The organism is Streptomyces iconiensis, from assembly GCF_028657195.3.
GTDB lineage: Bacteria > Actinomycetota > Actinomycetes > Streptomycetales > Streptomycetaceae > Streptomyces > Streptomyces iconiensis.
This window is the reverse complement of record NZ_JANCPR020000001.1, coordinates 345,013-385,484: the sequence shown is the minus strand read 5'-3', so window position 1 is coordinate 385,484 and position 40,472 is coordinate 345,013. Positions and strand designations below refer to the sequence as shown.

35 protein-coding genes, 2 pseudogenes and 1 riboswitch (1 of these 38 running past the window's edge) are annotated in these 40,472 nt (G+C 71.2%); of the genes and pseudogenes, 19 read left to right on the top strand and 18 right to left on the bottom strand.

Annotation, left to right across the window (positions count from 1 at the left end; translation table 11 throughout):
• Nucleotides 1-44: 44 nt before the first annotated feature.
• A pseudogene (locus NMN56_RS01705) lies at nt 45-927 on the bottom strand (LLM class flavin-dependent oxidoreductase).
• Between the two features lie 330 nt (nt 928-1,257).
• Here NMN56_RS01705 and NMN56_RS01700 point away from each other — a divergent pair.
• Nucleotides 1,258-1,653 carry a nitroreductase/quinone reductase family protein gene (locus NMN56_RS01700; RefSeq protein ID WP_274039654.1) on the top strand — a complete coding sequence of 132 codons (396 nt, stop codon included), beginning with the start codon at nt 1,258-1,260 and terminating at the stop codon, nt 1,651-1,653.
• A gap of 158 nt (nt 1,654-1,811) precedes the next feature.
• Here the strand turns inward: NMN56_RS01700 and NMN56_RS01695 are convergent, their stop codons facing one another.
• Nucleotides 1,812-2,045 (bottom strand): ferredoxin, encoded by a 234-nt coding sequence (locus NMN56_RS01695; protein ID WP_274039655.1) that lies wholly within the window; start codon nt 2,043-2,045, stop codon nt 1,812-1,814.
• 5 nt (nt 2,046-2,050) lie between these two features.
• Nucleotides 2,051-3,517 (bottom strand): aldehyde dehydrogenase, encoded by a 1,467-nt coding sequence (locus tag NMN56_RS01690; RefSeq protein ID WP_274039656.1) that lies wholly within the window; start codon nt 3,515-3,517, stop codon nt 2,051-2,053.
• Between the two features lie 166 nt (nt 3,518-3,683).
• Here NMN56_RS01690 and NMN56_RS01685 point away from each other — a divergent pair, with 166 nt between their 5' ends.
• From NMN56_RS01685 to NMN56_RS01660, 6 genes are all read left to right on the top strand, one after another.
• Complete coding sequence (locus NMN56_RS01685) at nt 3,684-4,838, top strand: MBL fold metallo-hydrolase (RefSeq protein WP_274039657.1); 1,155 nt, start codon at nt 3,684-3,686, stop codon at nt 4,836-4,838.
• A 245-nt stretch (nt 4,839-5,083) separates the two neighbouring features.
• Nucleotides 5,084-5,208: riboswitch (cobalamin riboswitch) on the top strand.
• A gap of 218 nt (nt 5,209-5,426) precedes the next feature.
• The gene (locus NMN56_RS01680) at nt 5,427-6,743 is read left to right on the top strand and encodes an SCO2321 family membrane protein (protein ID WP_274039658.1); all 1,317 of its coding nucleotides are present in this window, start codon (nt 5,427-5,429) and stop codon (nt 6,741-6,743) included.
• Nucleotides 6,744-6,985: 242 nt separating this feature from the next.
• Nucleotides 6,986-7,666, top strand: a complete 681-nt coding sequence (locus NMN56_RS01675) for an SCO2322 family protein (RefSeq protein ID WP_274039979.1) — start codon at nt 6,986-6,988, stop codon at nt 7,664-7,666.
• Nucleotides 7,667-7,668: 2 nt separating this feature from the next.
• Nucleotides 7,669-9,138, top strand: coding sequence for a CbiQ family ECF transporter T component (locus NMN56_RS01670; protein ID WP_430542441.1), 1,470 nt, complete (start codon nt 7,669-7,671; stop codon nt 9,136-9,138).
• The gene (locus NMN56_RS01665; protein ID WP_274039659.1) at nt 9,135-10,811 is read left to right on the top strand and encodes an ABC transporter ATP-binding protein; all 1,677 of its coding nucleotides are present in this window, start codon (nt 9,135-9,137) and stop codon (nt 10,809-10,811) included. Before NMN56_RS01670 ends, NMN56_RS01665 begins: the two co-directional genes overlap by 4 nt.
• Nucleotides 10,808-11,656, top strand: a complete 849-nt coding sequence (locus NMN56_RS01660) for an ECF transporter S component (RefSeq protein WP_274039660.1) — start codon at nt 10,808-10,810, stop codon at nt 11,654-11,656. Before NMN56_RS01665 ends, NMN56_RS01660 begins: the two co-directional genes overlap by 4 nt.
• Before the next feature lie 9 nt (nt 11,657-11,665).
• On the opposite strand, the gene NMN56_RS01655 is transcribed toward NMN56_RS01660, so the two are convergent.
• Both NMN56_RS01655 and NMN56_RS01650 read right to left on the bottom strand, forming a co-directional pair.
• Nucleotides 11,666-12,301, bottom strand: a complete 636-nt coding sequence (locus NMN56_RS01655) for a ClpP family protease (protein ID WP_274039661.1) — start codon at nt 12,299-12,301, stop codon at nt 11,666-11,668.
• Between the two features lie 237 nt (nt 12,302-12,538).
• Entirely contained in the window at nt 12,539-12,970 is a 432-nt protein-coding gene (locus NMN56_RS01650) for a hypothetical protein (protein ID WP_280842613.1), read from the bottom strand.
• Nucleotides 12,971-13,212: 242 nt separating this feature from the next.
• Here NMN56_RS01650 and NMN56_RS01645 point away from each other — a divergent pair.
• Nucleotides 13,213-13,782 (top strand): annotated as a pseudogene (locus tag NMN56_RS01645) (TetR/AcrR family transcriptional regulator); the annotation flags it as partial.
• A gap of 308 nt (nt 13,783-14,090) precedes the next feature.
• Here NMN56_RS01645 and NMN56_RS01640 read toward each other — a convergent pair.
• Together NMN56_RS01640 and NMN56_RS01635 are read right to left on the bottom strand one after the other, a co-directional pair.
• Nucleotides 14,091-14,339 (bottom strand): hypothetical protein, encoded by a 249-nt coding sequence (locus NMN56_RS01640; protein ID WP_274039663.1) that lies wholly within the window; start codon nt 14,337-14,339, stop codon nt 14,091-14,093.
• Between the two features lie 263 nt (nt 14,340-14,602).
• Nucleotides 14,603-15,301 (bottom strand): DedA family protein, encoded by a 699-nt coding sequence (locus NMN56_RS01635; RefSeq protein ID WP_430542440.1) that lies wholly within the window; start codon nt 15,299-15,301, stop codon nt 14,603-14,605.
• A 111-nt stretch (nt 15,302-15,412) separates the two neighbouring features.
• Here NMN56_RS01635 and NMN56_RS01630 point away from each other — a divergent pair, with 111 nt between their 5' ends.
• Together NMN56_RS01630 and NMN56_RS01625 are read left to right on the top strand one after the other, a co-directional pair.
• Entirely contained in the window at nt 15,413-16,540 is a 1,128-nt protein-coding gene (locus NMN56_RS01630; RefSeq protein WP_274039664.1) for a sensor histidine kinase, read from the top strand.
• On the top strand, nt 16,540-17,151 hold the full coding sequence (locus NMN56_RS01625; RefSeq protein WP_274039982.1) for a response regulator: 612 nt from the start codon (nt 16,540-16,542) through the stop codon (nt 17,149-17,151). Before NMN56_RS01630 ends, NMN56_RS01625 begins: the two co-directional genes overlap by 1 nt.
• Before the next feature lie 124 nt (nt 17,152-17,275).
• Here the strand turns inward: NMN56_RS01625 and NMN56_RS01620 are convergent, their stop codons facing one another.
• Nucleotides 17,276-18,445: a steroid 3-ketoacyl-CoA thiolase gene (locus NMN56_RS01620; RefSeq protein WP_274039665.1), complete on the bottom strand. Its 1,170-nt coding sequence runs from the start codon at nt 18,443-18,445 to the stop codon at nt 17,276-17,278.
• A 204-nt stretch (nt 18,446-18,649) separates the two neighbouring features.
• On the opposite strand from NMN56_RS01620, the gene NMN56_RS01615 reads away from it, so the two are divergent.
• Nucleotides 18,650-19,888 carry a cytochrome P450 gene (locus NMN56_RS01615; protein ID WP_274039666.1) on the top strand — a complete coding sequence of 413 codons (1,239 nt, stop codon included), beginning with the start codon at nt 18,650-18,652 and terminating at the stop codon, nt 19,886-19,888.
• A gap of 153 nt (nt 19,889-20,041) precedes the next feature.
• Here the strand turns inward: NMN56_RS01615 and NMN56_RS01610 are convergent, their stop codons facing one another.
• On the bottom strand, nt 20,042-20,890 hold the full coding sequence (locus NMN56_RS01610) for an AraC family transcriptional regulator (RefSeq protein WP_274039667.1): 849 nt from the start codon (nt 20,888-20,890) through the stop codon (nt 20,042-20,044).
• A gap of 117 nt (nt 20,891-21,007) precedes the next feature.
• Here NMN56_RS01610 and NMN56_RS01605 point away from each other — a divergent pair, with 117 nt between their 5' ends.
• On the top strand, nt 21,008-21,418 hold the full coding sequence (locus NMN56_RS01605; RefSeq protein WP_274039668.1) for a DUF2000 family protein: 411 nt from the start codon (nt 21,008-21,010) through the stop codon (nt 21,416-21,418).
• Here NMN56_RS01605 and NMN56_RS01600 read toward each other — a convergent pair.
• On the bottom strand, nt 21,339-23,453 hold the full coding sequence (locus tag NMN56_RS01600) for a bifunctional glycosyltransferase 87/phosphatase PAP2 family protein (protein WP_274039669.1): 2,115 nt from the start codon (nt 23,451-23,453) through the stop codon (nt 21,339-21,341). The two genes, NMN56_RS01605 and NMN56_RS01600, sit on opposite strands and share 80 nt — an antisense overlap.
• Before the next feature lie 202 nt (nt 23,454-23,655).
• On the bottom strand, nt 23,656-25,179 hold the full coding sequence (locus NMN56_RS01595; RefSeq protein ID WP_274039670.1) for a glycosyltransferase family 39 protein: 1,524 nt from the start codon (nt 25,177-25,179) through the stop codon (nt 23,656-23,658).
• A 245-nt stretch (nt 25,180-25,424) separates the two neighbouring features.
• Here NMN56_RS01595 and NMN56_RS01590 point away from each other — a divergent pair, with 245 nt between their 5' ends.
• Nucleotides 25,425-25,742, top strand: coding sequence for an antibiotic biosynthesis monooxygenase family protein (locus NMN56_RS01590; protein ID WP_274039671.1), 318 nt, complete (start codon nt 25,425-25,427; stop codon nt 25,740-25,742).
• A gap of 256 nt (nt 25,743-25,998) precedes the next feature.
• On the opposite strand, the gene NMN56_RS01585 is transcribed toward NMN56_RS01590, so the two are convergent.
• Nucleotides 25,999-26,658: an HAD-IA family hydrolase gene (locus NMN56_RS01585; RefSeq protein ID WP_274039672.1), complete on the bottom strand. Its 660-nt coding sequence runs from the start codon at nt 26,656-26,658 to the stop codon at nt 25,999-26,001.
• 584 nt (nt 26,659-27,242) lie between these two features.
• Nucleotides 27,243-28,469, bottom strand: a complete 1,227-nt coding sequence (locus NMN56_RS01580; protein WP_274039673.1) for a peptidoglycan-binding domain-containing protein — start codon at nt 28,467-28,469, stop codon at nt 27,243-27,245.
• A 50-nt stretch (nt 28,470-28,519) separates the two neighbouring features.
• Here NMN56_RS01580 and NMN56_RS01575 point away from each other — a divergent pair, with 50 nt between their 5' ends.
• Nucleotides 28,520-29,026, top strand: coding sequence for a YfbM family protein (locus tag NMN56_RS01575; protein WP_274039674.1), 507 nt, complete (start codon nt 28,520-28,522; stop codon nt 29,024-29,026).
• A gap of 82 nt (nt 29,027-29,108) precedes the next feature.
• Here NMN56_RS01575 and NMN56_RS01570 read toward each other — a convergent pair whose 3' ends face one another.
• From NMN56_RS01570 to NMN56_RS01560, 3 genes are all read right to left on the bottom strand, one after another.
• A complete protein-coding gene (locus tag NMN56_RS01570) occupies nt 29,109-31,109 on the bottom strand; it encodes an MDR family MFS transporter (protein ID WP_274039675.1) in 2,001 nt (666 codons plus the stop codon).
• A gap of 159 nt (nt 31,110-31,268) precedes the next feature.
• Nucleotides 31,269-31,850, bottom strand: coding sequence for a TMEM165/GDT1 family protein (locus NMN56_RS01565; RefSeq protein ID WP_274039676.1), 582 nt, complete (start codon nt 31,848-31,850; stop codon nt 31,269-31,271).
• Nucleotides 31,851-31,927: 77 nt separating this feature from the next.
• Nucleotides 31,928-32,740: an ABC transporter permease gene (locus NMN56_RS01560; RefSeq protein WP_274039677.1), complete on the bottom strand. Its 813-nt coding sequence runs from the start codon at nt 32,738-32,740 to the stop codon at nt 31,928-31,930.
• A 240-nt stretch (nt 32,741-32,980) separates the two neighbouring features.
• Here NMN56_RS01560 and NMN56_RS01555 point away from each other — a divergent pair, with 240 nt between their 5' ends.
• From NMN56_RS01555 to NMN56_RS01545, 3 genes are all read left to right on the top strand, one after another.
• On the top strand, nt 32,981-33,661 hold the full coding sequence (locus tag NMN56_RS01555; protein ID WP_274039678.1) for an HNH endonuclease family protein: 681 nt from the start codon (nt 32,981-32,983) through the stop codon (nt 33,659-33,661).
• A 157-nt stretch (nt 33,662-33,818) separates the two neighbouring features.
• Nucleotides 33,819-35,591, top strand: a complete 1,773-nt coding sequence (locus tag NMN56_RS01550) for an alkaline phosphatase D family protein (RefSeq protein WP_274039679.1) — start codon at nt 33,819-33,821, stop codon at nt 35,589-35,591.
• 44 nt (nt 35,592-35,635) lie between these two features.
• Entirely contained in the window at nt 35,636-37,678 is a 2,043-nt protein-coding gene (locus NMN56_RS01545) for an FAD/NAD(P)-binding protein (protein WP_430542439.1), read from the top strand.
• On the opposite strand, the gene NMN56_RS01540 is transcribed toward NMN56_RS01545, so the two are convergent.
• Nucleotides 37,615-38,310, bottom strand: coding sequence for a superoxide dismutase family protein (locus tag NMN56_RS01540; protein ID WP_274039983.1), 696 nt, complete (start codon nt 38,308-38,310; stop codon nt 37,615-37,617). The genes NMN56_RS01545 and NMN56_RS01540 overlap by 64 nt on opposite strands.
• Nucleotides 38,311-38,519: 209 nt before the next feature.
• Between NMN56_RS01540 and NMN56_RS01535 the strand changes: the two genes are divergently transcribed.
• On the top strand, nt 38,520-39,338 hold the full coding sequence (locus NMN56_RS01535) for a DedA family protein (protein ID WP_274039681.1): 819 nt from the start codon (nt 38,520-38,522) through the stop codon (nt 39,336-39,338).
• Entirely contained in the window at nt 39,335-39,853 is a 519-nt protein-coding gene (locus NMN56_RS01530; RefSeq protein WP_274039682.1) for a GNAT family N-acetyltransferase, read from the top strand. Before NMN56_RS01535 ends, NMN56_RS01530 begins: the two co-directional genes overlap by 4 nt.
• Nucleotides 39,854-39,879: 26 nt before the next feature.
• Here NMN56_RS01530 and NMN56_RS01525 read toward each other — a convergent pair whose 3' ends face one another.
• Nucleotides 39,880-40,472, bottom strand: the 3' portion of a protein-coding gene (locus NMN56_RS01525) for a chitinase (RefSeq protein ID WP_274039683.1). 406 nt of this gene lie beyond the right edge of the window; the window shows 593 of its 999 coding nt (coding positions 407-999); the start codon falls outside the window, past its right edge; the stop codon is at nt 39,880-39,882.

Genomic DNA, 40,472 nt, shown 5'->3' with positions numbered 1-40,472 from the left:
CGACCCGTGCAGCCCCGCCCCCGTGCAGCCCCGCCCCCGCAGGATCAACTGACCAGCGGGCCGACCTGTTCGGCGGTGAAGCGTACGAACCCTTCGGGGTCGGGTTCGTCGGCGGTTGGCTGGAGGACGACCGTGTCGGCTCCCGCCTCGACGACCCGCCGCACGGCCGCGGCAACGGTCTCGGCGTCCCCGGCGACGCCGAGGTCGGTGTCGGGGGGCGTACCCCTCGCGTACACGTTCGCGGCGCAGGCGGTCCTCGGCGTCGGGGCCGGTCGCCGCGTGAAGGTAGAGGACGATCTCGTGGGGATCGGTACGTCCCGCCGCCGCGCGGCCTTCGTCGATGAGGAGGCGCGCGGCGCGTAGGCGTTCGACGGAGGCATGGGCATCCAGCACGGTGCCGTCCGCCGCCTCGCCGCTGAGCCGTAGCGAGCGGGGCCCACGCGCGCCGGCGAACACGCCGCGCGCTGCCGCGTCACCCAACGGGGGCCAGTCCAGGGCGACATCGTCCAGTTTCACGTACCGCCCGTCCACGGTGACCCGCTCACCGCGCAACAGGGCGCGCATGGCGGTCAGATGTTCGCGCAGCAGCGTGACAGGCGAGTCGACGCGCGCGCCGACCTGCCCCATCCAGTCCTGCACGCCGTGTCCGAGCCCGACGGCGAAGCGCCCCGGGAAGAGCCGGTGGAGGGTGGCGGTCTCCATGGTGGTCATCGCGACGTTGCGCAGGGGCACGGGGAGGAGTCCCACGCCGACGCGCAACCGTTCGGTCCATGCGAGCGCCGCCGACGCGGTGGCGATACCGCTCTCGAAGAAGCAGTCCTCCCACAGCCAGAGTTCGTCCAGCCCCGCGTCCTCCGCCACGCGGGCGACGTCACGCAGCCGTTCGGGAGCAAGTTGGGGCCTGAACACAGCACCGAGAGCAGTCATGCACCTGTTCCTACCGCCCGCAACCCGGCACGGCAACGCCATTCCGCCTCCCCCTCCTCCCGCACCTCACCCTCCCGCGCACGTCCCCCCTCCCCCGGATATCTCCTCTCCCGCACGTCGCCGACACGATCAGTCGCGCTCCCGCTACGGCACGGTCGCCCGTGTCACCCGCACCGTCAGCGGCGCCGCGTACCATGCCAGGTCCACAGGTCGCGGAAGACGCAACAGGTGGAGGGAACGACAAGGAGCCGCAGACGCACGTGCCGTAAGACGGGACGGAAGACGTAGCGGAATACTCAGGGGAAGACGCAGCGGAAGACGGGAGACCGCATGACGGGTTACCGCGAGACCAAGTTCCGGGCCGTCACCGCGTTCCAGCGCAGGGTTCTCAACCCCGTGCTGCGGCGGGTGCCCGGCCAGACGCTGCTGGAGACGACGGGCCGGAAGTCGAGGTTGCCCCGGCGCACCCCCATCGGCGGGCGGCGTACGGGGAACGAGTTCTGGTTCGTCTCCGAGTACGGCGAGAAGTCGCAGTACGTACGGAACATCCAGGCCGATCCGCGCGTGCGCGTCAGGTTGCGGGGGCGCTGGCACGCGGGTACGGCGCACGCGGTACCGCAGGACGACCCGCGCGTACGGCTGTTGAGCCTGCCGCGGTTCAACAGCGCGGCCGTACGGGCCGTTGGCACGAACCTGCTGACGTTCCGGGTCGACCTCAAGGAGTGATCATGGAATCGCCGCCTCCGCCCAACGGCGCAGGCGCCGACCCCTCATCCCTCCACCGGACCCCTCATTTCCATGGCGGCCCCTCACTCCTCCGACGGGCCCCTCGTCCCTCCGCCGTGGCGCGCTCCTCCAAGGAACGCACCCTCCGGCAGGAACCGTCACTCCTCCGGTGGGAACACCGCCTCCCCCGTCTCCGCGAGGGTGATGGAGATGGCCTCGACCGGGCAGCCCTCGGCCGCAGCGAGCACCGCCTCGGAAGGGTCGCGGTCGGGCGCGACCGGGTGGGACTGGCGTGCACCGTCGAGGCGGAAGTCCTCAGCCGCCGCCGCCACACACATGCCGGATCCGATGCAGACATCCCTGTCGACCTCGACGTGCCAACGGTCGCCCATACGCCTCAGCTCCCCGCCGGGAGGTGGATCATCTTGTGCTCGAAGAATTCCCCGTACCCCTCGGGCCCGAACTCCCGCCCGACGCCTGAGTCCTTGTAGCCGCCGAAGGGGCCGAGCATGTCGAGGCTGAAGGTGTTGACCGAGTACGTTCCGGTGCGGACCCGGCGGGCGACGTCGATACCGCGTTCGGTGTCGGCGGTCCAGACGCTGCCTGAGAGGCCGTAGTCGGAGTCGTTGGCGATGCGGACGGCCTCGTTCTCGTCCTCGTAGGGCAGGAGGCAGATGACGGGGCCGAAGATCTCCTCGCGGGCCACGCGCATGCTGTTGTCCACCTCGCCGAAGAGGGTGGGTTCGACGTACCAGCCCTTCGCCATGGCCTCCGGCCTGCCGCCGCCCGAGAGCACCTTGGCGCCCTCCTCCTGGCCGATCGCGATGTAGTCGAGGGAGCGCTGCCGTTGCCGCTCGGCCACGAGGGGGCCGACCTCCGTCGCGGGGTCGAGCGGGTCGCCGACGACGAGCGCGTCCGCAGCGGCCTTGAAACGTTCCGCGATCTCGTCGTAGTGGCTGCGCGGGGCGAGGATGCGGGTCTGGGCCACGCACGCCTGACCGTTGATCATCCACGCGAAGGGCGTGATTCCGGCCACGGCCGCGTCCAGGTCGGCGTCGGGCAGGATGACGGCGGCCGACTTGCCGCCCAGTTCGAGGGTCACCCGCGTCAGGTTGCGCGCCGCGACCTCCATGACGCGCTTGCCCGCTGCGACGGAACCGGTGAAGGAGACCTTGTCGACGCCAGGGTGCCCGACCAGGTACTCGCTGACCTCCCGTCCGGCCGGGAGGATCGACAGCACGCCCTCGGGCAGACCGGCCTCGGTGGCGATCTCCGCGAGGATGTAGGCGTCCAGCGGCGTCTCGGGGGACACCTTCAGAATGGCGGAGCAGCCCGACAGCAGCGCGGGCGCGAGCTTCGCAGCCGCCGTGAACTGCGGAACGTTCCACGGCACCACGCCCGCCACCACGCCAACGGGCTCGCGCCGCAGCAGCAGTGGCCCGAGCGCGCCCGCCCTGCGCTCCTCGTAGGGGAAATCGGCCGCGATCTTGAGCGCCGAGTCCCACACCATCATCGCGGCGAGGGACTGCACCATGACGCCCGAGGTGTAGGGCGTACCGTTCTCGGCGCTGATGACCCTGGCGATCTCCTCGCTGCGGACAGCGAACGCGTCCTTGATACGGGTGACGACCTCGATCCGCTCGGCCAGCGGGCGGTCGGCCCAAACGCCGGAGTCGAAGGCACGCCGCGCCCCCGCCACCGCCTTGTCGACGTCCTCGCGTGCGGCGTGCGGGACGCGGCCGATGGGCTGTTCGGTGTGCGGGGAGACGACCTCGATGGTGTCCTCGCCCGCAGGGTCGGTCAACGTACCGCCGATGTAGAGCTGTTGGTGCTCCACGTACTCGACGCCTGTGTGCTCCGTCATGAGCCTGCCTCTCCCGCGGTCGGCGCCGCCCGCCGCGCGGGCTGTGACGCCTGACACTCGCCTACCGCTCATCTGATAGTGCATCAGAACTAGTACCAGTTCTAGTTCTAGGGAACAATGCCCGTGCCAACGAGACTCGTTGCACCGAGCCGGGGAGCCGCCGCGCATGACGAACGCACCACAGGTCAGGGATCACGGCGGCGGGGTCTGGAGCATTCCTGTACCCATTCCGGACAATCCGCTCGGTCACACCCTCGTTCATCTCCTCGACACCGACGCGGGCCCCGTGCTGATCGACACCGGTTGGGACGACCCCGACTCCTGGCAGACCCTCGTCGAAGGGCTCGCCGCCTGCGGTACCTCCGTGGCCGCGCTCCACGGTGTGCTCGTCACCCACCACCACCCCGACCACCACGGGCTCTCGGCACGCGTACGGGAGGAGTCCGGCGCGTGGATCGCGATGCACGCCGCCGACGCCGCCGTCGTACGCCGCACGCGCAGCACCGACACGGCCCGCTGGATGGGTTACCTCGCGGAAAAGCTCGCCGCCGCGGGCGCACCCGAATCGCATACGGCACCGCTGCGCAAGGCCCTCGCCGAGGGGCGCGGGGGCACGCTGCCGGGCTCGCGTGCCGCGCTGCCCGACCGCGAGATCGAACCGGGCGCGCTGCTCCCGCTCCCCGGACGCCGCCTGCGCGCCATCTGGACCCCGGGCCACACACCGGGACATGTATGTCTGCACCTGGAGGAACGGCACCCGGGCGCGGCTGCGCGGTCCGGCGCGGCGCTCGGGCAGAAGTCCGGCGCGGCGCTCGGGCAGGAGACCCGGGCAGGGCTCGGGCAGGAGTCCGGTGCAGGGCGCGAACGGGGCGGCCATGGACGGCTGTTCTCCGGCGACCACCTCCTCCCCACCATCACCCCGCACATCGGTCTCTACGAGGACCCGGACAGCGACGAGGTCACCGATCCGCTCGGCGACTACCTCGACTCCCTCGAACGCATAGGCAGGCTGCGGCCCGCCGAGGTGCTGCCGGCGCACCAGTACGCCTTCGACGACGCCGAAGGCCGCGTCAACGAGCTCACCGCTCACCACGCAGAGCGCCTCTCCGATTTGAGAGCACTGCTCTCGGAACGGTCTCTCACCCCCTGGCAGCTCGCCGAGTCCATGCAGTGGAACCGCCCCTGGGCCGACATCCCCTATGGCTCCCGCAACATCGCCGTCTCCGAGGCCGAGGCCCACCTGCGCCGCCTCGTCAAGCTCGGCCACGCCGAACCCGTTCCGGACAGCGACCCCGTGACCTACCAGGCGACCGACACCTGAGCGATCGGGACCGCGCCCAGGACCCGGCCCGTGACCGACGGCGGCCCAAGAGGCGACCCCCGGTGGCGGCCTGCGCCAGTGAGCGGCGTACGGGGCCCGTGCCCGGTGACCCCCGGGCCAGTGGGCCGCGCGAGCTGGCCGCGTAAGGCCGCGCAAGCTGGCCGCGTAAGGGCGCGCGAGCCAGCCTCGTGAGTGGCCCGCCGGACACCCCTGCGCTCCCCGGCGGGCCACTGCCCGGAAGAGGGTGGACACGCGCGGGCTATGGTGGTCGGCATACATGAAGACAGTCACCCCTCCGACCGGGGGAAGCCGGTGCGATTCCGGCGCTGACCCGCAACCGTGAGCGGACCGCCCCGCCGCCCGTACGGACGCCCCGTACGCGGCGCCGCCGAGGCATCCGTGAGCCGGAGCACCTGGCCGGAGGGAGGCTCGTGTGGCCTGTTCCCGTCGCCTTGATGGTGACGGGCGAGGCCACCGGCACCGTCGAGGTATACGGAGCCGAGCCCGGTGCATCGCCTGACGGGACTCCCCGTGTGGCGGAGCGGCCGTGCACGGTTCGGTCCGCTTCCGTCATCGAAAGGCACCGCAATGTCACCGCGCCGCCGCCGCTGCGCCACGGCTCTCGCCGCCGCAACCGTGCTTTGCGTCACGTCGGCCCCTGTGGCATCCGCCGCCTCAGCCGCATCCACCCCGGCCAAGACGGCGAAGACGGACAGGACGGCCAAGCTGCCCGAGGCGCTGTACGGCAGGGGCGACCCGAAGTACGACGGCGTATGGCGCCAGTCCCTCGCGCTGCTCGCGCTCGACGGCGCGGGCGCCGTACCGGCGAAAAAGGCCGTCGACTGGCTCACCGGGCAGCAGTGCGACGACGGCTCCTTCGCCGCCTACCGCGCCGACGCCTCGGCCCCGTGCGACCCCAAGAAGGCGCCGGCCGACATCAACGCCACCACCATGGCGGCTCAGGCCCTCGCCGCCGTCGGCGGCCGGGGGGCGCAGGTCGGCAAGGCTGTGGACTGGCTCAAGACGGTGCAGAACAAGGACGGCGGTTGGGGTTACGCCCCGGGCAGCCCCTCCGACGCGAACTCCACCTCCCTCGCCATCGGCGCCCTGCGCGCCATGGACCAGGACCCGGAGAAGACCACCACCAACGGCAGGTCGGCGTACGAGGCACTGCTCTCCTTCCAGCTCACCTGCGGCGCCAAGGGCATCGAGGACGCGAAGGGTGACGAGGGCGCCTTCGCCTATCAGCCCGACAAGAAGGACCGCCTCACCCCGAACAACGACGCTTCATCCGCCGCAGCGCTCGCCGGCCTCGGCGAGGGCATCCTGAGCAAGCCGCTGGACCGGGACAAGAAGAGCGTTCCGCTGAAACCGCTCAAGTGCGCGACGGGCGAGGACGCCGGCGCTGACAGCCTGAAGAACCCGCGCGACGCGGCGGACGCCGGAGCCGCGTACGTCGCCTCCGCGCTCAAGCGGAACGGCGGGCACTTCACCACGGTGCTGCCGGGTTCCGACGAGCAGCAGCCGGACTACGCGAACACCGCCGACGCCGTCATCGCCCTCGCTGCGGGCGGCCACCGCACGGAAGCCGACAAGTCCCTCACGTGGCTGGGCAAGAACCTGAACAAGTGGGACAAGGCCAAGAACGATCCCGCCGCCATCAGCACCCTCATGCTCGCCTCCCGCGCCACCGGCAACGACCCCACGAAGCTCGCGGGCACCAACCTCCTCACCCGCCTCAACAAGACGGGCCCAGCGCCCGCCGAGATGCCCGAGTCGGACAAGCAGAAGTCCGACGACGATGGCGGCACCATCCCCGTATGGGCCTTCATCATCGTGGGCCTCGCGGTCGGAGCGGGCTTCGGCATCCTCATGAGCGGTCGCCGAAAGAGGCAGCAGCTGTGAGCCCCTCCCCCCGCGCCTGCGCCAGCACCCGCGTTCGGGTCCCCACCTCTACCCGTATCCGTGCCCGTACCCGCCCCCGCGCCGCAGCGGCGGCGCTTCCCCCCACACCGAGCCGCACGCCGGCCCTCGCCCTGACCCTGGTACTGGCCGTACTGACCCTCGCAACCTCCACGGCCCTCACCACCCTGACAGTCCCCGCGGCGCACGCTGCGGGCGCAGCGCACGCTGCGGGGACTGCGAGCATGACGGGCACGGCGCACGCTGCGGGCACGGCGCACACGGCAGACACGGCGGACGGCGGCTACCGCTACTGGTCCTTCTGGACCCAGAAGGACCACGGCGCCGACACCTGGTCGTACGCCACCGAGGGCCCCGCGACCCATCGCCCGGACGACGGCGACACCCTCGGCTTCCGCTTCGCCCTCAGCGAGGACTCCAAGAACGCCAAGAAGCCCCGCGGCACAACGAAGTTCGCCGCCACGTGCGCCGGCACCCCCAAGAAGGCCGGCACCAAACGCATCGCCCTCCGCCTCGACTTCGGCACCCGCACCGACGCGCCGAAGACCGGTTCCGGCAAGAGGGAGGCCCCGCCGGAGCCCCGCACCGCGTGCGCCCGCGTCAACGAGGACGCCTCGGCCGGCGAAGCCCTCGCCTCCGTCGCCAAGCCCCTGCGCTACAGCTCCGATTCACTGCTGTGCGCCATCGACGGCTACCCCGCCAGGGGCTGCGGCGAACAGGTCGCCGACAACGGCGACGGCGGCAAGCAGCAGGACTCCGACTCTGCCGCGAAGGACAGCGGCGACAACGGGGACGGCGGGGACGGCGGCACCATGTCGAGTGGCCTGGGCGTCACGGCGGGCATCGCCGCCGTGGCCGTACTCGGCGCCGCGGCCCTCTGGCAGGCCCGCCGCCGAAAGCAGTAAGGATGCACCGCTCCACTCCGAGAGCACCGCTCACAAACGGAGCACCGCCCGAAACGAGAGCACTGCTCAAAGAGAGAGCCCCGCTCTCGCCGAGAGCACTGCTCACAAGAAGAGCGCCGCTCTCGACCCGGAGCGGCGCTCTGCATCCGGGCGCCTGGTGGCTCTGGGCACTCGGCCTGGCCACCGCCGCCTCCCGCACCACCAACCCCCTGCTTCTGGCGCTGCTGATCGCGGTGGCGGGCTATGTCGTCGCCGTACGCCGTACGGACGCGCCCTGGGCACGCTCGTACGGCGCGTTCCTCAAGCTCGGCCTGCTCGTGCTCGCCATCCGCCTCGTCTTCGCGTTCTTCCTCGGCTCCCCCATCCCCGGCACCCATGTGCTCGCGGACCTGCCCGAAGTCCCGCTCCCCGACTGGGCGAAGGGCGTACGGATAGGGGGTCGGGTGACGGCCGAGGGCATGCTCTTCGCGCTCTACGACGGCCTGAAACTGGCCACACTTCTCATCTGCGTCGGCGCGGCCAACGCGCTCGCCAACCCCGCGCGCCTGCTCAAGTCCCTGCCGGGGGCGCTGTACGAGGCAGGGGTCGCGGTGGTGGTGGCGATGACGTTCGCGCCGAACCTCGTCGCCGACGTACGTCGCCTGCGCGCCGCCCGCCGGCTGCGGGGGCGCGCGGACCGGGGTCTGCGCGGCCTGCTGCAGGTGGGGCTTCCGGTGCTGGAGGGCGCGCTGGAACGTTCGGTCGCGCTGGCCGCCGCCATGGACGCGCGCGGCTACGGCCGTACCGCACATGTGCCGCCCGCCGTACGGCACACCACGACGGCGCTCACGCTCGGTGGCCTGCTGGGTGTGTGCGCGGGTACGTACGGGCTGCTGGCGGCCGAGGGCGCGGGGTTCGGGTTGCCGGTACTGCTGGCGGGGCTCGTTCTCGCGCTGGGCGGACTGTGGTTGGGCGGCAAGCGGGCGGCCCGCACCCGGTACCGGCCCGACCGTTGGGGCGCGCGCGCCTGGCTCGTCTCCGCCTCGGGCGCCGCCGTGGCCGCCTTCATGATCAACGCTGCCGGCAATTACCCCGCCGCGCTCCACCCCCCGGCGATTCCCCTGAACCCGCCACCGTTCCCGCTGTGGCCGGCTGCCGCCACCCTCCTGGGCCTCCTCCCCGCCTTCGTGGCGCCCGCTCCACCCGCCCCGCCCACCGGGACCGCCCCCTCCCCCGGGACCGCCCCCTTCCCCGGAGGCGCGGGCTCGGCGGCGCGCAGGGGCGCCGCCGACGTCCGGCAGAAGAGCGGGGCCGTCCGGCAGGAGCCCGGAGAGGAGCCGGCACCGCGCCCCGGAGCCTCCCGCTCCGCACACGGGGAAGCATCGAGACATACCCCGTGGAAGAAGCGGAAGCCCTCCCCCTGGAGACACACCCCTCTCCACCGGGCGCAGCAGGACAGGGGAGAACCCCACGACCAGGAGCCCACACAGTGATCACCTTCGACAGCGTCACGGTCACCTACGAGGACTCCGCGCACCCGGTCCTCCACGCCGTGGAAGCCGCCATCCCGGAAGGCGAACTGTGCCTCCTGATCGGCCCCAGCGGCGCGGGCAAGAGCACCCTTCTGGGCACGGTCTCCGGCCTGGTTCCGCACTTCACGGGCGGCACCCTCCACGGCAGGGTGACGGTCGCCGGCCGTGACACCCGCACCCACAAGCCCCGCGAACTCGCCGACGTGGTGGGCACGGTGGGCCAGGACCCTCTGGCCCACTTCGTCACCGACACGGTCGAGGACGAACTCGCCTACGGCATGGAATCTCTCGGCCTCCCTCCTGGCACCATGCGCCGCCGTGTCGAAGAGGCCCTGGACCTCCTCGGCCTCAACGAGCTGCGCGACCGCCCCATCGCCACCCTCTCCGGCGGCCAGCAGCAGCGGGTGGCGATCGGTTCCGTACTCACGCCGCACCCCAAGGTCCTGGTTCTGGACGAGCCGACGTCCGCGCTCGATCCGCCCGCTGCCGAGGAGGTGCTGGCCGTCGTCCAGCGCCTGGTGCACGATCTGGGCACCACCGTGCTGATGGCCGAGCACCGCCTCGAACGCGTGGTGCAGTACGCCGACAAAGTGCTGCTCCTCCCCTCCCCCGGCGCCCCCGCCCAACTGGGCGATCCCGCCGAGCTGTTGGCCGTCTCCCCCGTCCAGCCCCCCGTCGTCGAACTGGGCCGGCTCGCCGGCTGGTCCCCCCTGCCCCTCTCCGTACGCGACGCGCGCCGCAAGGCCCAGCCCCTCCGCGAACGCCTGGCCACCCACACCCCGGCCCCCACCGGCACCCTCCACCCCACGACAGACACAGGCGCGAGCACAGACGCAGCAGGTACAACAGGCGTGCCAGGCGCACCCCGCACAGGCGTGCCGGCCGCGCCCCTCGCGGAGACCAGGCGCCTCAGCCTCGTCCGGGACCGCATCACCGCACTCCATGAGGTGACGCTCACCCTGAACCCGGGCGAGACCATCGCCCTCATGGGCCGCAACGGCGCGGGCAAGTCCACACTGCTCAACACCCTCGTCGGCATGCACAGGCCCACCTCGGGCCAGGTCACCGTCGGCGGCAGCCCTCCCCACCGCACGCGCCCGGCCGAACTCCTGCGGCACGTCGGTCTCGTGCCCCAGGAACCCCGCGATCTGCTCTACGCCGACACCGTCGCCCGCGAGTGCGAGTCGGCCGACGCGGACACCGGAGCCGAACCGGGAACCTGCCGCACGCTGGTCTCCCAACTGCTCCCCGATATTCCGGACACCACCCACCCCCGTGATCTGTCCGAGGGCCAACGCCTCGCCCTCGCGCTGGCGATCATCCTCACCGCCCGGCCGCCCCTGCTGCTCCTGGACGAGCCGACGCGCGGCCTGGACTACGCGGCCAAGGCCCGCCTGGTCACGCTCCTGCGCGAACTCGCGGCAGACGGCCACGCCATCGTGCTGGCCACCCACGATGTCGAGTTGGCCGCGGAGATCGCCCACCGCGTGATCATCCTCGCCCAGGGGGAACCTGTGGCCGACGGCCCCACCGCCGAGGTCATCACCTCCTCTCCTGCCTACGCTCCTCAGACCGCCAAGATCCTCGCCCCCCAGCAGTGGCTGACCGTCAGCCAAGTGAAGGCAGCGCTATGACGGCGCCCGCGCGACCCACCAAGGCCATCCGCCTGGGCCCCCGCTCCCTCGTGGCCCTGGCGCTGACCTCCGCGACGGGCGTCGTGGCCTTCGCCTGGCCCCTTCTCGCGGACGCGACCTCCGGCCTGGCCCACTCCCAGGACGCCCCCTGGCTCTTCGCCGCTCTCCTCCCTCTCCTTCTCGCCGTGGCGCTGGCGACCATCTCCGACACGGGTATGGACGCGAAGGCCGTCGCGATGCTGGGTGTTCTCGCCGCCGCCGGCGCAGCACTGCGCCCGCTGGGGGCCGGCACGGCGGGGCTTGAGCCGATGTTCTTCTTGATGGTCCTGTCGGGCCGGGTCCTGGGGCCGGGCTTCGGCTTCGTACTCGGCGCCCTCTCCATGTTCGCGGGCGCCCTGCTCACGGGCGGGGTAGGGCCCTGGATGCCGTTCCAGATGCTCACCATGGGGTGGGTGTCCATGGGCGCCGGGCTGCTTCCCGCGCCCTCCGCCCTGCGCGGACGCCGCGAACTCGTACTGCTGGCCGGCTACGGCGCCCTGTCAGCTCTGCTCTACGGACTCGTGATGAACCTCCAGGGCTGGCCCTATATCGCTGGGCTCGGCTCCGGTATCTCGTTCGTGCCGGGCGACCCGCTCCACGAGAATCTCTCCCGCTTTCTCACGTACGTACTCGCCACCTCTCTCGGCTGGGACATCCCCCGCGCCCTCCTGACGGTCGTCCTCACCCTGACCCTGGGCGGCACGGTGCTGCGCGCACTGCGCCGCGCCACCCGCCGGGCTGCCTTCGACGCCTCTCCCGCGTTCCCGGAACAGCCGTCCCCGAGCCCGAGCCCGAGCCCTCGCTAGAACGACGTGCTAGACGGACGCGCCTCCCGCATCGGCGCTGGACATGATGTCGTCGATAAGGCCGTACTCCTTGGCTTCTTTCGGAGTGAACCAACGGTCCCGGTCGGCATCCTTGGTGATGGTCTCCGGCGTCTGACCAGAATGCAGGGCGATCAGTTCCGCCATTTCTCGCTTGGTCTGCCTGAGTTGTTCGGCGTAGATCTTTACATCGGTCGCTGATCCCGCAAGTCCAGCGGAGGGCTGGTGCATCAGCATCCTGGTGTGCGGAAGTGCGAACCTTTTCCCCGGAGCGCCCGCCGTCAGGAGAAACTGCCCCATTGATGCGCAGAATCCCATGGCGATGGTCACCACGTCGTTCCGGATGTACTGCATCGTGTCGTACACCGCCATGCCGGCCATGGCCGAGCCGCCTGGCGAGTTGATGTAGAGGTAGATGTCCTTTTCCGGGTCTGCTGCCAGTGTCAGCATCTGAGCCGTGACGCTGTTGGCGATCTCGTCGTCGATTTCCTTGCCGAGGAAAATGATGCGGTCATTGAGCAGGCGTTGATAGATCGCTTCACCCGCCGGCGCGCCGTTGCCCGGGGCCAGCCCTTGAGGCGCGGCGCATGACAGTGCATTCGGCCGGACAAACTCCGTGACGGTCATACATACCCCATCCCATTGCCGGATTTGCCTCTCACTCCGGGGAGGCAAACACCGGCAATCACCAGGGGAGTTGGGGCAGGAATCTTCCACCAAGAGCGGATCGGCTGCGTTTTCACCGAAAGCGAAGGGATATTGCTTGCTTTCGATCCCCGCGTTCCTGCTCTCCCCCGAGGAGCAGGAACGCGGGGCCGCCACGAAGCGGCGGGCCGCATCCACGCCAGAGGTGGATTCGGGCGCCTACCGCGCGGTGGTCCGCATGGCCAAGGTCTTCGCTCTCGTCGCCGGTGACGTGCTCATCCGCGTCGCGTCACCCGCCCGGAAGCGGGGCGCGGCGGCCCGGTCCGCGCTGGGCAGAGCACCGCCGGCGGCGTCCCCCTCCTCGGAGAGGAGGCAGCCGGTGTGTATGTGTTTCTCCTCCGGCGTCAGCCGGCCTTTCGAGCGGGGCTTGAGGCCACCCGAGGTCATGCCGGTCGCCGTACGGAGGGGCGATGCCGCATAGAGGGGACGGACGGCGTCACGGCAGCCATGGGTGCCGACGGGCCGTTCGCCGGACTTCCCGGACTGCCGGTTGGCACGGCTCCCGTCGGGTTCCGCGCCAACTCCGCCCGTACCGCACGCCGGTTGCGCCGCCTTCAGGGCCGCCTTCGGGCCCATCTTCGACTCGATCACCGCCGCCTCCCCGGTCACTTGCGCACCGGTCGCGTCCTGCACCCCCACGAAGACCGTGGCCGCGAGCAAGGCTGCGCCGAGCAGCCCAACCCAGCCTGTACATCGTGCGGTTCCATCCCTCGACATGTCATTGATCCCCCGTTCCCCCGTGCCCCCCGCATGCGAGAACGTGCGTTCTCGACATCGAAAGGAGAGTAACGTAGAGAACGATGGTTCTCAACCCCTGTGGAGAACGGGACTGAATGAACGCCGAAGTGACCACCGAGAGCCGCGTGCTGAGCGCCGCGGACGCCCTCTTCTACGAACACGGCGTGCAGGCCGTGGGGATGGACCGCATCAGGGACGCCTCCGGCGTCTCCCTCAAGCGCATCTACCAGTGCTTTCCGTCCAAGGGCGCACTGGTCGAGGCGTATCTGCGCCGCCGTGACAGATGGGCGCGCACCGCACTGGAGGAGCACGTCGCCCGGTTCGTCGACCCCGGCGACCGGGTCCTCGCGGTCTTCGACTGGCTCTACGACTGGTTCGACGGCCCGGACTTCCACGGCTGCGCCTTCATCAACGCGTTCGGCGAGTTGGGGGCCGACTCGCACGCCGTCGCCGAGGCCGTGCGGGACCACAAGTCAGCCGTACGCACCTACCTCCGCGATCTCACGCACGAGACCGGTGCCGAGGAACCGGACTGGCTGGCCGACCAGTTGGCCGTGCTGCTCGACGGCGCCATGAGCACGGCCTCGATCACCGACTCCCCCGCGCCCGCACGCCACGCGCGCACGGCGGCCAAGACGCTGATGAGCGCGGCGACCCGGCAGGAGACGCCGCCCGGCCCGGCGGAAGCAAGGACTCCACCCCCACGGTCGGCCCCGCCCGCGCAGCGGACACGTCCCGCCCCTCCGGTGTCCTCTGCGCGGGATGACGCGAGCCCGAGGGCCTGACCTGCGGCGCCCGTCCCGCGCCGGCACGTACAGCCACACCGGACGGTCCGGCAGTCGTCGCGTAGCCACGGCGGGGGCGCGAGGGAACCTTCTTCCTCGTGCGGTGACCATCGCTCGAACGCTTCACCCCCGCCGACGCACGCTTCGCACCACCCGCACCGGCCAACACGCCGCCGGGTGGCGCCGGTTCAGGGGGCGACGCAGCGCGGGCAGGTGCAGTCCGGCAGGCGGGACGAGTCGTTCTGCGGGGGCACATCCTTGCGTGGACTGACCACGATGACGGGCCCGTACGTACGTCCGCTGTCGCGCGACACCCTGATCGTCATGCGTGAGCGCTCCGCGTCGTCCGCTCCCATCGGCCAACTCCGGCCGAACTTCCGTTCCTTCTCCCGGTTCCACGCCTTCACGCGCCGCGTCTCCTCCTCGTCGCCGGTCACGGACGGTGCGCGTCCGACCCCGAGCCCGGGTTCGGGAAACGCACACGTCGCAACTGCCCCCACAACTCCCCCAGCACACTGCCCGGACCGTAGATATCTGTCCCGGTGTGCGCCGCATTGACGTCGCGTCCCCCGTTGAACGGACCATGCGATTGGCGGGGCGATCGCGAGAGCAGCCGCCGCATCGGCGCGGGCGACCGGCGCATCGCAGGGGTGGTCGGCGCATCGCGAGAGCAGCCGGCGCGTCGCGAGGCGTCGAGCGATCAGTCGCGGCGGCGGGAGCGCGTCCGGCTCCGCCGGGTACCGGTACCGCGTGTGAGGCGGAAGGCGAGGAAGACGACGAGGGCGAGCGCGACGATGCCGAGCACTCCCTTCGAGTACATCGAGACGATGTCGGTGACCTGCTGCCAGCGGGCACCGAGCCCGTAACCGGCGAAAACGAAGATCGCGTTCCAGATCGCGCTGCCCAGCGTCGTCAGCCCGAGGAAGACGGGCAGCGGCATCCGTTCGACGCCCGCCGGCACCGAGATCATGCTGCGGAAGATCGGGATCATACGGCCGAAGAAGACGGCCTTGGTGCCATGCTTCGCGAACCACTTCTCCGTCTTCTCGATGTCGGAAGCCTTGACCAGCGGTATGCGGTTGGCGAGCGCGACGGTGCGGTCGCGGCCGAGTACGGCGCCGACGCCGTAGAGCGCGAGCGCGCCGACGACGGAACCGACGGTCGTCCAGATGAGGACCGCGACGATGCTCAGGCTGCCCTTGCTGGCTGTGAACCCGGCGAGCGGCAGGATGACCTCGCTCGGGAGGGGCGGGAAGAGGTTCTCCAGAGCGATGGCGATTCCGGCGCCGACGGCGCCGAGCGACTCCATCAGCCCGGCGGCCCATCCGGCGACGCCGCCGAGCTGGGGCTCGTCGGACGACGCCGAAGCGGCGGAAACGGAAACGAGGTTGACGATCATGCGGTAAACGGTAAGAGACCTTCCGCTCCTCCCGGAATCCGGACCGCCCTACGAAACCGTACGGTTTCCCGCACTACGTGGCGCAGGGCTCCCGTATTAGCGTGAGCGCTCATGCGTACGACGCTCCACCGCTGGTCATGGGCCGTGCTCGGCCTCCTCCTTGGCACTGTCTCCGCACTCGGGGCATGCCTCCTGCTGCTTGTGGCCGCGGTGTGGCGCCGGGCGCGTACGGGTGCCCGGCCCTTGGTGGAGATGGAGCGCCGCCGTATCGCCGCCTTCTACGGCACGCGGCTGGGCCCGGTACCGAGGGAGTCGCGCCGTGCCATGGCGTATCTCGCGCTGCGCCTCGGGCCCGCGCTGCTCGGCGCCGCCGTGCTGGTCGCCACCGTGGCGGGTGCCGTCTCGGCGTCCTTCCTGGTGTGGGGCTGGTTCGTGCTGGCGCGGCTCGACAACCCGGTCGACGTTCTGCTGTCCGCCTGTGGTGGTCTGTTTCTGCTGTTCCTCGCCCTCCAGGGCGTCTACGGAGTGGCGCTCGTCGAGGTGCACCTCGGCCGCCGTTGGCTCGGCCCCAGCGGCCGGGAGGTCCTCGAACGCCGCATCGGCGAGCTGGCCGCTACCCGCGCGGGCGTGGTCGAAGCGGTGCACGAAGAGCGGCGCCGCATCGAACGCGACCTCCACGACGGTGTGCAGCAGCGCCTTGTCGCACTCGCCCTGCTACTGGCGCGCGCCCGTCGCGCTTCCGGGACGCCGGAGCCGGCGGAGAAGTCGGAGGCGCTGCTGCGGCAGGCACACGAGGAGTCCCAGGAGGCGCTGTCCGAACTGCGGGATGTCGCCTGGCGCGTCTACCCGGCATCCCTGGACAACGGGGGCCTCGGCGCCGCCCTGGAGACCCTCACCGAACGACTGGGCACGGCTGCGCTCGTCCTCGATCTCACCGTCGACCTCGCGGCCGAACCCCCGCCGACGGTACGGACGGTGGCCTACTTCGTCGCGGCCGAGGCCGTCACCAACGCGGTCAAGCACGCCCACGCCTCCCGTATCGCCCTGCGCGTGACCTCACCCGAACGTGGGACCGTGGTGACCGTGACGATCGAGGACGACGGACACGGCGGCGCTGACGGTACCGGCACGGGGCTGCTCGGGCTCTCCCGCAGGGTGGCCGCGCTCGACGGACGGCTCGCCCTGAGCAGCCCCGTCGGCGGGCCCACCCGCGTCACGGCGGAGCTGCCGTGCGGGTGATGCTCGCCGACGACTCGACGCTGCTGCGCGAGGGCCTCGCCCGCCTTCTCGGCGACGAGGGCCACGAGGTGACGGCCACGCTGGGTGACGCGGAAGCGCTGCTCGCCGCGGTCGCCGCCGACCCGCCCGATGTCGCCGTCGTCGATGTCCGCATGCCACCGACTCACACGGACGAGGGACTACGGGCCGCGCTCACGATCCGCGTCCGGTGGCCGGAGACGGGTGTGCTTGTGCTGTCGCAGTACGTGGAGCGCCGCTACGCCTCCGAGTTGTTGTCCTCGGCCGCGGGCGGCGTCGGCTATCTCCTCAAGGACCGTGTCGCGCAGGTGGACGAATTCCTGGAGGCGCTGGAGCGTGTGGGCGCCGGCCACACGGCGCTCGACCCCGAGGTGGTGCGCCGCCTCCTCGCCCAGCGGCTCACTCCGCGCGAGCACGATGTCCTCGCCACCATGGCGCGGGGCCACACCAACGCCGCCATCGCCGAGCACCTGCACATCTCGCTGAGCGCCGTCGAAAAGCTCGCCAACGCGGCCTTCGCCAAGCTGGGTGTTCCCACGTCCGTGGGCTACAGCCGCCGGGTGCTGGCGGTCCTGCGCTACCTCGACTCCTGAACGGTCAACTGCCGTACCACGCCCGGACTTTGGCCTGTACCAAATCGGGCCGGGGCCGTAATTCTCTCCGCGCCGGGGAGGACGCGTACTACGGCCGGGCCACGCCCTGACCTGCTAGCGCACGTTAGAGACGCTGGAGGATCGTAGCGGTGGACAGCGCGCCCCCCGCGCACATCGTGATGAGTGCGAACTCCTTGTCGCGCCGCTCCAGTTCGTGCAGCGCCGTCGTGATCAGCCGTGCGCCGGAAGCCCCCACCGGGTGACCCAGCGCGATGGCCCCTCCGTTGACGTTGACCTTCTCCAGGTCCTGCTCGAAGACCTGCGCCCAGGAGAGCACGACGGAGGCGAACGCCTCGTTGATCTCGATGAGGTCGATGTCCTTGAGCGACATCCCGGACTTGCCGAGCACCGCGCGGGTGGCGTCGATCGGACCGTCCAGGTGGAAGTGGGGGTCGGCCCCCACGAGCGCCTGCGCCACGATCCGGGCGCGGGGCCGCAGTTTGAGCGCTCTGGCCATCCGCTTGGAGGCCCACATCACGGCGCTGGCTCCGTCCGAGATCTGCGAGGAGTTGCCCGCCGTGTGCACTGCCGTGGGCATGACGGGCTTCAGCCCTGCGAGCCCCTCCATGGTCGTGTCCCGCAGTCCCTCGTCGCGGTCGACATGGCGCCACATGCCCTGCCCTGTGGCCTGTTCCTCCTCGGTCGTGGGCACCTGCACGGCGAACGTCTCGCGTTTGAAGCGCTCTTCGGACCAGGCGATGGCGGCACGCTCCTGCGAGAGCAGGCCGAGGGAGTCGACCCGTTCGCGGGACAGGCCCCGCTCCCGGGCGATGCGTTCGGCCGCCTCGAACTGGTTCGGGAGGTCGACGTTCCACTCGTCGGGCCACGGCTTGCCGGGCCCGTGCTTGGAGCCACTGCCCAGCGGCACGCGGGACATCGCCTCGACACCGCAGCCGATGCCGACGTCGATGACGCCCGCGGCGACCATGTTGGCCACCATGTGGTTCGCCTGCTGCGAGGAACCGCACTGGCAGTCGACGGTCGTCGCGGCGGTCTCGTAGGGGAGGCCCATCGCGAGCCAGGCGTTGCGCGCGGGGTTCATGGACTGCTCGCCGGCGTGGGTGACCGTGCCACCGACGACCTGCTCGACGCAGTCGGCGTGTATGCCCGTGCGGCCGAGAAGCTCGCGGTAGGTCTCCCCCAGTAGATAGGCGGGATGCAGGTTCGCCAGCGCGCCACCGCGCTTGCCGATGGGAGTGCGTACTGCTTCGACGATGACGGGTTCGGCGGCCATGAGTCGTCCTCTCCAGCCCAACTAGTACGCGTTCTAGTTCTTGAAACAGTCTTATGAGCCGGGCGCCCACCGCGCAAGGGGCTTGCATGAGTCCGGCACACACTTCACACGCAAGATCTCCGTCCGTGACCCTTGCCACTTGTAGAACCCGTTACTACCTTCGGGGCAATTCTGATGGGCCGTCAGACATGGAGTGGAGCTGCGATGTCCCCCTGCCCCGCGCTGCCAGACGGGTTCGACTTCACCGACCCCGACGTCTACGAACAGCGCGTACCTGCCCCGGAGTTCGCCCTGCTGCGCGAGACGGCACCCGTCTGGTGGAACAAGCAGCCGCACGGTCTCGCGGGTTTCGGAGACGACGGGTACTGGGTGGTGACGCGCCACGAGGACGTGAAGGAGGTCTCCACCCACCCGGAGATCTACTCCTCGAACATCAACACCGCTGTCATCCGCTTCGCCGAGTACATGGAGCGCGAACAGATAGACATCCAGAGGCTGATCATGCTGAACATGGACCCGCCCGAGCACACGCGGGTCCGTCAGATCGTTCAGCGCGGATTCACACCCCGTTCCATCCGTGCCCTGGAGGACACCCTGCGCAACCGCGCGGGCCGTATCGTCGAGAGCGCGAAGGCCGGAGGCAGCGGCGACTTCGTCACCGACATCGCCGTCGAACTCCCCCTCCAGGCCATCGCCGAGCTGATCGGTGTCCCCCAGGAGGACCGCTCCAGGATCTTCGACTGGTCGAACAAGATGGTCGCCTACGACGATCCGGAGTACGCCATCACCGAGGAGGTCGGCACCCAGTCCGCCGCCGAACTGGTCTCGTACGCGATGACCATGGCCGAGGAGCGCAAGAGCTGCCCCGCGAAAGACATCGTGAGCCAGCTCGTGGCGGCCGAGGGTGAAGGGAACCTCAACTCGGACGAGTTCGGCTTCTTCGTGATCCTGCTGGCCGTCGCCGGCAACGAGACCACACGCAACGCCATCAGCCACGGTATGCACGCCTTCCTCACTCACCCCGACCAGTGGGAGCTGTTCAAGCGCGAACGCCCCGGGACGACCGCCGAGGAGATCGTGCGCTGGGCCACGCCCATCGTCTCCTTCCAGCGCACCGCCACCCAGGACACCGAGCTGGGCGGCCAGAAGATCTCGGCGGGCGAGCGCGTGGGCATCTTCTACTCCTCGGCCAACTACGACCCGGAGGTCTTCGACAGCCCCGGCGTCTTCGACATCACCCGCGACCCCAACCCCCACCTCGGCTTCGGCGGCGGAGGCCCGCACTTCTGCCTCGGCAAGAACCTCGCCGTGATGGAGATCAACCTCATCTTCAACGCCATCGCCGACCTCATGCCGGACATCTCCCTCGCCGGCTCCGCCCCACGCCGCCTGCGGTCCGCCTGGATCAACGGCATCAAGGAGCTGCGCGTCAACTACGCGTGAGACGGCTGCGCGTCAGGCGGCTCCGTGCGGCGCCGGGCCCGGCCGTACCCGGGCGGTCCGCGGTCTGTTCGCACGCGTGCCGCCCGCGCAGCGGCCGGGTACGTGCGCGCCGCGGCCCCGCCCGTACGCCCTTCCGTCGCGTACGTTCGCGTCTCAGCCGCGGACGTACGTGCCGGGGGTGATGCCGTACGAGCGGACGAACCAGCGGTGCAGGTGGCTCTGGTCGGCAAAGCCGGACTCGGCCGCCGCACGCGCCGCCGTACCGCCGCGTGCGAGGACGCGGCGGGCCACGCGCAGGCGCTGCTGCCGCTGGAACTCGCTGGGCGCCACCCCCAGTTCGGCCCGGAAGGCACGGTAGAGCGCGAAGCGGCTGCACCCTGCCGCATCGGCCAGACGCTGCGCCGATATGTCCTCGGCCCACTCGTCCTCCAGCAGCGCGCGGGCACGCCGTACGGCCCCGGACCCGGCACGCGGGGAGGCCCTCAGCGCGGGGTTGCGCGCGCCCCGCCGCACCATGGCCAGCACCGTCCGGGTCAGCCGCTCGTCCCGTACGAGGCCGCCCGCCGCGGGGCCGTCGACCAGCGCGGCATAGAGGCCGAGCAGTGCGTGCCGCAGCACAGGGTCCTCGCGCACCGGATGCGGAAAGAGCGGCATGGGCGCGTCCGCTCCCGCGGCATCGGTGAGCACCGACCGTACGAGCCCGGGGCCCAGATGCACGATGCGGTAGGTGAAGCCGTGCTCGACGGCGGACTCGCCGTCGTGCGGATCGTCGGGGTTGAAGGCCATCACCATGCCCTCACCGCTGGTGTGGTCGCTGCCACGGCAGCGGAAGCGCTGGGCGCCTGACTCGGTCACGGCGAAGGAGTAGGCGTCGTGACTGTGGCGGTGGAAGACATGGCCGGTGAAATGGGCGCGCATGGCCTCAAGCGGCTGGTCAGGAGCGCGCCAGTACCTCGCCCAGTCCCCTGTCTCCGCCTCTTCGCTCCGCACGTCTGCCGTCATGACGCCAGTCTGCCACCGGCCACTGACAACGCTTGTTGGCACGCGTTCCGCCGGCCCGCGTCCCGCAGGCGCACGAGCGTTCAAGCCCGCCGCCACGGATGGCGGGACAGTGCACGCATGCGTTTCGATACGAAGATCGCCATCGTCGTCCGTTCCGACCTGGCCGACTGGCAGAAGCTCAACGTCACCGCTTTCCTCGCCAGCGGCATCACCGCAGCCTCGGACGAGATCCTCGGCGAGCCCTACGAGGACGCCTCGGACAACCGCTATCTGCCGCTGTTCCGCGAACCGGTGCTCTGCTACGCGGCGGACGCCGAGTCCCTGGCCAAGGCCCATGCCCGCGCCCTCTCCCGTGGGCTCGCCACGGCCGTCTACACCGATGAGATGTTCTCGACTGACCACGACGCCGACAACCGCGCCGCTGTCCGTGCCGTGGAGGCGGACAAGCTCACTCTTGCGGGGCTGGCTCTTTACGGTCCCCGGAACTCCGTGGACCGCGCGGCGAAGGGCCTGAAGCTGCACGGCTGACGGCGGGGGCGTGGGGTTCGGGGCCGACCTGCGATCCGGCGTCCGACCCGGGCTCCTGCTCCCCCGGGGTCTCCCGCCTGTCACGTATCCGCGCGACCCACCTCTGTGCGGCGAACCCGGTCGCCACCACGAGGACACCGCCGGCCGCGTCCAGCAGGTAGTGGTTGGCTGTGGCCAGCACGACGAACGTCGTCATCAGCGGGTAGAGGGCGCCCAGTGCGCGCGCCCAGTGCTTCTTCGTCATCTGGAAGACCACGACGGCGCACCACAGGGACCATCCGACGTGCAGCGACGGCATCGCCGCGTACTGGTTGGACAGTTCCGTCAGGGCACCGAAGTCCGGTTTCGACGGGTCCTGGGGGCCGTGTGCGGTGTCCACGTAGCCCAGGCCCGGCATCAGACGCGGCGGTGCCAGCGGGTAGAGCCAGAAACCGACGAGTCCCAGCAAGGTGGCGAAGCTGAGCGCCGTACGCGCGGACCTGTAGTGCGCGGTTCTGCGCATGTAGAGCCACGCCAACAGGGCGATCGGGACCAGGAAGTGGAACGTCGTGTAGTAGGAGTCGCAGAGGTGGCGCAGCCAACTCGTGTCTACGGCGAGCTTGTTGACAGTGTGCTCGATGTCGATGTGCAGGAACTTCTCCACGCCGAGGATCTGGTCCCCGTGTCCCTCGGCCAGCGTCCGCGAGTCCGGTGCGTGCCCCCGCACATACGAGTACGCCCAGTACCCGACCCGGATCAGCAGCAGTTCCAGCATCAGGTTCGGGCGGCTGAGCGGGCCCGAGGACGCGGGGCTGTCCCACAGCGGGGAGCCGCGCGAAACGAATGGCACGGCACAGGCGGCCAGCAGCGCTGCCAGTAGTACGGCGTTCTCGCCCAGGAAGCCGAAGGCGGCCACCTTCGGCACCAGCGCGTCGCCGTCCAGGGTCAGCACCAGCGTCACGAACACCGGCCACACCAGCCGGTCGGCCTTGCGTCTGCCGACCCGTCCGACCACGGCAAGCAGCACCCACAGCAGCTGGTGCTGCCAGGCTGTCGGGGACACTGCGACAGCGGCGCATCCCACGACGGCCGCGGCCAGCAGCAGCTGCCCGTCACGCGCGTAACGGACGGCACGGCGCATCGCGAGCCATGTGATGCCCGCCACCAGCACGAGCAGCAGGGTGACTTCGAGGGGGCCGCGCAGCCCGAGGCGCAGGAGGGCTCCGTGCAGCGACTGGTTGGCGGTCGCGTCGGCGGGGTCACCCAGGCCGGCGCCCACGACATGGCGCACCCAGTACGTCCACGAGTCCGCGGGCATCGCGGCCCAGGCGGCGACCGAGCAGGCGGCGAACGTGCCCGCACCAGCGAACGCGGCCTGGCGCCGCCCGGTCAGCCACAGCAGCGGCACGAACAGCAGCGTCGCGGGCTGGAGCGCGCCCGCAACACCGATCAGCACGCCTCCGGCCTGCCTGCCCTGGCCCGTCTTGTCCTCGCCTCTGAGGAGCCAGCCGACGAGTACGAGCAGCACGGGCAGGATGCTGGTCTGGCCGAGGTGGAACGTGTTGCGCACCGGGATGGACAACGCGAGCAGGCTCAGCGCCACAGGCACGGCGAACAGCGAGGTGCGCCGCGAGACGGGCCCGGGCAGCGCCCGTGCCGCGACCACGCCGACGGCGGCGACCAGCAGCATCGTGCCGACCGTCCATGCCACGCCCAGCCCCTGTTCGGCGGCGCGGGTGAGTGGTTTCAGTACGAGCCCTGCGAACGGTGTCCCCGTGAACGGCGCGCTTCCGTCATAGAGCGAGCCCCGCACACGCAGGACACCGTTCTCACCGATCCACGCGAACAGGTCGACGAAGCGTTCGTGGCTGGGAATGCGGAGCACGGCGGCGGCCTGGCGAGCGGCGAGCGCCCCTGCGAGCAGCCACAACGCCCCGAGGACTACGCCTTCGCGTGTCCTCAGTTGTTGTGCGAGCCCCGTTCTGGCGCCGGATCTGTCCTGTCCGGTCCCCTCACCCCTGTCCGCCACCACGCCCCGGACGCCTCCCTGCCTCATTCTCTGTCGTCTCTGCCGTCGCCTTCGCCTGGTTTCCGAGCAGTCAGACGCAGGGAACCTGTTCGTTACCTGTGCGGATGTACACCCAGGAGACCAGTCTCACGTCACGGTCGTCCGGGCGGCAGTGCGGACCTTCGGTATACGGGGAATTCCGGCAGTTCGCGGTGTTCTGCCGCTCTCATGGACCGCATTCCCAGCCCGCTCAGCGCCTCGGTGGACAGCTGCCGCCCCTGGCGTAGAGGACTATCCGCGCTCCCTTGACCCGGGCTGTCTCGCAAGCGCTGAACCCCGCGTTCAATGTCCGTCTTTTCACGCTCTCCTGGCCCGTGGCATCCAGAGGCTCACCGGCCTCGTCGGTCAGGGCGATGACTCTGCGCACCTTCCTGAGACGCTCTTCGACCCGCCGCGCGGGCAGCTCCTCGCCCTGCAACGTGCCGGAGTCCGCAGGGGCCCTGGCGAGCGCCAGATCGTCGAGCTTCCTGTAGGTGGGCGGCGACGACAGCAGCCAGACGCGCCTCCTGGACGGCATGAACAGCACCGCGTCACCTGGTGCGCTCATGCGGCGTACCGCTTCGGTCACCGCTATCGCGTCGTCCTTACGGGACTGCGGTGTACGCATGGACGCCGACAGCGGCAGCAGGGCAGCGACGAGACCCGCGCAGCACAGCGCGGCGCCCGTCGCCCGGGCAGCGCGGTACGGCACCCGCTGTCCCAAGGCGCCCTGTCCGAGCGCCCGGTCGAGCGTGACTCCCAGGAGCAGCGCCAGACCGGCCATGCCGTAGAACACGTAGCGGTCGACGTACCAGGGCTTGACGAGGGACGCCACCAGTAGCGCGCCGGTGGGGACCACCAGCAACGGGAGGGCCACCGCCGCCACATCCGGCCGGCGAACGGAGCGCGTGGACACCCGCGAACACATCCAGCCCAGCAGGGAGATACCGGCGAACAGTGCCCAGGCTCCGGCGCCCGGCCTTCCGAGCCATCCCAGTTGGTCTTTCGCCTGTCCCAGGCTCAGTACCACCAGGGGCGTCAGTCCGGCGGCGATCGCGGCGCAGGCGATCCTCCATGAGCGCCACGTAGGCGGGGAAACCGCCGACAACTTGAGTGTCACTCCATGGGCGAGCATCGCCAGCGCCGCGAACTCGTGCATCCAGCAGGCCAGAAGGAGAAGCACCGCGTAGCCGGCCCACGCCTTCGGGCTGCCGCTGCGGACGGCACGCAGAAGAAGGTGGGTCGCCCATACGACCATGGCGCTCACCAGCGCGTAGGAACGCCCTTCTTGGGCGTTGTGCTGAACGATCGGGAGGGCACAGAAGATCACCCCTGCCACGAGTCCGGCTCTGGCGCCGCTGAGCCGGTGCCCCAGGGCACCCACCCCGGCAGCCGCGACAGCGGTCGCCACCACGGACGGCAGCCTGAGCGCTACCAGTCCCCCGTCCCACACGCTGAACACGCTGTGCATCAGCACGTAGTAGAGCGCGTGCACCGCGTCGATGTTCCCCACGAGGTGCCACAGTTCGGGGAGGCTCAGGTGCGCCGCGTACCACGTCACCGCCTCGTCCCGCCACATGCTTCCCTGCCGCTGTATGCCCCACGCGCCCAGGAGCAGCGCGACGGACGCGGGAACGAGCACCGGCGCCGCGCGTAACCCTCCGCGCGGGCCAGCAACTCCGCCGTCTTCCGTGTCTCCCCCGCCCGGCCTGCCGGACGCCACGTCGGTCGCCACACCCCACCTGTTTCGTTGTGTCCAGCAGTCCCCGCCGAAACCGATCCTGGTCAAGATCGGTCAACCCCGGATAGTCAGACGCCGGAGCGTAAGCGCTACCTGACCACTTCCACGTGCACTTCGGAGAGACCAGGACAAGCCTTTTCGTAAGGGGCGTCCACCGATTTAGACAATTAGCGGTCGCTCCCCGATGGGGCCGGGGGCCCGGACAGAACGCCCGCCGGGACTGAGGCAGGATGGAACGCATGAGCATCGTCAAGATCAACGCGCTGACCGTCCCCGCTGAGCAGCGGGAAGTGCTGGAACAGCGCTTCTCCGCGCGCAAGGGCATCGTCGAGACAGCGGACGGGTTCGAGTGGTTCGAGCTGCTGCGCCCCTTGGAGGGCACCGACCAGTACCTCGTCTACACCCGCTGGCGCGACGAGGAAGCCTTCCAGGCATGGATGAACGGGTCCATGAAAGAGGCGCACCAGGGCGGGGGTTCCGGCGAGCGCCCGAAGCCCGCGGCGACCGGTTCGGAAACCTGGTCGTTCGAGGTCGTCCAGCAGGCGCCGCCGAAGTAGGCTCCGGCGGCGCCCGGCATCCCTGACGCCTTCGCATAACCGCGCCAGCTCACGCCGCCCGCCGGCACGCGATCACGTCGCCCGCTGACCCGCACCCGTTCAGCTGGTGCTCGTGCAACAGCGGCACCGCACCGCGGGGACAGCGGCAACACGGCCGAGTCGCCGTCCACGTGGGCGCGGCGTGGCGGCCGGCGGCAGAACGGGCGGGGCGTCGCGGCGGCGGGGTGCACGGCGCCGAAGACCGCGCGAGGCGGTTCTAGCCGTCGAACGTGAGCCGTACGCGCCCGCCTTGGAGCGGCTCGACCCGGACCCGCTCCAGGTCGGGGACGTGCACGGTGGGGCCGTGCGCTGAGGCGCGCGGGCCGACGCCGACGACCGGCATCCCCGCGGCCAGGCCCGCCGCGATACCGGCGCCCGAGTCCTCGAACACCACACAGTCGGCCGGCTGGAAGCCCAACTCGGCCGCGCCCTTGAGGAAGCCCTCGGGGTCGGGCTTGCTGGCGCTCACCGACTCGGACGTGACGCGGACGGCGGGCATACGCAGCCCGGCCGCCTCCATGCGCGCGGTGGCGAGCCCCATGTCGGCCGACGTCACCAGCGCGTGCGGCAGCGTCTCGATCGCCTTGAGGAAGGCGGGCGCACCGGGAACGGGAACGATGCCGTCGGTGTCGGCGGTCTCCTTGGCCAGGAGCGCGCGGTTCTCGGCGAGGTTCTCCTCGACCGGGCGCTCGGGCAGTACGGCCGCCATCGTGGCGTGCCCCTGGCGCCCGTGCGCGACGCGCAGCACCTCCTCGGGGTCCAGCCCCTTCTCGGCGGCCCAGCCGCGCCAGATCCGTGCGACGACGGCATCGGAGTTGACGAGCGTGCCGTCCATGTCGAGCAGCAGCCCGAGAACGGTGATCGACGGCATCTGCATGCTCGGGCTCCCTGGGGCTTCGCTGGCGAGGTGAACAGATGGCCCGCCCGCCGGTCAGGGACGCCTCTCCCGTCAGGTGAGAGACACGGGCGGAACCATTTGTTCCTACATCATACAAACCTGCCCCACTCCCGGCGACCCCGCCCCGACGACGCGGCCCCCCGGCAGCCGCGACCCCACGGGCCGTGCGGCTCTCGTGGGCCCGCGGAGTGTGCCCGCGGAAGTGTGCCGCCCGCGCGGAGGGCCGGCCGGACCGCTGTTGCGTACCGGTAGTTGGTGCGGAACCGCTCAAGGGCGCGGCTGCGCACCAGTAGTGGGCCACCTGTGCGAGCCGACGCCGGGCCACCGGTGAGCGCCAGTGGTCAGCGCACGGGGTGCACCTCGCCCAGGGCGAGAGCACGTACCAGTGGTCGGCCATCGACGCGCGCCGGCGCCCGGCCGCCAGTGCGTACCAGTAGTGCGCAGCCGACGCACCCGCCAGTGGACGACTGCCGTTGCGCACCAGGAGCGGCCTGGCACTCCGGCCTGGTGCGCGCACCAGAGGTCCCCGCTGGCGCCGCGTACTGGCACGCCGGCGCACCCACTCAGCCGGACGTACGCGCCTCAAGGTGGCGGCGGGTCGCGGGGCCGTACTCGCCGGGAGGGTCGTCGTGGAGGAGGCCGTAGCGGGCCTGGTAGCGGAAGACGCCCTCCTGGACGCGCGAGGAGTAGACGCCGTCCTCCTCCGCTCTGTCGTCGAGGAACCCCGCCTGCTTCAGGCGGCGTTGCAGCTCGGAGACGGCGGCTCCCGAGTCACCGGGCCTCAATGTGGCTCCGGAGGGGCGTCCCGGGCGTTCGGGGCGCTTCCGGTCGGCGTCCGGGCTCCGCTTCCCGGCCGAACTGCCGGGCCGGGAGGCCGGCACTGAGGGCTTCCCGGAGGGCGCCGCACGCTCCGTGTGCGCCTCCCCGTCCCGGTCGGCACGCGGCGTACCGGAGGGGCCCGTACGTGACGGCACGGCGGAGGGTGAGGCCGGCTCCGTCTCGCCGTTCTTCTCCCGCGGGGGCGAGGAGGAGGGCAGAGCGTGCGTCGGCGCACCCGTGGGCGCGTGCCGCATCGCCCGCTCCTCGCCGTTCTGGCTGCCCTGGCCCTCTCCCCCTCCGGTGAGGATCTGCGTGGTCAGCAGTCCGGCGCCGAGCACGGCAGCCACTCCGACGCCCGCCAGTACGGCGGTGGTGGGACGGCGCCGCTCGCGCCGGTGCGAAGGGGCGGCTTGCGACGGTTCGGCTTCGGCGTGCACCGAGGCCGCTTCCGGCGCGGCCTTGCGTGCGGCCCTCTTCGGCCGCGAACCTCCGCTCACGGTGGGCAGTTCGGTCGTCTCGTCCATCCCGTGCCGGGCGAACGGCGACAGGTCGGGCATCGGCGCTTCCGGGCCGGGAACGGGGACGCCCACGGCACCCGTCGTACGGGCCGCGCCCTCGCCGTTCCCGGAGTCGGCACCGTCCGGCGCCTCAGCTCCGGTCCTCGCACCGGTCCCGGCCCCCGACTCGGCCTCGGACTCGCGGAGCCGCACGTAGGGGCGTATGTGCAGGGGGTCTTCGGACTCCCGTACAGGTTCGCGCCCGTCCTCCGCCCGGTGCGCGCACGCCCGAGCGTCTTCCCCGCACTCGGGACAGCGTTCGTACGCCGTCATCCGGCCCCTCCCCTGGGCGGTACGCCGCGTGCCGTCCGGCTCACGGCCCCGTGCCCGAATCGCCAGCAACTGTCCAGTGGTGGACCATACGCGGTCGAGGTCGGTCATGGTCAAGCGCGCCGGAAGTGCGAGCAGTGTCACGGACGCAGCTTCGGACGGCGTTGTCAGAGGCCGCACTTACGCTGCGGAGCATGGGGATGATCGCGAATTACGCCCGTCTGACACCCACCCAGCTCGACCGTGCGCTGCGCGACCCCGAGTGGGCGCACACGCATGTGCTGGAGCTGGAAAGGGCCGCATGGCAGGCCGGGCAGCCGGCTCCCTCACAGGCCCGCTTCCTCGACATCGACAAGACGTGGGGAGCCCTCGCGGTGCTGCTCAGCGGCAAGAACGTCCCCGTCGAGGTGATCTTCGGCGACGCAGGAATACCCGGAGCGCCGAGCTGGGGAACGAGCCCGCCCCATGCCCTCGCCCCGGAGCGCGTCGCGCTCGCCGCCGAGCTGTTGGGGCGCATATCCGGCGCCGAACTGACCGAGGGCGCGGACACGGAGAAGCTGGAACGCGAGGACGTCTGTCCGGCGATCTGGGACGAGGGCGAGGACGCGCTGGAGTACGTACGGAAGCACTACGAACCCCTCGTGGAGTTCGTCACAGCCGCGGCCGGCGAGGGCGAGGCACTTCTCGTGTGGCTCAACTGAGCGCAGCCCCGCGCCACCTGTGAACGGCAGCCGTGCGAGCGGCAGCCCTGTGAACGGCACCTTCCGGCGAGGCGGGCCGGTCCTACGCCCTGTGTGGCGGTTCGGCGGGGGGAGGGGGCCCCGTGCGTCCCGTCTCCTCGTTCAGCTCGTGCACCAGGTCGGTCAGGTCCGTTGGCCTGTCCGACGTCCACCAGTCGCCGAGCAGTTCGACGAGGAGTTCCTCACGTACCCGCGCGAGGTTCTCGGCCATGCGCTCGCCCTCGCCGGTGGCGAGAAGAACCAGTCCCTCACGTTCGGCCAGTCCGCGTTCCTCCAGCTGACGGGCCCCCGCGGTGACCACGCTGTGCGGGATCGAGGTGGTGTCGGGGAGCAGCGCCGGCTGCACGGGCCCGTCGTTGTGGACGCGTAGCAGCATCCAGCATGCCGCTGGGTTCAGTTCGGCTCCCGCGCGCTCGGCGATCCGTGCGTACAGGTCGCGCCGTCCCTCGCGCGTGCTGAGCGTGGACAGGGCACGTGCGACCTCGTCGGCGGACGAGCGTTCGACGGGGCAGGGGCCCAGGGTCTCGCTCTCGTCCGGCACCTGCACGCTGCGCCGCAGCGGCTGTTCGCGCATCAACCAGGTCAGGAGGAAGGCGAGGAGAGCGAGAGGCGCGGCGTAGAGGAAGACGTCCGTGATGGACGAGGAGTACGCCTCCAGCACGCCTCGCCGCGCCCCCGGCGGCAGCTTCCCGGTGGACTGCGGGTCGTGCTTGAGGGTGCCGGGTGTCAGCCCGGAAGGCAGCCGCTGGCCGCGCAGCGCGTCGGTGAGGTTGCCGCCGAGCAGCGAGGCGAAGAGCGCGCCGAACACGGCGACGCCGACGGAGGCGCCGATGGAGCGGAAGAAGGTGACGCCCGAGGTGGCGACGCCGAGGTTCGCGTACTGCACGGCGTTCTGCGCCACCAGCACCAGCACTTGGAGCACCAGCCCGAGGCCGAGGCCGAACACCGCGAAGTACACACTCATTTCGAGCTGTGAACTGTCCGGGGACATACGGTGCAGCAGCACCAGGCCGAGCGTGGTGAGGCCCGTGCCGAGCACCGGGAAGATCTTCCAGTGCCCCGTATGGGTGATGAGCTGTCCCGAGAGCGTCGAGGAGAACAGCACGCCGAGGACCATCGGCAGCATGTGCACGCCCGACATGGTCGGCGTGATGCCGTGCACGACCTGGAGGAACGTCGGCAGGTACGTCATCGCGCCGAACATCGCGAAGCCGATGACGAAGCTGATGGCCGCGCAGAGGGTGAAGTTGCGGTTGCTGAACAGGCTCGGCGGAAGCACGGGTTCCGCCGCGTTGCGTTCGACGAGGACGAAGCAGGCGAGGAGCAGGACCGCGACGACGGAGAGCCCGTAGATCTCGACGGAGTTCCACTCCCACGTGGTGCCGCCGAGCGAGGTGACGAGGACGACGCAGGTGGCGACGGAGGCGATGAGGAAGGTACCGAGGTAGTCGATCCGGTGGAAGCGCGTGCCGAGGGGAACGTGCAGCGCGAGCGCGATCACGACGAGCGCGATGGCACCGATGGGCAGGTTGATGTAGAAGACCCACCGCCAGCTCAGCTGTTCGGTGAAGAAGCCGCCGAGCAGCGGCCCGAGCACGCTGGTCGTACCGAAGACCGCACCGAACAGGCCCTGGTAGCGGCCCCGCTCGCGGGGCGGCACGAGGTCGCCGACGATCGCCATCGAGAGCGTGATCAGACCGCCGCCGCCGAGGCCCTGGATGGCGCGGTAGCCGATGAGCTGCGGCATGCTCTGCGCGATGCCGCAGAGGGCCGAGCCGACCAGGAAGATCAGGATGGCGATCTGGAAGAGCCGCTTGCGTCCGAACTGGTCGCCGAGCTTCCCCCACAGCGGCGTGGCCGCCGTGACGGCGAGCAGATATGCCGTCACCACCCAGGACAGGTGGTCCATGCCTCCGAGGTCGCTGACGATCGTCGGCAGAGCGGTCGCCACGATGGTCTGGTCGAGCGCGGCGAGCAGCATGCCGAGCAGCAGCGCGCCGATCGACAGAAAGATGCCCCGCCTCGTCGTTGGCGCTCCACTCATGCCTCCACTCTCTCCGCGCGCCCGGGTCCATGGCGCGCTCTGCACCGCCATTAGGAGACAGACCCTCGGCCGCCCCGGGTGCCCTCAGGCGCCCCACGTATCCACGGCTTCACATGTCCAGGAGGCACGTCTCCACCTGTCCCGGGGAGGGGGAGAGGGTCAGACGAGCGCCTCGTAGAGGCTGAAGGCGGCGAGGGCCAGCATCAGGAGGGCGGCGACGCGGGTGACGGCGTGCACGGGGAGGCGCTTGGTGAGCGCACGGCTGCCGAAGATGCTGAGCGCCGCCACGGACCAGAGCGCGACCACCGCACCGATCCCCACGGAGAGGGGGTCGTCGTATCTGGCCGCGAGGTTCGCGGTCATGATCTGGGTGAGGTCGCCGAACTCGGCGACGAGTATGAGCGTGAACCCGTTCCCCGCGACCTTCCAGAAGGACTGGTCTGCGGGTTCCAGCGACCGCCCCGGCACTCCCTGGTCCTTTTTGATCAGCAGCGATCCCGCCGCAATCAGGAAGAGAACGCCCACGATCCCCTGGACCAGCCGGTGCGGCAGCAGCGCGAGCGCGCTGCCCACGGCGACGGCCAGTGCGACATGCAGCAGAAAGGCGGCGGCGACCCCGGCGAAGACGTAGGAGGCGCGGTAGCGGGCACCGAGCATGAGCCCGGCGAGCGCCGTCTTGTCGGGAAGTTCGAGGAGGACGACGACGCCGAGGACGACGGCGGCGACGGTGAGGCTGATCACGGGGGATTCCTCCGTGGCTTGAGGCCGCCGCACTCATGCCGCGAGCGAACGGCCGAACGCTCGAACGGGGCGAAAAGCTATCCCCCCGCGGGCCCCTCCGACCCCCCTGACTCGCACGACTGTACGCGATGGAGCCGGCCTCTCGCGATCAGTTCGAGCACGACGGCGACCGCGATCACCTGCACCAGAAGCAGCGCCACCAGCACGAACAGCTGCACAGCCCCGGCCAGTACGGGCGAGGCTCCGCCCAGCAGCATGCCGACGAAGGCGCCGGGCAGTGTGACCAGTCCAACGGTCCGCGTCTGGTCGAGCCCGGGCAGCAGCGCACCGGCGGCCGAGGGGCGGGCGATCTCCAGCCGCGCCTCACGGTCGGGGAGGCCGAGCGCGAGGGCGGCCTCGACCTCCCCGTGCCGCGTCGTCAGCTCCTCCAGCGCGCGGCGCCCCGCGAGCACGGTCGCGGTGAGCGCCCCGCCGGTGAGGATGCCCGCGATGGGGACCAGCGCGATGCCCCGCAGCGGTACGAGTCCGGTCAGCAGCAGCACCGCGAGCACCGGCAGCACCCCGGCGCACACCGGCGCGGCGGCCCACCACCAGGTGCCGTTCGCCGTGATGCGCCGCCCGGCCGTACGGACGGCGACGGCGAGCATCAGCAGGACGAACCCGAGCAGCGAGGGCACGGCGCCGACGGCCCAGCCGATCACCAGGGAGACGGCGCCGAGCTGCACGGCCGCGCGCACTCCCGCGGTCAGGACGGCGCGCGCGTAGGGGCGGCCGTTGTCCTGCGTGAGGCTCGCGAACGCGGCGACTCCGGCGGCGGCGAGCAGGAGCGTGACGAGGACGGCGCCGAGGGTCGGGGTCAGGGGCAGCAGCGTGGCTGCGGCAAGCGGCACCGGCTCACCCTAGGTCGTGCCTTCCCCTGCGCCGGTGCGCATTTCCCTTTCCTCGCACGGAAGTTCGCGCTCCAAAACGGTTCAAACAGTGCCATGAGTGACCAACTGCGGTACCCCGTGGGCCAGATGGGTGTATCGCATGTGTCCATACCCCCGTAACAGGGGCAGGCTCTTGAAGTGACGTGCACACGACCGTCACGCTGGTCACGCTCAACTTCCCCCCACCCCCTGGGAGTTCGCATGCCGCACAGGCACCGGACGCGCCCGCGCCTCTACGCGCGTCGACGCTGGTCCGTACTCGCCGCCGCCTTCGCCGCCGCCGTCTCCGGGCTGCTGATAGCCCTCACCCTGAGCACCTCCTCGGCGCTGGCCGAGCCCCCCGCGCCGCCGAGCGCCGAGGAGGCCACCACCATGCTCGGCAAGATCACCGAGAAGGCCGAAGGTTCGCTCGACGGGTACTCGCGCGAGAAGTTCCCGCACTGGAGCGACCAGGGCAACGGCTGCAACACCCGTGAGGCCGTCCTCAAGCGCGACGGCGAGGGCGTCGAGACGGGCGACGACTGCCGCCCCACGAAGGGCACCTGGAAGAGCCCGTACGACGGCGAGAGCTGGACGGACCCCGCCGATGTCGACATCGACCACATGGTCCCGCTCGCCGAGGCGTGGCGTTCAGGAGCCTCGGACTGGTCGCAGGACAAGCGCGAGAAGCTGGCCAACGATCTCGACATCGCGCAGCTCCTGGCGGTCACCGACAACGTGAACCAGGAGAAGGGCGACAAGGACCCGGCCAAGTGGATGCCGCCGGAGTCCGGCTACGCGTGCGAATACGTCCGCATGTGGATCTGGGTCAAGCACACCTACGGCCTCAGTGCCGACGCCCCCGAGAAGGAGGCGCTGAAGAAGTCACTGGCCACCTGCTGACCCGTGGGAAACACCCGCCCGGTGCTCACAACCGGCCGGGGCTGAATATGTGACACCGGAATCCGCCGGAAACTGGTAGAGACGCTCCCTCGTTCCGTACGGTGCGGGTCTGCACCCGTACCGCCCGCACCGTACGGCGCGAAGAGGGAGAACCGAGATGACCGGCCTCCGACTGGGCCCGCTTCTGCGATATGTCGACCAGGACACCGCGACCGTCTGGCTGGAGACGGACGCACCCTGTGAGGCCGAGGTCCACTGCGACGGCGCCACGGCGGGTGGCAGCGCCCACACCTGGCAGGTCGCCGGGCACCACTACGCGCTCGTCACCGTCGTCGGCCTGGAACCCGGCACGGAGACCCCGTACCGGGTGACGCTCGACGGCGAAGAGGTCTGGCCACTGCCCGCCTCGCCCCACCCCCTCAGCACCATCCGTACGCTGGCGCCGCCCGAGGCTCCGCCGTCGGACACCGAACCGTTCCGGATAGCCTTCGGCTCCTGCCGCTGGGCCGCACGCCCGGCCGACTCCCGGCACGACCCGATGGGCCCCGACGCGCTGGACGCGCTCGCGCAGCAGGCCATCGCGGGCGGCGACCGCCCTGACGTGCTGCTCCTCCTCGGTGACCAGGTCTACGCCGACGCCACGTCTGAGCGCGTACGGTCCAGGATCGGCCGGAACCGCGACCTGACCGAGGCACCGTGGGACCAGGTCGCGGACTACGAGGAGTACACCGAGCTGTACTACGAATCGTGGCTCGACCCCGAGGTGCGCTGGCTCCTGTCCACCGTGCCGAGCTGCATGATCTTCGACGACCACGACGTCATCGACGACTGGAACACCAGCGAGACCTGGCAGCGTGAGATCCGCGGCACCGGTTGGTGGCACGAACGCGTCCTGGGCGGCCTCACCTCGTACTGGGTCCATCAGCACCTCGGCAACCTCTCTCCCGCCGAGCTGGCCGAGGACCCGCTGTTCTCCGCCGTACGCGCCGCCTCGGAGAAGGAGGGCGACGGCGCTCCCCCGCTGCGCGAGTTCGCCGAGCGCGCCGACCTCGACCCCACGGCGGTGCGCTGGAGCTACCGCAGGGACTTCGGAAGGGTGCGCCTGCTGATGGTCGACACCCGTGCGGCGCGGGTGCTTCCCGAGGGGGAACGCCGGATGCTGGACGACGAGGAGATGGACTGGCTGCACGAGCAGGTGCTGGACGGCGGACCCGGCGCCGTCGACCACCTGCTGATCGGCTCCTCCCTCCCCTGGCTGCTCCCGCCCGCCGTGCACGGCCTTGAGGTGTGGAACGCCGCCCTGTGCTCCGGGGCGCGCGGGCAGCGCTGGGTGCGCTTCAGCGAGGCGCTGCGCCAGCGCGCCGACCTGGAACACTGGGCGGCCTTCCCCCACTCCTTCCGCGCGCTGACCGAACTGATCGAACGGGTCGCCAACGACCACGAGGCACCGGCTTCGGTCAGCGTCCTGTCCGGCGACGTGCACCACGCGTACGTCACGGAGCCGGAGTTCGAGAACCTCAAGACGGCCGGCGGCACGAAGGCGGCGGGCGACAAGACAGCCGGGAACGCTGACGGCAGGCCACGCTCACGCGTCGTACAGCTCACCTGTTCCCCCATGCACAACAGCGTTCCGGCCGTGCTGCGCCCCGCCTTCCGCTTCGGCTGGAGCCTTCCGGGACGCTGGCTCGGCCGGGCGCTGGCCAGGCACGGCCACGCCGGCGAGCCCCTGATCAAGTGGCGCCGCACGGGCGGCCCGTGGTTCGGCAACCAGATCATGACCCTGACGCTGCACGGCCGGGCCGCCGAGTACACCCTCGACCAGGCACGTCCGGCGACCGCCGCACCCGACGGCACGCCGCGCTCCGGCCTCGTACCGGTGCTGACAAGCACGCTCAGCTCCCCCGAACCGCAGGCTGTGAACGAAGCGTGAGGTGAAGGGCCCAGGCCGGACGGGGGCATTCCGCGTGGTGCATGATGGCCCGCGCCCGTGTCCCCTTCGCACTCCCCAGGAGATGCCTCGTGGCCCAGCACCACGCCCTTGCCGTCGTCGGCGCAGGTCCGCGAGGTACGAGCGTGGTCGAGAGACTCTGCGCCTCGGCGCCCGGATTTCTCGCCCCCGGACAGCACGTGACCGTCCACGTCATCGACCCCGATCCGCCCGGAGCGGGACGCGTGTGGCGCACGGAGCAGTCCGGGGAACTCCTGATGAACACCGTCGCCTCCCAGGTCACCCTGTTCACCGACGACAGCGTCGAGGCCGAAGGGCCCATACGCCCGGGCCCCAGCCTCCACGAGTGGCACGCGCGCACCTCGCCGGACGCGGCGCCCGGCCCCGACGACTACCCCGCCCGCGCCCTGTACGGCGCCTACTTGGAGTGGGTCTTCCGCGAAGTGCTGCGCACAGCGCCGGACTCGGTACGGGTCGAGGTCCACAGCGCGCGGGCCACACGCCTGTCCGAGTCCGCCGCGGGACAGCAGCACCTCACCCTCTCCGACGGCACCGAACTGCCGGGCCTGAGCTGCGTCGTCCTCGCCCAGGGCCATCTGCCCACCGTGCCAGGGCCGGCACAGCGCCACCTCGCAGCGCACGCCGAGACCCGTGCGCTGCGCTATCTGCCCCCGGCCAACCCGGCCGACACCGCATCCGGACTGGACGGGCTCGCCCCGGGCAGCCCCGTGCTCCTGCGCGGGCTGGGCCTCAACTTCTTCGACTACATGGCCCTGCTGACGACCGGCCGCGGCGGCCGTTTCATCCGGAGCGCGGCGGGACCGCTGCGCTACGTCCCCTCCGGCCGCGAACCCCGGCTCTACGCCGGGTCCCGGCGCGGCGTCCCCTACCACGCGCGCGGCGACAACGAGAAGGGCGCGCACGGCCGCCACGACCCGCTGCTGCTGACCCCGCCCGTCATAGCGGGCTTCCGCGAGCGCGCCGAGACCGGCGACCGACCGGACTTCCTCACCGAGGTGTGGCCCCTGGTCGCCAAGGAAGTCGAAACGGTCTACTACGAAGCGCTGCTCGCCCGGCGCCCCGCACCGCCGGGACCGTACTCCCGCACCCCGGAACCGTCCTTCCGTACGCGCTTCCTCGCGACCCCGCACGGCAGCCCCGAAGAAGCCGCGGTACTGCGGGAGTCGGGCATCGGCGGCCCCGAGGCCCGGTGGGAGTGGGACGCGGTGTCCCGTCCGTGCGGGGAGCAGGCGTTCGCCTCGCCCGGGGAGCACAGGGCGTGGCTGCTGGCCCGGCTGCGCGAGGACATCGCCGACGCGCGCCAGGGCAACGTCGCGGGCCCCGTCAAAGCGGCGCTCGACGTCCTGCGGGACCTGCGCAACGAACTGCGGCTGATCGTCGACCACGGCGGCCTGGCCGGCGCCTCACGCCGGGACCACCTGGACCGCTGGTACACACCGCTCAACGCGTTCCTGTCGATCGGGCCGCCCCGGCGCCGGATCGAGGAGGCCGTCGCGCTGATCGAGGCGGGCGTGCTGGAGGTGCTGGGTCCCCGGCTGGAGGTCACGGCTGTCCCCGGCGGTTTCGCCGCCCGCTCCCCCGCCGTACCGGGCTCCTCGGTGACGGCCACCACGCTGATCGAGGCTCGCCTGCCGGCCCCCGACCTGCGCCGCACGGCCGACCCCCTGCTGCGGGGCCTGCTGGAGGCGGGTGAGTGCCGCCCGCACACGGTGGACGGCTACGAGACGGGCGGACTGGACGTGACCGCGCGCCCGTACCGGCTGGTGGACGCCGGTGGCCGCGCCCATCCGTACCGCTTCGCCGTGGGGGTGCCGACCGAGGGTGTGCACTGGGTGACGGCCGCCGGAGCACGGCCCGGCGTCGGCTCCGTCACGCTCACCGACACCGATGCCGTGGCCCGCGCGGCCCTGCTCACCCTGCGCCCGGCGCACCGGCGCGACCCGCAACCCCCAGCGCCTGTCCGTGACTCCGTGCGCGCCGAGCCTCAGTCGCCCTTCTTGGACCCGGCGAACGGTACGGAGACGCAGGCGAGGCGGTCGCCCGCCTGACCGGCGTGCCCAGGGCCCGTGTGGGTGCCCCTCTCGTGCAGGACGACCGACCTGGCCTCACCACGGCGGAACGTCCAGTCGTGCCGCGAGACGGCGCCGCCGTTGCCCTTCGCGTCGGTGGTGAAGTCGAGCCACACCTCGTTGCGCGGGTTGGCATAACGGGGGTTGGTCGAGGGCTGCTTGGGGTCCTTGACGTTCTGGTAGTGCGGCCCCGAGTCGTTGGGCCGCAGGCCGCACGGCTTGGTGTGCACATGCACACCGAACCGGTAGCGCGGCGCGAGCCCGTGCACGGCGACCCGTACGGTCGTCTTCCCGTCGCCCGCCCGCTGCAGGACCCGGATCCCGGCGCCCGCAGGCACCCTGCGCCGGTCGTAGGTGAAGGCACGTGGCGGGTTGATGGCGCGGGGCGGCGCGAACCGCTCGTAGACCATCCGCACCTGATCAGCCCCCACACGCGCGCCCGACGCCGCGCTCCCCGCACCCGCCGCGCTTCCCGTGCCGCGCTCGTCCGCTGCACCGGTCGTACGGGTTCCGCTTCCCGCGCTGGGCTCGCTCGCCGTGCTCGTCCCGCTTCCGGCGAGCACCCCGGCGAGCAGCGCTGTCGCCAACGTCACAGCGCTCGCTCCACCCACGCCTGCCCTGCGCCTTACCTGCTTCATCGTGCTGGCCTCCACTGATCCGAGATGCGCCTGTGGTCCGATCCAGTGCATCTGTAACCGGGGTCGTCGTGAGAGCGTCGCCACGTCGCCCCAGCCGCCCTGAGCGGGGGACCCAGGCGTACGCTGTACGGCGGTAAACACGAGTGAAACGAGCGTCGCGCAGGGGAGAAACGGGGAGAGCAGTGCCGGAAGTCCTGGGGTCGGTCACCGGGTCCCCCTGGATCTACGCGGTCATCGCCGCATCCGTGCTTCTCGATGTCTTCGTACCCCTGCTGCCCAGCGGAGTTCTCGTGATCGCCGCGGCGACGGCCGCAGCGGGAACCACGGCAGCCGACGCCGCCGATCTCCCCACGGCCGCCGCACGGCACGCGGCCCAGAGCGACCACCTCGTCGAGATGCTGCTGCTCGTCCTCTGCGCCGCCGGCGCCTCCCTGATCGGTGACATGGTCGCCTGGCGCCTGGCCTGGCGCGGCGGCGAGCGGTTCGACCGCGCCGTGGCCCGCTCCCGCAAGCTGACCCACGCGCAGGAGAGCCTCGGCAGGGCGCTCGTGCGCGGCGGAGGCGTTCTCGTCGTCCTCGCCCGCTTCGCGCCCGCCGGCCGCTCCGTCGTCAGCCTCACGGCGGGCGCCGCACGCCGCAGGGCCCGCGACTTCGCCCCCTGGTCAGCGCTCGCCGGACTGGCCTGGGCCGCCTACAGCGTGAGCCTCGGATACTTCGGCGGCCAGTGGCTCGGCGCCAGCTGGCTCGGCACGGCCGTCTCGGTCTTCGCGCTCTTCGCCGCCGGCGGGCTCGCCGCCTACGTGATACGCCGTGAGCCCGGGGGCGGTGCGGCGGACGAGGTCATCGCCGCTGTCGCAGCCGCGGGCCCCGCGCCCGCGCCCTCGTCCGGCGCCGTCACCTTCCCCGTGCTCCCCTCGATGCGGGCCGTCAGCGAGAGCGGCCTGCTGCCCGTCCCCGCGCCCCCGACAGCACCGAACCCGACGGAGGCACCCTCCGCATGACCGCCCCCACCTGGCTGGCCCGGATCGAGCACCCCGGCGAGGCCGAGACCGTACGCCACATCCTGCTGAGCGCCTTCGAGACTTCCGAAGAGGCCGACCTCGTGGACGCGCTGCGGGAGGACGAGAACGCCTGGCTGGCCCCGTTCTCCTACGTCACCGTCTCGCCGGACGACGAGCCCGTCGGGCAGGCGCTCCTCACCCGCTGCCACATCGGCGACACCCCGGCGCTGGCGCTCGCCCCGTGCGCCGTGCTTCCCGCGTATCAGGGCAAGGGAGCGGGTACGGCCGCCATCAGGGGTGCGCTCGCAGCGGCGCGCGCCGTCGGTGAGCGCACCGTCACCGTGCTCGGCCACCCCGTGTACTACCCGCGCTTCGGCTTCTCCCCCGCCTCCGCCTTCGGCATCACCCCGCCCGAGGGCCAGGACTGGCCGGACGACGCCTTCCTCGCGCTCTCCCTCGACCACGGCAAACCCCCGCGCGGCCCGATCCGGTACGCGCCTGCGTTCGGCCTCTGACCGGCAGGCGTCCGCATCCCCGGGGCTCATGCGCGCCGCGCGGTCCCCGTGATCGCACGGGTGAACTCCCACGGCCGCTGACTGAGCCCCGAACACCTGTCCTCCGCCGGGTACGGGCGCGCACCGCAGGGCCGGTCGCGGTTGACCGACCAGAACGCCAGCCGCCCGAGCCCGTGGCCGCGCGCATAGCGGGCGATCGTCCGGAAGTCCCGTGGCGTGATGACCTCCTGGTGGCCCGTGATGCCGTTCATCGTCGAGATGCCGCTGTGCGCGTACGCCTCGGCGTCCCCATAGCCGTACGCCTGCCGGAGCCGGGCCTTCAGCCCCTCGGCGGCGCGCAGGGTGCTCCGCGCCATGTCCTCCTTGGCGGCCTGCTCCTTGGGCCGCTCCCCGAAGGCGAACGGCATGACCGTCCACACATCCGGCGCGAACCCTGCTCGTGCCGCTTCCGCGATGAGCACACCCTCGGGGCCGCTGCGGAGGCTGGGCACCGTGACGGAGATCCTCAGCCCCGGACGGGCGGCCCGCACGCGTTTGAGCGCCCCGATGGTCTTCCGCCGGGCCGTCGCGCTCTTGTAGGCGGACGCCTCGATGTCGACGTCGATGGCGCGCAGCCCGT

What these genes read in the sequence shown, in the direction of transcription:
- NMN56_RS01695 (WP_274039655.1), bottom strand. Translation starts at nt 2,045, where the DNA reads ATGGGCGACCGTTGGCACGTCGAGGTCGACAGGGATGTCTGCATCGGA.
- NMN56_RS01605 (WP_274039668.1), top strand. Translation starts at nt 21,008, where the DNA reads ATGCGTTTCGATACGAAGATCGCCATCGTCGTCCGTTCCGACCTGGCC.
- NMN56_RS01600 (WP_274039669.1), bottom strand. Translation starts at nt 23,453, where the DNA reads ATGAGGCAGGGAGGCGTCCGGGGCGTGGTGGCGGACAGGGGTGAGGGG.
- NMN56_RS01700 (WP_274039654.1), top strand. Translation starts at nt 1,258, where the DNA reads ATGACGGGTTACCGCGAGACCAAGTTCCGGGCCGTCACCGCGTTCCAG.
- NMN56_RS01615 (WP_274039666.1), top strand. Translation starts at nt 18,650, where the DNA reads ATGTCCCCCTGCCCCGCGCTGCCAGACGGGTTCGACTTCACCGACCCC.
- NMN56_RS01690 (WP_274039656.1), bottom strand. Translation starts at nt 3,517, where the DNA reads ATGACGGAGCACACAGGCGTCGAGTACGTGGAGCACCAACAGCTCTAC.
- NMN56_RS01545 (WP_430542439.1), top strand. Translation starts at nt 35,636, where the DNA reads ATGGCCCGCGCCCGTGTCCCCTTCGCACTCCCCAGGAGATGCCTCGTG.
- NMN56_RS01575 (WP_274039674.1), top strand. Translation starts at nt 28,520, where the DNA reads ATGGGGATGATCGCGAATTACGCCCGTCTGACACCCACCCAGCTCGAC.
- NMN56_RS01610 (WP_274039667.1), bottom strand. Translation starts at nt 20,890, where the DNA reads ATGACGGCAGACGTGCGGAGCGAAGAGGCGGAGACAGGGGACTGGGCG.
- NMN56_RS01570 (WP_274039675.1), bottom strand. Translation starts at nt 31,109, where the DNA reads ATGAGTGGAGCGCCAACGACGAGGCGGGGCATCTTTCTGTCGATCGGC.
- NMN56_RS01680 (WP_274039658.1), top strand. Translation starts at nt 5,427, where the DNA reads ATGTCACCGCGCCGCCGCCGCTGCGCCACGGCTCTCGCCGCCGCAACC.
- NMN56_RS01630 (WP_274039664.1), top strand. Translation starts at nt 15,413, where the DNA reads ATGCGTACGACGCTCCACCGCTGGTCATGGGCCGTGCTCGGCCTCCTC.
- NMN56_RS01550 (WP_274039679.1), top strand. Translation starts at nt 33,819, where the DNA reads ATGACCGGCCTCCGACTGGGCCCGCTTCTGCGATATGTCGACCAGGAC.
- NMN56_RS01635 (WP_430542440.1), bottom strand. Translation starts at nt 15,301, where the DNA reads ATGATCGTCAACCTCGTTTCCGTTTCCGCCGCTTCGGCGTCGTCCGAC.
- NMN56_RS01530 (WP_274039682.1), top strand. Translation starts at nt 39,335, where the DNA reads ATGACCGCCCCCACCTGGCTGGCCCGGATCGAGCACCCCGGCGAGGCC.
- NMN56_RS01675 (WP_274039979.1), top strand. Translation starts at nt 6,986, where the DNA reads ATGACGGGCACGGCGCACGCTGCGGGCACGGCGCACACGGCAGACACG.
- NMN56_RS01590 (WP_274039671.1), top strand. Translation starts at nt 25,425, where the DNA reads ATGAGCATCGTCAAGATCAACGCGCTGACCGTCCCCGCTGAGCAGCGG.
- NMN56_RS01555 (WP_274039678.1), top strand. Translation starts at nt 32,981, where the DNA reads ATGCCGCACAGGCACCGGACGCGCCCGCGCCTCTACGCGCGTCGACGC.
- NMN56_RS01620 (WP_274039665.1), bottom strand. Translation starts at nt 18,445, where the DNA reads ATGGCCGCCGAACCCGTCATCGTCGAAGCAGTACGCACTCCCATCGGC.
- NMN56_RS01660 (WP_274039660.1), top strand. Translation starts at nt 10,808, where the DNA reads ATGACGGCGCCCGCGCGACCCACCAAGGCCATCCGCCTGGGCCCCCGC.
- NMN56_RS01655 (WP_274039661.1), bottom strand. Translation starts at nt 12,301, where the DNA reads ATGACCGTCACGGAGTTTGTCCGGCCGAATGCACTGTCATGCGCCGCG.
- NMN56_RS01685 (WP_274039657.1), top strand. Translation starts at nt 3,684, where the DNA reads ATGACGAACGCACCACAGGTCAGGGATCACGGCGGCGGGGTCTGGAGC.
- NMN56_RS01625 (WP_274039982.1), top strand. Translation starts at nt 16,540, where the DNA reads ATGCTCGCCGACGACTCGACGCTGCTGCGCGAGGGCCTCGCCCGCCTT.
- NMN56_RS01585 (WP_274039672.1), bottom strand. Translation starts at nt 26,658, where the DNA reads ATGCAGATGCCGTCGATCACCGTTCTCGGGCTGCTGCTCGACATGGAC.
- NMN56_RS01670 (WP_430542441.1), top strand. Translation starts at nt 7,669, where the DNA reads ATGCACCGCTCCACTCCGAGAGCACCGCTCACAAACGGAGCACCGCCC.